51 protein-coding genes and 3 tRNA genes (2 of these 54 running past the window's edge) are annotated in these 57,068 nt (G+C 58.9%); 28 read left to right on the forward strand and 26 right to left on the reverse strand.

Translation table 11 applies throughout. The annotated features are described in order from the left end of the window. The 8 genes from NOM06_RS06130 to NOM06_RS06165 form a co-directional block, all read right to left on the reverse strand. Positions 1-397 carry the 5' portion of an AcvB/VirJ family lysyl-phosphatidylglycerol hydrolase gene (locus NOM06_RS06130; protein ID WP_124929272.1) on the reverse strand. Its footprint begins 326 nt before the window's first position, so only the first 397 of its 723 coding nucleotides appear in the window; it begins with the start codon at positions 395-397; the stop codon falls past the left edge of the window. Positions 398-408: 11 nt separating this feature from the next. Next, on the reverse strand, positions 409-2,958 hold the full coding sequence (gene mprF / locus NOM06_RS06135; RefSeq protein WP_255910473.1) for a bifunctional lysylphosphatidylglycerol flippase/synthetase MprF: 2,550 nt from the start codon (positions 2,956-2,958) through the stop codon (positions 409-411). A gap of 153 nt (positions 2,959-3,111) precedes the next feature. Further along, the gene (locus NOM06_RS06140; protein WP_005337116.1) at positions 3,112-3,294 is read right to left on the reverse strand and encodes a hypothetical protein; all 183 of its coding nucleotides are present in this window, start codon (positions 3,292-3,294) and stop codon (positions 3,112-3,114) included. Between the two features lie 54 nt (positions 3,295-3,348). After that, positions 3,349-4,674 (reverse strand): two-component system sensor histidine kinase RstB, encoded by a 1,326-nt coding sequence (rstB, locus tag NOM06_RS06145; RefSeq protein ID WP_255910476.1) that lies wholly within the window; start codon positions 4,672-4,674, stop codon positions 3,349-3,351. Positions 4,675-4,695: 21 nt separating this feature from the next. After that, positions 4,696-5,406 (reverse strand): two-component system response regulator RstA, encoded by a 711-nt coding sequence (rstA, locus tag NOM06_RS06150; RefSeq protein WP_255910477.1) that lies wholly within the window; start codon positions 5,404-5,406, stop codon positions 4,696-4,698. Positions 5,407-5,737: 331 nt separating this feature from the next. Further along, positions 5,738-5,813: transfer RNA gene (locus NOM06_RS06155), tRNA-His, on the reverse strand. Between the two features lie 52 nt (positions 5,814-5,865). Continuing rightward, a tRNA-Arg gene (locus NOM06_RS06160) sits at positions 5,866-5,942 on the reverse strand. A gap of 37 nt (positions 5,943-5,979) precedes the next feature. Further along, a tRNA-Pro gene (locus tag NOM06_RS06165) sits at positions 5,980-6,056 on the reverse strand. 213 nt (positions 6,057-6,269) lie between these two features. Here NOM06_RS06165 and folD point away from each other — a divergent pair. Continuing rightward, on the forward strand, positions 6,270-7,124 hold the full coding sequence (gene folD, locus NOM06_RS06170) for a bifunctional methylenetetrahydrofolate dehydrogenase/methenyltetrahydrofolate cyclohydrolase FolD (RefSeq protein WP_005337113.1): 855 nt from the start codon (positions 6,270-6,272) through the stop codon (positions 7,122-7,124). Positions 7,125-7,241: 117 nt separating this feature from the next. Here folD and cspD read toward each other — a convergent pair whose 3' ends face one another. Further along, positions 7,242-7,460, reverse strand: coding sequence for a cold shock-like protein CspD (gene cspD / locus NOM06_RS06175; RefSeq protein WP_005300025.1), 219 nt, complete (start codon positions 7,458-7,460; stop codon positions 7,242-7,244). A 229-nt stretch (positions 7,461-7,689) separates the two neighbouring features. Between cspD and clpS the strand changes: the two genes are divergently transcribed. Next, positions 7,690-8,007 (forward strand): ATP-dependent Clp protease adapter ClpS, encoded by a 318-nt coding sequence (gene clpS, locus NOM06_RS06180; RefSeq protein WP_005337111.1) that lies wholly within the window; start codon positions 7,690-7,692, stop codon positions 8,005-8,007. Between the two features lie 59 nt (positions 8,008-8,066). Then, positions 8,067-10,322: an ATP-dependent Clp protease ATP-binding subunit ClpA gene (gene clpA / locus NOM06_RS06185; protein WP_255910479.1), complete on the forward strand. Its 2,256-nt coding sequence runs from the start codon at positions 8,067-8,069 to the stop codon at positions 10,320-10,322. A 68-nt stretch (positions 10,323-10,390) separates the two neighbouring features. Here the strand turns inward: clpA and infA are convergent, their stop codons facing one another. The 3 genes from infA to aat all read right to left on the reverse strand — a co-directional run bounded on the left by infA (position 10,391) and on the right by aat (position 12,098). Further along, entirely contained in the window at positions 10,391-10,609 is a 219-nt protein-coding gene (gene infA / locus NOM06_RS06190; protein WP_005300033.1) for a translation initiation factor IF-1, read from the reverse strand. Between the two features lie 68 nt (positions 10,610-10,677). Next, a complete protein-coding gene (locus NOM06_RS06195; protein ID WP_139411990.1) occupies positions 10,678-11,394 on the reverse strand; it encodes an arginyltransferase in 717 nt (238 codons plus the stop codon). Further along, the gene (gene aat, locus NOM06_RS06200) at positions 11,391-12,098 is read right to left on the reverse strand and encodes a leucyl/phenylalanyl-tRNA--protein transferase (protein ID WP_255910481.1); all 708 of its coding nucleotides are present in this window, start codon (positions 12,096-12,098) and stop codon (positions 11,391-11,393) included. The genes NOM06_RS06195 and aat overlap by 4 nt, the downstream gene beginning before the upstream one ends. 19 nt (positions 12,099-12,117) lie before the next feature. Here aat and NOM06_RS06205 point away from each other — a divergent pair, with 19 nt between their 5' ends. After that, complete coding sequence (locus NOM06_RS06205) at positions 12,118-12,588, forward strand: glycine zipper 2TM domain-containing protein (RefSeq protein WP_005337104.1); 471 nt, start codon at positions 12,118-12,120, stop codon at positions 12,586-12,588. 108 nt (positions 12,589-12,696) lie between these two features. On the opposite strand, the gene NOM06_RS06210 is transcribed toward NOM06_RS06205, so the two are convergent. The 3 genes from NOM06_RS06210 to ald form a co-directional block, all read right to left on the reverse strand. Then, the gene (locus NOM06_RS06210; protein WP_255910483.1) at positions 12,697-13,944 is read right to left on the reverse strand and encodes a diguanylate cyclase; all 1,248 of its coding nucleotides are present in this window, start codon (positions 13,942-13,944) and stop codon (positions 12,697-12,699) included. Positions 13,945-14,006: 62 nt separating this feature from the next. Then, positions 14,007-14,957, reverse strand: a complete 951-nt coding sequence (trxB, locus tag NOM06_RS06215; protein WP_042062225.1) for a thioredoxin-disulfide reductase — start codon at positions 14,955-14,957, stop codon at positions 14,007-14,009. Between the two features lie 184 nt (positions 14,958-15,141). Next, positions 15,142-16,257, reverse strand: a complete 1,116-nt coding sequence (gene ald / locus NOM06_RS06220; protein ID WP_005351212.1) for an alanine dehydrogenase — start codon at positions 16,255-16,257, stop codon at positions 15,142-15,144. Positions 16,258-16,407: 150 nt separating this feature from the next. On the opposite strand from ald, the gene lrp reads away from it, so the two are divergent. From lrp to serS, 5 genes are all read left to right on the forward strand, one after another. Beyond that, positions 16,408-16,899 (forward strand): leucine-responsive transcriptional regulator Lrp, encoded by a 492-nt coding sequence (lrp, locus tag NOM06_RS06225; RefSeq protein ID WP_005300047.1) that lies wholly within the window; start codon positions 16,408-16,410, stop codon positions 16,897-16,899. A gap of 202 nt (positions 16,900-17,101) precedes the next feature. Next, on the forward strand, positions 17,102-19,618 hold the full coding sequence (locus NOM06_RS06230; protein WP_305120741.1) for a DNA translocase FtsK: 2,517 nt from the start codon (positions 17,102-17,104) through the stop codon (positions 19,616-19,618). Positions 19,619-19,698: 80 nt separating this feature from the next. After that, entirely contained in the window at positions 19,699-20,307 is a 609-nt protein-coding gene (gene lolA, locus NOM06_RS06235) for an outer membrane lipoprotein chaperone LolA (RefSeq protein ID WP_255910487.1), read from the forward strand. Next, a complete protein-coding gene (locus tag NOM06_RS06240; RefSeq protein ID WP_088869179.1) occupies positions 20,307-21,644 on the forward strand; it encodes a replication-associated recombination protein A in 1,338 nt (445 codons plus the stop codon). Before lolA ends, NOM06_RS06240 begins: the two co-directional genes overlap by 1 nt. A 306-nt stretch (positions 21,645-21,950) precedes the next feature. Beyond that, the gene (gene serS / locus NOM06_RS06245) at positions 21,951-23,246 is read left to right on the forward strand and encodes a serine--tRNA ligase (RefSeq protein WP_005351225.1); all 1,296 of its coding nucleotides are present in this window, start codon (positions 21,951-21,953) and stop codon (positions 23,244-23,246) included. Positions 23,247-23,248: 2 nt separating this feature from the next. On the opposite strand, the gene NOM06_RS06250 is transcribed toward serS, so the two are convergent. Beyond that, on the reverse strand, positions 23,249-23,425 hold the full coding sequence (locus NOM06_RS06250) for a hypothetical protein (RefSeq protein WP_155395816.1): 177 nt from the start codon (positions 23,423-23,425) through the stop codon (positions 23,249-23,251). Positions 23,426-23,433: 8 nt separating this feature from the next. Between NOM06_RS06250 and NOM06_RS06255 the strand changes: the two genes are divergently transcribed. From NOM06_RS06255 to NOM06_RS06295, 9 genes are all read left to right on the forward strand, one after another. After that, positions 23,434-23,922 (forward strand): CvpA family protein, encoded by a 489-nt coding sequence (locus tag NOM06_RS06255; RefSeq protein ID WP_111900027.1) that lies wholly within the window; start codon positions 23,434-23,436, stop codon positions 23,920-23,922. 21 nt (positions 23,923-23,943) lie between these two features. Next, positions 23,944-25,464, forward strand: coding sequence for an amidophosphoribosyltransferase (purF, locus tag NOM06_RS06260; RefSeq protein ID WP_042063846.1), 1,521 nt, complete (start codon positions 23,944-23,946; stop codon positions 25,462-25,464). Between the two features lie 205 nt (positions 25,465-25,669). Next, entirely contained in the window at positions 25,670-26,428 is a 759-nt protein-coding gene (locus NOM06_RS06265; protein ID WP_005346385.1) for a tRNA-(ms[2]io[6]A)-hydroxylase, read from the forward strand. 303 nt (positions 26,429-26,731) lie between these two features. Continuing rightward, positions 26,732-27,376 carry an adenylate kinase gene (gene adk / locus NOM06_RS06270; RefSeq protein WP_005337083.1) on the forward strand — a complete coding sequence of 215 codons (645 nt, stop codon included), beginning with the start codon at positions 26,732-26,734 and terminating at the stop codon, positions 27,374-27,376. Between the two features lie 98 nt (positions 27,377-27,474). Then, positions 27,475-28,449 (forward strand): ferrochelatase, encoded by a 975-nt coding sequence (gene hemH / locus NOM06_RS06275; RefSeq protein WP_255910497.1) that lies wholly within the window; start codon positions 27,475-27,477, stop codon positions 28,447-28,449. 34 nt (positions 28,450-28,483) lie between these two features. Continuing rightward, entirely contained in the window at positions 28,484-28,876 is a 393-nt protein-coding gene (locus NOM06_RS06280; RefSeq protein ID WP_064338136.1) for an MAPEG family protein, read from the forward strand. Positions 28,877-29,062: 186 nt separating this feature from the next. Further along, positions 29,063-30,367, forward strand: coding sequence for an inosine/guanosine kinase (locus NOM06_RS06285; RefSeq protein ID WP_019445536.1), 1,305 nt, complete (start codon positions 29,063-29,065; stop codon positions 30,365-30,367). 180 nt (positions 30,368-30,547) lie between these two features. Further along, positions 30,548-30,910, forward strand: a complete 363-nt coding sequence (locus NOM06_RS06290; protein WP_005337077.1) for a DUF2750 domain-containing protein — start codon at positions 30,548-30,550, stop codon at positions 30,908-30,910. 175 nt (positions 30,911-31,085) lie between these two features. Then, complete coding sequence (locus tag NOM06_RS06295) at positions 31,086-31,580, forward strand: hypothetical protein (protein ID WP_042055706.1); 495 nt, start codon at positions 31,086-31,088, stop codon at positions 31,578-31,580. Here NOM06_RS06295 and NOM06_RS06300 read toward each other — a convergent pair. Continuing rightward, complete coding sequence (locus tag NOM06_RS06300) at positions 31,543-33,183, reverse strand: EAL domain-containing protein (protein WP_255910499.1); 1,641 nt, start codon at positions 33,181-33,183, stop codon at positions 31,543-31,545. The genes NOM06_RS06295 and NOM06_RS06300 overlap by 38 nt on opposite strands. Positions 33,184-33,372: 189 nt before the next feature. Between NOM06_RS06300 and glgC the strand changes: the two genes are divergently transcribed. Continuing rightward, positions 33,373-34,647, forward strand: a complete 1,275-nt coding sequence (glgC, locus tag NOM06_RS06305) for a glucose-1-phosphate adenylyltransferase (protein WP_005337070.1) — start codon at positions 33,373-33,375, stop codon at positions 34,645-34,647. Between the two features lie 84 nt (positions 34,648-34,731). Here the strand turns inward: glgC and NOM06_RS06310 are convergent, their stop codons facing one another. Together NOM06_RS06310 and NOM06_RS06315 are read right to left on the reverse strand one after the other, a co-directional pair. Continuing rightward, positions 34,732-36,729, reverse strand: coding sequence for a hypothetical protein (locus NOM06_RS06310; protein WP_255910501.1), 1,998 nt, complete (start codon positions 36,727-36,729; stop codon positions 34,732-34,734). A 195-nt stretch (positions 36,730-36,924) separates the two neighbouring features. Then, entirely contained in the window at positions 36,925-37,476 is a 552-nt protein-coding gene (locus tag NOM06_RS06315) for a lipoprotein (protein WP_255910503.1), read from the reverse strand. A 296-nt stretch (positions 37,477-37,772) separates the two neighbouring features. Here NOM06_RS06315 and NOM06_RS06320 point away from each other — a divergent pair, with 296 nt between their 5' ends. Then, positions 37,773-38,492 carry a hypothetical protein gene (locus NOM06_RS06320; protein WP_370688909.1) on the forward strand — a complete coding sequence of 240 codons (720 nt, stop codon included), beginning with the start codon at positions 37,773-37,775 and terminating at the stop codon, positions 38,490-38,492. Positions 38,493-38,504: 12 nt separating this feature from the next. Here the strand turns inward: NOM06_RS06320 and NOM06_RS06325 are convergent, their stop codons facing one another. The 3 genes from NOM06_RS06325 to NOM06_RS06335 all read right to left on the reverse strand — a co-directional run bounded on the left by NOM06_RS06325 (position 38,505) and on the right by NOM06_RS06335 (position 41,999). Continuing rightward, complete coding sequence (locus tag NOM06_RS06325) at positions 38,505-38,966, reverse strand: DUF2919 domain-containing protein (protein WP_042023947.1); 462 nt, start codon at positions 38,964-38,966, stop codon at positions 38,505-38,507. A gap of 148 nt (positions 38,967-39,114) precedes the next feature. Beyond that, positions 39,115-40,062 (reverse strand): magnesium/cobalt transporter CorA, encoded by a 948-nt coding sequence (gene corA / locus NOM06_RS06330; protein WP_005337059.1) that lies wholly within the window; start codon positions 40,060-40,062, stop codon positions 39,115-39,117. A gap of 293 nt (positions 40,063-40,355) precedes the next feature. After that, the gene (locus NOM06_RS06335) at positions 40,356-41,999 is read right to left on the reverse strand and encodes an electron transfer flavoprotein-ubiquinone oxidoreductase (RefSeq protein ID WP_255910507.1); all 1,644 of its coding nucleotides are present in this window, start codon (positions 41,997-41,999) and stop codon (positions 40,356-40,358) included. A 169-nt stretch (positions 42,000-42,168) separates the two neighbouring features. Between NOM06_RS06335 and NOM06_RS06340 the strand changes: the two genes are divergently transcribed. The 5 genes from NOM06_RS06340 to aroG all read left to right on the forward strand — a co-directional run bounded on the left by NOM06_RS06340 (position 42,169) and on the right by aroG (position 47,956). After that, a complete protein-coding gene (locus NOM06_RS06340; RefSeq protein ID WP_255910509.1) occupies positions 42,169-42,921 on the forward strand; it encodes an electron transfer flavoprotein subunit beta/FixA family protein in 753 nt (250 codons plus the stop codon). Further along, entirely contained in the window at positions 42,918-43,844 is a 927-nt protein-coding gene (locus tag NOM06_RS06345; RefSeq protein ID WP_255910525.1) for an electron transfer flavoprotein subunit alpha/FixB family protein, read from the forward strand. The genes NOM06_RS06340 and NOM06_RS06345 overlap by 4 nt, the downstream gene beginning before the upstream one ends. Before the next feature lie 225 nt (positions 43,845-44,069). After that, on the forward strand, positions 44,070-45,158 hold the full coding sequence (gene serC, locus NOM06_RS06350; RefSeq protein ID WP_255910528.1) for a 3-phosphoserine/phosphohydroxythreonine transaminase: 1,089 nt from the start codon (positions 44,070-44,072) through the stop codon (positions 45,156-45,158). A 238-nt stretch (positions 45,159-45,396) separates the two neighbouring features. Beyond that, positions 45,397-46,680: a 3-phosphoshikimate 1-carboxyvinyltransferase gene (gene aroA, locus NOM06_RS06355; RefSeq protein WP_255910530.1), complete on the forward strand. Its 1,284-nt coding sequence runs from the start codon at positions 45,397-45,399 to the stop codon at positions 46,678-46,680. A 220-nt stretch (positions 46,681-46,900) separates the two neighbouring features. Next, on the forward strand, positions 46,901-47,956 hold the full coding sequence (gene aroG / locus NOM06_RS06360) for a 3-deoxy-7-phosphoheptulonate synthase AroG (RefSeq protein WP_139441008.1): 1,056 nt from the start codon (positions 46,901-46,903) through the stop codon (positions 47,954-47,956). Between the two features lie 126 nt (positions 47,957-48,082). Here the strand turns inward: aroG and NOM06_RS06365 are convergent, their stop codons facing one another. After that, positions 48,083-49,678 carry a methyl-accepting chemotaxis protein gene (locus NOM06_RS06365; RefSeq protein WP_019445547.1) on the reverse strand — a complete coding sequence of 532 codons (1,596 nt, stop codon included), beginning with the start codon at positions 49,676-49,678 and terminating at the stop codon, positions 48,083-48,085. 256 nt (positions 49,679-49,934) lie between these two features. Here NOM06_RS06365 and hutW point away from each other — a divergent pair, with 256 nt between their 5' ends. Beyond that, complete coding sequence (gene hutW / locus NOM06_RS06370) at positions 49,935-51,296, forward strand: heme anaerobic degradation radical SAM methyltransferase ChuW/HutW (RefSeq protein WP_255910532.1); 1,362 nt, start codon at positions 49,935-49,937, stop codon at positions 51,294-51,296. A gap of 114 nt (positions 51,297-51,410) precedes the next feature. On the opposite strand, the gene NOM06_RS06375 is transcribed toward hutW, so the two are convergent. Continuing rightward, positions 51,411-52,808 (reverse strand): DEAD/DEAH box helicase, encoded by a 1,398-nt coding sequence (locus NOM06_RS06375; protein WP_255910534.1) that lies wholly within the window; start codon positions 52,806-52,808, stop codon positions 51,411-51,413. A 182-nt stretch (positions 52,809-52,990) separates the two neighbouring features. Continuing rightward, positions 52,991-53,467, reverse strand: a complete 477-nt coding sequence (locus NOM06_RS06380) for a glutathione peroxidase (protein ID WP_255910536.1) — start codon at positions 53,465-53,467, stop codon at positions 52,991-52,993. A 350-nt stretch (positions 53,468-53,817) separates the two neighbouring features. Here NOM06_RS06380 and NOM06_RS06385 point away from each other — a divergent pair, with 350 nt between their 5' ends. After that, entirely contained in the window at positions 53,818-54,426 is a 609-nt protein-coding gene (locus NOM06_RS06385; RefSeq protein ID WP_019445550.1) for a 2OG-Fe(II) oxygenase, read from the forward strand. Positions 54,427-54,630: 204 nt separating this feature from the next. Then, positions 54,631-55,620: a D-alanine--D-alanine ligase gene (locus NOM06_RS06390; RefSeq protein ID WP_058057457.1), complete on the forward strand. Its 990-nt coding sequence runs from the start codon at positions 54,631-54,633 to the stop codon at positions 55,618-55,620. A 169-nt stretch (positions 55,621-55,789) separates the two neighbouring features. Here NOM06_RS06390 and mngB read toward each other — a convergent pair whose 3' ends face one another. Beyond that, positions 55,790-57,068, reverse strand: the 3' portion of a protein-coding gene (gene mngB / locus NOM06_RS06395; RefSeq protein ID WP_255910538.1) for a mannosylglycerate hydrolase. The gene runs 1,376 nt beyond the window's last position; 1,279 of the gene's 2,655 nt are visible here — the last part of the coding sequence; its start codon lies off the right edge, out of view; its stop codon occupies positions 55,790-55,792.

Below are 57,068 nucleotides of genomic sequence, written 5' to 3' on the forward strand. Positions count from 1 at the left end.
AGTGCTCCGGCAACCGGTTGATGACGAAAGGGACAATCTCGGCACCAAACGAGAAACCGACCAGCAGCCAGCGGGGGCGCTGCCAGCGAGTCTGGTAATCATCAAGGATCCGCTCCAGATCGGCGGTCACCTGCTCCGGGGTTTTCTTCTTCCAGTAGTAGGTGAGGGAGCTCCAGCCCACGACCGGCATGCCGTGCAGCTGAAACTGGGCGCTCAACCCCTTGTCGAGCGCTGCCCAGCCACCATCGCCGCTGAGAAAGATCACCATGGGGGCGTCGGATGGCTGCTTGACCGGCAGCTCAATCAGGCTCAGGTCATCCTTGACCGGGGCGGCGTGCGCCGCAAAAGACGAAACGGGCAGTACGAGACTGAGTAACAGCAAAATCAAGGCTCTCATTGGCCATGCTCCTATTTCTTGATCAGCCCCAGCGGGCCGCGGCTAATCAGGGTGATCAGGTGAGTCAGGGTTCTGGGCAGTACCAGCTTGCTGCTGCAGAGCAGGTAGCGGGGTTCCCAGTGGGGCGAAAATTTCTCCTTGTAGCGTCTGAGCCCCTGAAAGTTGTAAAAACGGCTGCCACGGACGAACAGGGTATTGCCAAGACGGGCCCAGTAGCTGTTGAGCGGGTGATCGTTGAAGCCGGACATGGGGGCCATCCCCAGATTGAAGCTGGCGTACCCTTGCGCCTTGCCCCACAGCAGCAGTTCGACAAAGAGAAAATCCATGATGGGGGCGGTGCCGGTATCCAGGCTGTAGCGCATCAGATCGATGGAGAGCATCTCCTTGTTGTCGCTCACCCAGAGGTTGGCAAAGCCAACGATCTGCCCCTCGTGCCACACCAGCGCAGCCGGGCTCAAGGTCAGGTAGTCAGGCTCGAAGCGGCCGACCGAGAAACCCTTCTCCTTGCCCATCTTGCTCTGCAGCCAGGTATCGGAGACGGTCTGCAATCTGGGCAGCAGGGGGGCCACGGCACTTGCCTCGACCACCTCGAAGGTCAACCCTTCCCGTTTGCCCTTGGCGTGGCTCTGGCGCAGGTTGCGCAGGCGGCTGCCCGCCAGATCGAAAGTAGCCAGATCGACCATCGCCTCTTCACCGAGCTTGAAGGGGATCAGCCCCAGCTCCAGATAGAGCGGCAGATAGCGGGCCGAGACCTGATAAAAGACCGGGTTGGCGTCGTGCTCGTCACACCGCTCGCGAAATTGCCAGAGCAGCTCTTCGATCTGCTCGGGGCGACCAACGGGATCCCCCATCACAATCCAGCTGTTGCCCTCTATGCCATACATCAGGAAGGCGTCGCCGGCGGGGTGGAACAACAGGGACTTGTCCTGCAACTGGGCCAGATAGCCGTGGATCCCCCCCTCGCGCACCACCAGCTCGTGAGCGCGCGCCAGCGTTTCCTTGTCCGGTTTTTCACCGACTACGCGCAGCGGCGCAAGCAGCTGGGCAACCCCGGCAACGGCCAGCACGGCCACCACGCTCCCCATGGCGCGCAGGCCGCGGGCAGCCCCGCCGTGGGGCGAGAAGTGGAACCAGAGGGCGTGGTCATACTCCACCTGACGGTAGGAGAAGAGCAGCAGCCACAGGGCTCCCAGCAGCACGGCGCCGACCGAGATGAGCCAGCCCGGGGTGTACTGGGGATAGAGCAGCGACCCCTTGCGATAGAAGAGGGAGCGGCAGGGGGTCATGATGAGCAGGAAGCTGCCGAGCAGCAGGGCTGACTCCCAGTCACCCCCCTTGAGCAGGGAGAAGGCGATCCCCAGTGCCAGCAGCAGCTGGGTGATGCGAAATGCGGCGTCGTGACGGCGATAGAGGCTGCGCGCCAGCAGGATCAGGAGAATACCGCTCACGCTGCCGAGCACGTGGGAGAGCTCGAGCAGGTGGAGCGGCAACACCTGCAGCCACGCTTCAATGTGGCTGCGCATGGTCGGGATCATCCCCGAGCAGAGCAGCAGGCTACCGGCGGCAAAGGTTCCCATGCTGATAAGGGCAGGCAGAAATTCGCGCACCGCGCTCATCAGCCCCTGTAGCCGCTGCCAGCGCGCTTTTTGTTGCAGCATCTCCTGACTCGCAAAGAGCAGCAGGGCGCAGAGAAAAGGCAGCAGGTAATAGATGCAGCGATAGAGCAGCAGCGAGGCGAGTAGCTTGTCGGCTGGCAGGTAGTGAGCCAGCAGCAGGCTCATGCTCGCTTCGAACACGCCGATCCCACCCGGCACGTGGGCCAGTACCCCGAGGAAGCTGGCCAGCACGAAGGCACTGAGCAGCACAGGGTAGGGGACGCTATCTGCAGGCAACAGCACAAACAGCACGGCGGCGGCGGCCATCCAGTCGGCCAGCGCGACCAACAGCTGCAACAGACGAACCTTGAAGCCGGGCAGGATCAGGCTGTGTTCGCGCCAGGAGAGACGGTGTGTGGGCCAGCAGAGGTAGCAGGCCACCAACAGCAGAGCCATCATGCCCGCCAGCCTGAGCAGGGTATCTGCCCACTGCGGCCAGTCAGGCAGCAGCTGTGATACATCGCAGGTCAGTAGGGCGCCACCTCCCCACGCCAGCAGGCCGAGGAAAAAGGTGATGGAACAGAACAGCACCACTCGGGCTACCTCACCGGTCGCCAGACCGAGGGCTGAGTAGAGCCGATAGCGTACCGAGGTGCCGGTCAGCAGGGCAAATCCCAGGGTGTTGGAGAAGGTGTAGGCGATAAAGGAGGTGATGCTGACCTGTTGCCAGGGAAGGCGTTTGCCCAGCGCATGGAGCGCCAGCATGTCATAGCTGCAGAGGCAACCATAACTGAGCAGGGTCAGCAACAGGGCGCCCGCCAGTCGCGGCAGGGGTTGGGACCAGATGGCCAGACGAATATCGTGCCAGTGCCATGCCTGAGTCAGGTGATACAGCACGGTCAGTGCGGTGCCGAGCAGCAGCAAGCTGCACAAGGGGCCTAGCCATTTAAGCAGATGACGCCACATGCCATGTTCCTGTGGTCATTGACCGTTTCCCGCAAAGGGGGGGCCGGGTCGTGGATCCGGTTTGGACGAGGGAGGCGCTCGTCAGGAAAATTTCGGGAAGAGATGGAAAGGGAGGCGTCAGCCTCCCTCTGTGCTATCCAGTGACCGGTTGGATCACTTGGTTTTCGGTGCGACTTTGACGGCAGGGGTTTTAGCGTGGGTGGCTTTATGGTGTTTTTTCACCACCTTGGTCTGGGTCGCCTGCGGTGTGGCTGTCTTGGTCGGGGTGGCCGCCATGGTGAAACCGGAAGTGAGGGCGAAGACGGCAGCCAGGGTCAGAGGAATGATCTTTTTCATGTTCAATTTCCTTATTCGGGTTGATGTTATGGAGCGCTCTCCATGACAGTCATCCTATGACGGTTGCAGCGGCCCTTCAGTGAGCGGTTGGTGACGGTTTGTATCCAAATGTACAGGCAGGGTCAGGCAGAAGCGGGCGCCGTGGTCACTGGCCAGCAACGCCACATCCCCCCCGTGATGACGGGCAATGCTGCGCACGATGGCCAACCCCAAACCAGTGCCGCCGGTGCGACGATCCCGGCTCTGATCAAGGCGCACGAATGGTTCGAAGATCTGGGGCGCCAGCGCCGGATCGATCCCCGGTCCATCGTCGCTCACCTCCAGCAGATAGTTCTCCTGCAGCCGCGAGATGGAGAGGGTGACCTCGCTCTCGGCGTAGCGCAGAGCATTGCCGATCAGGTTCTCCACCGCGCGGGTCAGCAGACGCTGATCGCCGCACCAGGGCATGTGGCGTGGCGGCAAATCGAGGGTGAGCCTCTTCTCGGGTGCCAGCGCCTGCCAGTCGCCAAGATGCGCTTGTGCCCAGTGACTGAGCTCCAGCTCGTCCCGTTGCAACGGCAGCTCGGGTCTATCCAGCTTGGCGTAAGTGAGCATCTCTTCGATCAGGGCGTCCAGCGCTCCCAGATCTCGCTCCAGCGCCTGCTGCTCCTGCTCGGCAGGGGCAGGATCGAGCATGGCAAGCCGATAGCGCAACCGGACCAGCGGGGTGCGCAACTCGTGTGCGATGGCATCGGTCAGTTGCTTGCGGCTGGCAATCATGGCCTGCAATTGGGTCGCCATTTGATCGAAGGTGCGTCCCACCCGGGCCAGGCTGCTGCCCGGTGGCAGATTGGTTCGGCAGGAGAGATCCCCATCGCCTACGCGACGTGCGGTTTGCTCCAACTGCTGCAAGCCGCGCCAGTGGGGACGCAGCCACAGAAGGATGGGCAGGCCGAGAGAGAGGCCGATCACCAGCAGCAGCCCCACATCGACCCAGTGCAGCTCGTGCAGGTAGGAGAGGTAGGGTACAGGGCCGACAATCAGCACCCGGTCGGTATCGGGGATGCGCTGCAGGAAGGTGTCATCCTCCTCGACGATGACAATATTGCCAGCGGCCAGAAAGGCCTGATCCTCGCTGGCCAGCGGCTGGCGCACCAGCTCGCCGATCTTGAGGGGGAGGGTAAACTGACTGCTCTGCTCGGCCAGCCGAGCGGGCCAGCGCTCGGGCGGGGTTCTTGCCAACTCGCCGGTCAACAGGCCAAGGGATCCCTGCATCATGCGTTCGAGATAGCGATCACCCGCCCGTTCGGCGGTCACCTGATAGACCACACCCACCAGCAGGATGGCGAGGGTGAAGCAGCCTATCAGCAACAGATAGAACTGGATAAAGAGACGGCGCATGGCGGTGCTCCCGAAAGAGGGTTATTCCCAGGCGTGGGGGACGAAGAGGTAGCCTTTCTGACGCACTGTCTTGATCCGGGTCGGGTTGTCGGGGTTATCACCCAGTTTTCGGCGCAGGCGGGAGATGGCCACATCCATGCTGCGATCCTGACCGTCGTACTCTCGGCCGCGCAAGCTGCGAAAGAGGGCTTCCCGACTCAAGATTTGGCCCGCGTGACAAGCGAGTTCCCACAGCAGATCAAAGTCGGCGGTCGAGAGGGCAATGCTCTCGCCATCGAGGCGCACATCTCGCCCCGGACCATCCACCCGCAGCCGACCAAATTGCAGCTGCTGGGGAGCACTGCTGGTGGCGGCCGGTTGGGTTGATGTTTGCTGGTGCTGACGAAACTGCACCCGAAGTCGGGCCAGCAGCACGGGGGGCGGGGTGGTTTTAAGGATGTAGTCGTTGGCACCCAGCTCCAGACTCAGGATCTGGTTCATGTCGCTATCCAGCGAGGTGAGCATTACGATGGGGCCGTCGAAGCGCGGCCGCAGATCCCGACAGAGGGACATGCCATCCTGCCCCGGCAACATGATATCGAGCAGCACCAGATCGGGCTGTTCGGCCTCGACCCGAGCCAGCGCCATATCCCCTCTGGGCTCGAGGATCACGTCCATATCGTGGCGACCGAGCCAACTGCTGATGAGTTGGCCAATCTCGGGATCATCTTCGACAAAAAGAATGCGTTGCATAGAAAAGCTCCAACGGAAAGCAGGAGAGAAGAAGAGCGATCAGCATATCAATGGCGCTTGGGAAATACAGAAAAAGAACCGAGCAGGCTGGTGCGTGGGGGAGTGTGGCTGTGTCATCGATGCTGAGAAGCACAGTTCGATGGGGAGAAGCACATCGTGACAAATGGGCAGAGCCGCGTTTATCGGTCTGGAGGATGGCCTTGCAGACAAGGCATGGCACAGTCGATCGCAAAACAAAAAACCGGCCAAGGCCGGTTTTTCGCGGAGCAGACCAGAAGGTCACTGCACCAAGTCGATGGACGTCACCTTGCGGTGATTATCGACATAATAATGGGGTGGCTGATGGGGCTCGAACCCACGACAACCGGAATCACAATCCGGGACTCTACCAACTGAGCTACAGCCACCACTGAAATCTTCATCAACACTCGCTAATCCAGAAGAAAAGGAGAGCATCAATGGCGCGCCCTGCAGGATTCGAACCTGCGACCCACGGCTTAGAAGGCCGTTGCTCTATCCAACTGAGCTAAGGGCGCTTTGTACCAACACGTCTTAGGGACGAGTCGATGAACATGGTCGGTGATAAAGGATTCGAACCTTTGACCCTCTGGTCCCAAACCAGATGCGCTACCGGGCTGCGCTAATCACCGAAAATCCCTGACCAGCATATCGACATGAGTCGTACTGGGCAACGGGCGGGCATCATAGCCAAGCGTAAGGGGCAGCGTCAACGACTTTTTCCCCCAGTAAATTCAAGTGCCTACTTATTGCCCGCTACAGGTCTGGCGTGCGTCTGCCGCTAACATCCCGGCTAAAAAAATGCGACAATGCGCGGCAGTTGAACACATGGTGAGTGGAGAACGATGTCTGCCAAAATCATAGATGGAAAACAGGTTGCGCAAACGATTCGCAGCCAGGTCGCGGCGCAAGTCCAACAGCGGTTGGCGGCAGGGAAACGGGCTCCAGGACTGGCAGTCATTCTGGTGGGGGCGGATCCCGCCTCTCAGGTCTATGTCGGCAGCAAACGCCGGGCATGTGAGGAGGTGGGGTTTCTCTCCCGATCCTATGACCTGAGTGCCACTGCCAGTCAGGAAGAGCTGCTGGCGCTGATTGACCAGTTGAATGCGGATAGCCACGTAGATGGCATTCTGGTTCAGCTGCCGTTGCCGGATCACTTTGATACCACTCAGGTGCTGGAGCGGATCCAGCCTGACAAGGATGTAGATGGATTCCACCCGTATAACGTCGGCCGTCTGGCCCAACGTATTCCGGCGCTGCGCCCCTGCACTCCGAAAGGGATCATGACGCTGATTGAAACCACCGGTGTCAAAACCCATGGTTTGCACGCCGTTGTGGTCGGTGCTTCCAACATCGTCGGGCGTCCCATGACCCTCGAATTGTTGCTGGCGGGCTGCACAACCACGACCTGTCACCGTTTTACCCGGGATCTGGAAGAGCAGGTACGCCGTGCCGATCTGCTGGTTGTTGCGGTCGGCAAGCCCAACTTCATACCTGGCGAGTGGATCAAACCGGGAGCACTGGTAATCGATGTGGGTATCAATCGCTTGGCTGATGGCTCGCTGGTCGGGGATGTGGAGTTTGAGACGGCGCGCAGCCATGCCTCCTTCATTACTCCGGTACCCGGTGGCGTGGGCCCGATGACGGTCGCCAGCCTGATGGAAAATACCCTGATCGCCTGCAGTGAATATCACGACTGATCATGGCTGTTGATAACCCTGTGATCCCGTGAGGAGGCAGGATTAGCCAGAAATCTGACAATAAAAAACCGGTTGCTCAGAGAGGAACCGGTTTTTTATTTATCCAACGGGTGTTATTTACATATTTTGTGCTTCGTTTGGCACAATCACAGAGGCGTGATTTCCTTTCGGCCCCTGTTGCAGTTCAAAATTGACAGCCTGACCCGCTTTCAGGGTCTTGTAGCCCTCCATTTGAATCGTGGAGTAGTGAGCGAAGATATCCTCACCGCCCCCTTCCGGACAGATAAACCCAAATCCTTTTGCGTTGTTAAACCACTTAACTGTGCCGGTTGCCATACTTCTACATCCTTTTATTGATTACCCAGAAGTCGTTGAGTAACCTGCGCCAGCCCTTTATAACTAGGGACATGGGCCCATAGCAGACGGGCACAGATTAGCAAGTAACCAATCTAGTCTAACTTTTGAGCGAGTCAAGAAGTTGTTAACAGCTGATGTGATCTGGTTAACAAGTCTATTGACAACCTTGTGTTAGACGGTAGTAATCTAGAGGTACCAAAGCGCGATTATGAGCAAGCAGAAAGAACTCTTTGCTAATGAAGAGATTGCAGAAGCAGAGAAAACAAAGCTGCAGCCGCCACCCATGTATAAGGTTGTGTTGAACAACGATGACTACACACCCATGGAGTTTGTGGTGGAGGTGCTGCAAAAGTTCTTTGGTATGGATTTGGACAAGGCGACTCAGGTCATGCTGAGTGTGCATTATAGTGGTAAGGGTGTCTGCGGCATGTTTACCGCAGAGATCGCCGAAACCAAGGTTGTCCAAGTCAACACCTATGCACGTAACAACGAACATCCACTGCTCTGTACTATGGAAAAGGCTTGAATCTGATGACTTGATGGCGAGTGTGACACCACATTGTAGCTGTACTAGGGGAGGTGCCTATGTTGAATAAAGATCTAGAAAAGACGCTGAACGAGGCTTTCAAACTGGCCCGTGACGAGCGCCACGAATTCATGACCGTCGAGCACCTGTTGTTAGCCCTTCTGGATAACAGTTCAGCCCATGAGGCGCTGAGCTCTTGTGGTGCCGATGTTGAGCAGATGCGCAAGGAGATCCGCGCATTCATCACCCAAACTACTCCGCTCATACCGCGCGATGATGAAGATCGTGAAACCCAGCCGACACTGGGCTTCCAGCGCGTGTTGCAGCGTGCCGTCTTCCATGTGCAATCCTCCGGCAATACCGAAGTCAGCGGCGCCAACGTGCTGGTCGCTATCTTCAGTGAGCAGGAGTCACAAGCTGCCTATTTCCTGAAAAAAGCCGAGATCAGCCGTCTCGACGTCGTCAATTTCCTCTCCCACGGGGTTCGCAAGGACAGCAAGCCTGATCTCGGCAGCAATAACAATCCCGAGTCTGATGATGATGTCTCGGCCGCACAGATCGAGAGCTTTGCCACCAACCTGAACCAGCTGGTGCTGGAAGGGCGCATCGATCCGCTGATTGGCCGTGATCAGGAGCTCAACCGTACCATTCAGGTGCTCTGCCGCCGTCGCAAGAACAACCCGCTGCTGGTGGGTGAAGCGGGTGTGGGCAAAACCGCTATTGCCGAAGGCTTGGCCTATCGCATCGTCAAGGGGGATGTCCCCGAGGTGATTGCGGGCAGTACCATCTATTCGCTGGATATGGGTTCTCTGCTGGCGGGCACCAAATACCGTGGTGATTTCGAGAAGCGCCTCAAGGTACTGCTCAAGCAGATTGAGCGTCAGGAAGGGGCCATCCTCTTTATCGACGAGATCCATACCATCATCGGTGCCGGTGCGGCATCCGGTGGTCAGCTGGATGCAGCCAACCTGATCAAGCCGCTGCTCTCCAATGGTTTGCTCCGCTGTGTAGGATCCACCACTTATCAGGAGTATGCCCAGATCTTCGAGAAAGACCGTGCGCTGGCTCGTCGCTTCCAGAAGATCGATATTGTCGAGCCGACTATCGATGACACCACTCGCATCCTGATGGGGCTCAAGAGTCGCTATGAAGCCCACCACGGCGTGCGCTACACGGCCAAGGCGATCCGGGCGGCTGCCGAGCTCTCTGCCAAGTACATCAATGATCGTCACTTGCCCGACAAGGCGATCGATGTGATCGACGAGGCGGGTGCCGGTCAACGGTTACTGCCAGCGAGCAAGCGCAAGAAAGTGATCAATGTGCAGGAGATTGAGTCTATCGTAGCCAAGATTGCCCGCATTCCGGAGAAATCAGTCTCCTCTTCAGATAAAGAAGTACTGAAGAACTTGGAACGCAATCTGAAGATGGTGGTCTTTGGTCAGGATAAAGCCATCGAGGTGCTGACCGATGCGATTCGCCTCTCTCGTTCAGGACTTGGCAACGAGCGTCGCCCGGTTGGTTGCTTTCTCTTTGCTGGTCCTACCGGTGTTGGTAAAACAGAGGTGACCCAGCAGTTGGGCAAGGCATTGGGTGTCGAGATGCTGCGCTTTGATATGTCCGAGTACATGGAGCGTCACACCGTCTCACGTCTGATTGGTGCGCCTCCCGGCTATGTTGGTTTTGAGCAGGGTGGTCTGCTGACTGATGCGGTGATCAAGCATCCTCATTCCGTTGTGTTGCTTGACGAAATTGAGAAAGCTCACCCGGACGTATTCAATCTGCTGTTGCAGGTGATGGACAACGGCACCCTGACCGACAACAACGGGCGCAAGGCGGATTTCCGCAACGTGATTTTGGTGATGACTACCAACGCCGGTGTGCAGGAGACCCAGCGCAAATCGATTGGCTTCCAGCAACAGGATTTGAGCCACGATGCCATGGCGGTGATCAACAAGACCTTCAGTCCGGAGTTTCGTAACCGGCTTGATCACACCATCTGGTTCAACCATCTCGATATGACGGTGATTCATCAGGTGGTCGACAAGTTTATTGTCGAATTGCAGGTTCAACTGGATGCGAAGGGAGTTTCTCTCGAGGTGTCCGAGCATGCCCGCCACTGGTTGGCAGATAAGGGATATGACAAAGCCATGGGCGCCAGACCTATGGGGCGGGTGATCCAGGAGCACCTCAAGAAACCCCTGGCCAACGAGATCCTGTTCGGTTCACTGGTTGACGGGGGAATTGTGAAGGTTGAGTTGGTAAATGACAGCCTCAGCTTTGATTTTCAGGTCAATGTTGAAGCTGTTTCCCACTAAGCGTCAGTGATCAGAAAACGACAAAAAACCCCAACTGAAAGGTTGGGGTTTTTTGCTGAATTCCTGGCTTAGCGAGAGCGGAAAACAATACGTCCCTTGGAGAGATCGTAGGGAGTCAGTGCTACCGTTACTTTGTCTCCAGTCAGGATACGAATGTAGTTTTTGCGCATCTTGCCGGAAATATGAGCGATAACCACGTGACCATTCTCCAGTTCCACACGGAACATGGTATTGGGCAGGGTTTCGAGAATAGTGCCCTGCATCTCAATACTGTCTTCTTTAGCCATTGAATCCTCTTGATAAGCCACAACAAAAAACCGCTGGATCATGCCGGATTTAAGGCTATGTGTAAAGTTTACTCGGGCTTGGTGTCGATATTTTTCCATTCTCCCTGAATTAACAGCTCATGAGGGAGATAATTGCGCTTGTAATTCATCTTGCGACACGCCTCCACCAGATAGCCAAGATAGAGCCAGCTTCGCCCGGTTCGCCTGGCCAGATCGAGCTGGCAGAGGATGGCAAAGGTGCCCAGGGAGCGATCGGCATAATCCGGATCGAAGAAGGTGTACATAGCGCTCAAGGAGTGGGGTAGCAGGTCTGTGGTGGCCACGCCGATAAGACGGCCATCTTTGCGCATCTCCAGATAGAGTGGTGGCATCCAGTCACAATGGAGAAACCCGCGATACTGGCTGCGGTTGGGGGGATACATGCTGCCATCGTGGTGGCGTTCGCGGATATAACGTTCGTAGAGCAGGTAATACTCGGGCTTGTCATCGTAACTCAGGACGATCTCGATATCCCTGTTGAGCTGGCGGATCCGTTTCTGGCCGCGGCTGGGGCGAAAGCGCTCGCTGTGAATTCGAAGGGATTGGCAGGCATGGCACGCCGGGCAGTGGGGGCGATAGATGTCGTTGCCACTGCGGCGAAAACCGGCAGTCAACAATCGCTCGTAACCGTTGGCGTTGAGCAGATTGTGATCCATCAGCACCAGCAACTGCTCCTGTTCATGGTCCAAATAACTGCAGGGATGCTTGGGAGTCAGCCCTACTTTTAGGATCACTTCTTCAGTCATAGGCTGATTTCCCCCTCTTGCCAGCAGGAAGCCAATAGTGGTTGATGGCCAAGGCGTGCCAGCTCGGCCAGAAAACGGGCCCTTGGCCACTCCTCGATACCCAGGGTCGCCAGAAACGGGTTTTGCATCTGGCAATCGATGAGGGCGCCGTGATGGCGGGCGAAGTGGCGACAGAGTGCCACCATGGCAAGTTTGGCGCCGTTATCAATCCGGCTGAACATGGATTCACCGCAAAACAGTTGGCCGATAGATAGGCCATACAGCCCCGCTTGCAGCTCTCCCTCCTGCCAGATCTCGATAGAGTGGGCATGACCCAGTTGGTGCAACTGCTGGTAGGCCTCGATCATGGGTTGGCTGATCCAGGTGTCATCGGCAGTGCGACGAGGGGCGGCGCAGGCGGTAATGACTTCATTAAAGGCGCGATTGACGGAAATATCGAATGGGGTACGGCGGATAATCTTCTGCAGTGTCCGCCCCACATGGAGTTGGTCGGGACGGATCACCCCGCGGGGATCCGGTGACCACCACAGGATCGGCTGGTGGGGTTCATTCCACGGGAAGATCCCCTTGTGGTAAGCTGCCAGCAATCTGGCAGGGGAGAGATCCCCGCCGATCGCCAGCAAGCCGTTGGGCTCTTCCAGCGCATGGCTGGGGTCGGGAAACCAGCAAAGCTCATCATCCAGTTGGGTAAGATAGCGAGACATAAGGCAACGAGGTTCATAGATGAAGGCCATTATCCTGATAGTATCCAGCTTGCTCTGCTTTGTCACGGCGCCCGCCGGGGCGGAGGTCTACCAGCGCAATACCGCGCGGCCGGTCAATCAGGTGGTGTTTGGTCAGGTCGAAACGGTGCGCAATATTACCCAGCGCCAGATCCTGGAGTCAGAGCACTCTGGCTGGAAGACGCTGGGTGGTGCCGTGTTGGGCGGCCTGCTGGGCAATCAGTTTGGCGGCGGTCATGGCCGTGAAATCGCCACCGCCGTCGGCGCGCTCGCAGGTGCTGCGGCTGCGCAGCAATACCAGTCCGGGGGAACCGTGGTGGAAAACAAGCTGGTGGAGCTGCTGATCCGCAACGAACAAAATGCCCTTATCAATGTGATCCAGGATTATGATCCCGCCATGGTCTTTGCCAATGGGGACAAGGTGCGCATTCTCTACTTCGATGATGGGGTGCGGGTCGACAAGACTTACTGACTTTCGATAGTCTCGGTGATGGGGAGACTGTGGCAGGAAAGGAACCCGCAGACTCTCCTGCTGGAAAGTCTGTCGGGCGGTAATACACGGGACTGATGCCCTGAGGATTCAGATAGCTGTCTCTTGAGAGACTATCTTGTCGCGACCGGTGTTCTTGGCCTGATAGAGCAGCCGATCCGCTACGCTCAGCGCCTCGTCCATGGATATCCGCCCGACACTGATCACGCCGTAACTGGCGCGAACAAAGAGCGGGGTTTCCGGTGACAGGGGTTGCTGGCGCAGCTGCTGACGCAGCCCTTCAAGACGCTTGATCAACACAGGGACGGTACAGTGAGGCACCATCATGGCAAACTCCTCTCCGCCAAAGCGGGCGATCATGGCATCGGGGAAGAACTGGGTCAGTAACCGAGTCAGATGGCAGAGCAGTTGATCGCCGATGGCATGGCCCCAGTGATCGTTGACCTGCTTGAAGTGATCCACATCGAGCACACAGAGTGCCAGAGGCGTCTGCTGGCGCTGATGCTCTTCAAACCACTTCTGCCCTTCGTTGAACCAGTAGCGCCGGTTGTAGAGACCGGTCAGGTAGTCACAATTGGCTGACTCCTGAATGCTGTTGAACTGCTCGAGCGCTTCCAGATTGTGGCTGACCCGACACTGCAGCTCTTCCGGCTCGAACGGCTGGTTGAGAAAGTCGTTGGCGCCCTGCTTGAGATAGCGAGCAGAGAGACCGCGCTTGTCCGAGACCGAGATCCCGATAATCGCGAGCTGCTGCTTGCTGTAACGCTCTCTCAGCATCCGCACCAGACTGATGCCATCGATATCCGGCATATAGTAGTCGACCAGTGCCAGCCGGATGCCCGGGTGTTGCTCCAGCATCGCCATCGCTTCACGGGCATGACTGGCCTCATGCACCTGCAACAACTGCTTGCGCAACTGGGCCATGGTGCGGTGACGGGAGGTGCGTGAGTCGTCGACCACCAGCACTTCGATCGACTGGTTGAGATAGAGGCGGTGCACCAGACTGACGGCATATTGCAGCGAGTGGCGCGAATCCTTCATCACATAGTCCAGCACGCCGGTTTCCAGCCAGGCGGCACGTTTATCCTCGCTGATGTCGGCAGTGAGGATCACCACTGGCAAACCTCGAGCCAGCAGCTCGTTGACCGCTTCGCCACGGGGCGCATCCGGCAAGGTCAAGTCCACCAGCGCGACCACATACTCCTCGCCCCGGCAGTGACGGGCGCCTTCGAGGGTATCGAAGGCGTCAATCTCGAGGCCTGTCTGCTGGGCAATGGCCTGAGTCAGCATACGGCGGATGGTCAGGCTATCTTCGACAATCAATATCTTCTGTTTCATTAGACTCCTTCAAATAAAAAAGGCATACCGACTGGTATGCCTTATATCACATCTGCACTTGTTTATTGCGCGTCGAGGTAGCGTTCGGCATCGAGGGCTGCCATGCAGCCGGTACCGGCAGAGGTGATCGCCTGACGGTAGTTGTGGTCGGCCACATCGCCGGCAGCGAAGACACCTTCAATGCTGGTCTGGGTGGCAAAACCGTCGAGGCCGCCACGTACCTTCAGATAGCCGTTTTGCATCTCCAGCTGGCCATCGAAGATCTGGGTATTGGGCTGGTGGCCGATGGCGATGAATACGCCCATCAGCGGCAGCTCGCTGGTGCTGTTGTCCTGAGTGTTGCGCAGGCGCACACCGGTGACGCCCATCTGATCACCCAGCACTTCGTCCAGGGTCTGGTGGGTGTGCAGCACGATGTTGCCGCTCGCGACCTTGTCGTGCAGACGTTTGATCAGGATCTTCTCGGCACGGAATTCGTCGCGGCGGTGGATCAGGTGCACCTTCTTGGCGATGTTGGCCAGATACAAAGCCTCTTCCACAGCGGTGTTGCCGCCGCCGATCACCGCCACTTCCTGATTGCGGTAGAAGAAACCGTCACAGGTGGCACAGGCGGAGACGCCGCGACCCTTGAAGGCCTCTTCGGAGGGCAGACCCAGATACTTGGCGGAGGCGCCGGTCGCGATGATCAGGGCATCGCAGGTGTATTCGCCGTTGTCGCCCTTGAGACGGAACGGGCGCTGAGTCAGTTCGACACTGTTGATGTGATCAAACAGGATGCGGGTATCGAACTTCTCTGCATGGGCTTTCATGCGCTCCATCAGGGCAGGGCCGGTCAGCCCTTCCGGATCACCTGGCCAGTTCTCCACTTCGGTGGTGGTGGTCAGCTGACCCCCTTGCTGCATGCCGGTGATGAGCAGGGGATTGAGGTTGGCGCGGGCGGCATAGACGGCCGCGGTGTAACCGGCCGGGCCTGACCCTAAGATCAGCAATTTGCTGTGAGTGACTTGGCTCATGATGTCATTTCCGGGATGTGATGAGTTTGCGCGATTGTAGGTAATTCGTGATCCGGGGTCAAAGGCTGGTGAGTCGATTGCACTAATCGTGTTCACAAGGGGTGACATGCAAAATAAAGGAATAAAAAACCGCCCATCGCGGGCGGATTTTCACTCATCTCCAACTGGCGCAGGCCAGCGTAGATCAGTTCAGCAGGGTCAGGGGATCCGTGTAGGCAAGGCCATGTGCCACGGCCACTTCCTTGCAGGTGAGTTTGCCCTCCATCACGTTGAGCCCGTGCAGCAGGTTGGGATCGTTCAGCAGTGCCTGACGATACCCTTGCTGGGCCAGCTTGATAATAAAGGGGAGGGTGGCATTGTTGAGCGCCACGGTCGAGGTGCGGGCCACCGCCCCCGGCATGTTGGCGACACAGTAGTGCACCACCTCATCGACAATATAGGTCGGATCCTGGTGGGTGGTGGCGTGGGAGGTTTCCACACAGCCGCCCTGATCGATGGCCACATCGACGATGGCAGAACCCGGCTTCATGCGCGCAATGTGGTCACGGCGGACAAGTTTTGGCGCAGTGGCACCCGGTACCAGCACGCCGCCGATGACCAGATCGGCCGCCAGCAGATGGCGCTCCAGTGTCTCGCTGTTGGAGTAAACCACCTTGGCCGCTCCCTGGAACTCGTTATCGAGACGGCGCAGGGTATCGACGTTGTTGTCGAGGATGGTCACATCAGCGCGCAGGCCAATGGCCATGCGGGCTGCATTGGAGCCGACCACGCCGCCACCGATGATCACCACCTTGGCCGGTTCGACACCGGGTACGCCGCCGAGCAGCACACCGCTACCACCGCGCGATTTTTCCAGCGCCTGGGCACCCGCCTGAATAGACATGCGTCCGGCCACTTCCGACATGGGGGCCAGCAGGGGCAGGCCGCCACGGCCGTCGGTGACGGTTTCATAGGCGATACAGATGGCGCCGCTTTTCAGCAGGGCTTCAGTCTGGGGCAAGTCTGGCGCCAGATGCAGATAGGTGAACAGGGTTTGACCCGGACGCAGCATGGCACATTCGACAGGCTGAGGTTCCTTGACCTTGACGATCATCTCGGCTTTGGCGAAAACCTCTGCAGCAGAGGCCAAAATTTCGGCTCCAACAGCGATATAATCTGCATCGCTGAAGCCAATGCCGTTTCCAGCACCGCTTTGGACGAAAACAGTATGGTTTCGTGCTGTCAGTTCACGTACACTGGCCGGAACCATGCCTACGCGGTATTCATGGTTTTTTATCTCTTTAGGTACACCGATAATCATGCTATCCCTCGTCTATAGATTGGTGTTTCATGTTGCCAAAATGTTAACCAACATTTGCGCCTAGTATATTCAGGTATTGACAGGATTTGTGACCATAATTATAAAATGACTGGTGATTCTTACCAAAAAATAGCCAAAGGATGGAATAAAATGATGGAAGCTAAGAGTCGGCTAAAGGATTTGGACAGGATTGACCGCAACATTCTTAATGAACTGCAAAAGGATGGCAGGATTTCGAATGTTGAGTTGTCCAAGCGAGTTGGCCTGAGTCCTACACCGTGTCTGGAACGGGTTCGTCGCCTCGAGCGACAAGGTTATATCGAAGGATATGCCGCTATTCTGAACCCTCATTATCTGGACGCATCTCTGCTGGTGTTCGTAGAGATAACCCTCAATCGCGGGGCGCCTGATGTGTTTGAACAGTTCAACAAGGCTGTTCAGGTACTCGAAGAGATCCAGGAGTGTCATTTGGTTTCCGGTGACTTCGACTATCTGCTCAAGACCCGAGTCAGCGACATGTCGGCTTACCGCCGTCTGTTGGGGGAAACCCTGCTGCGTCTGCCCGGTGTCAATGACACCCGCACCTATGTGGTGATGGAAGAGGTCAAGCAGAGCAGTCGTCTGGTGATCAGCACCCGATAAAGCAGGTTATGCCGTGGTATCTTTTCCATATGAGACACCATGACAGTCAGAAACGAGCGGCCGGTCCGCTCGTTTCTTCTTGTAAAGATAATTGCAAATATGGCCCCGTCCCATAAGGCTCTGGCTGACAATCGATGGGCTTTTCGGGGATACTAGGCCCCCTTATTTCCTGCATTACATGTTTTCAGAAAGGAGCCGGAGTTTGGCCGATAAAAAGCTGTTTACTCCTTTATCAGGTATACAACGGATCTTCGAAGCCGTCTTGATCGCCATCACCCTGATGGCTGCTTATCTTCTGCTTGCCCTGTTGTCCTATCATCCCGCTGATCCCGGCTGGTCCCAGACCTCCTGGCAAGGGGAGGTGAAGAACCTCGCCGGTAGTGCCGGTGCCTGGCTCGCCGACATCACCATGTTTACCTTTGGTGCTTTCTCCTATCTGGTGCCGCCGCTGGTGGTGCTGCTGGGCTGGAGTCTGTTCTGGCGCCCGAGCCGTCTGCTCGATGTGGATTACCTCACCCTGGGGGTGCGGATCATCGGCTTTATCCTGACCGTGCTCGGCATGTCGGCCATTGCCAGCATGAACTTCAACGATATGCAAAACTTCTCCGCCGGTGGTCTGGTGGGGGATGTGATCGCTTCTGCAGTGGTGCCGCTGTTTGGCGGCGTTGGGGCCAACCTGATGCTGCTCTGCTTCGTGGCAACCGGCATCACCCTGTTTACCGGCTGGTCCTGGCTCACCATCGTCGAGCAGATCGGTGCGGCCTGTACCGGCTCGGTCAGCGCTGTTTATCACTTCCCGACCACCCTCGGCCGCTGGCTGACCGGTGGCTGGCGTCAACCCCGCAACGAGGGGCCGGATCCCTTGTTGGAAGGCGGGGTAGGGGCCATCGCGTTTGATGATGAGGAAGATGAGCCGCACACCAGCTGGACTCGCAAGCCCAAGGCCAAGAATCAGAAGGCTGCCGCCGAAGAGTGGCTGCCCGAACTCGACGACGATACCTTCGAGTTCGATCCTCAGTTTGATGATGAAGAGGATGAGCCGGCTCCGGCTGCCAAGCCGAAACGTGCGGTGGCGGCCGCCAATGGTCGCCGTCAGCCGGTACTGGCTGTGGCCGATGACGATGATGAGGACGATCTGGATCTGCCCTGGGCCGAAGGGGACGACGAGGTTGCCGCGCCGGTCGCCGTCGCACCAACCAAGCCCAAGCGTCGTCCGCAATCTACGCTGCCGCCGTTGCCGAGTATCGAGCTGCTCGACCGTCCACCCGCCAAGACCCAGATGATGAGCAAGGATGAGCTGGATCGCATGGGGCGTCTGGTGGAGGCCAAGCTTGCCGATTACAACGTGCAGGCCAAGGTGGTGGGTGTCTATCCGGGCCCGGTTATTACCCGTTTCGAGCTGGATCTGGCGCCGGGTATGAAGGCGAGCAAGATCACCAACCTCTCGCGCGATCTGGCCCGCTCCCTCTCTGCCAGCAGCGTGCGGGTGGTTGAGGTGATCCCGGGCAAGACCTATGTGGGGATCGAGCTGCCCAACCGGGTGCGTCAGACCGTTTACCTGCGCGAAACCCTCGACTGCGATGCTTTCCGCGATAGCCGCAACCCGCTCACCATGGGCCTGGGTCAGGACATCGCAGGGGAGCCGGTGGTGGTGAACCTGGCCAAGATGCCGCACCTGCTGGTGGCAGGTACCACAGGTTCAGGTAAGTCGGTGGGGGTCAACACCATGATCATCTCGATGCTCTACAAGTCATCCCCCGATGATCTGCGCTTTATCATGATCGACCCCAAGATGCTGGAACTCTCGGTCTACGAAGGGATCCCGCATCTGCTGACCGAGGTGGTGACCGACATGAAGGACGCCGCCAACGCCCTGCGCTGGTGTGTGGGCGAGATGGAACGCCGTTACAAGCTGATGTCGGCAGTCGGGGTGCGCAACCTCAAGGGCTACAACGACAAGGTGCTGGCCGCCATCGAGGAGGGGGAACCCCTGCTGGATCCGTTGTGGCGTCCGGGTGACTCCATGGATCAGATGCCGCCGGAGCTGGAGAAGCTGCCCCACATCGTGGTGGTGGTGGACGAATTTGCCGACATGATGATGATCGTCGGCAAGAAGGTGGAAGAGCTGATTGCCCGTATCGCCCAGAAGGCACGGGCCGCCGGTATTCACCTTATTCTGGCGACCCAGCGTCCGTCAGTGGATGTCATCACCGGTCTCATCAAAGCTAACATTCCGACCCGGATCTCGTTCCAGGTATCGAGCAAGATCGACTCGCGCACCATCATCGATCAGGGCGGCGCCGAATCCCTGCTCGGCATGGGCGACATGCTCTACATGCCGGCCGGCACCTCCAACCCGACTCGGGTACACGGTGCCTTTGTCGATGATCACGAAGTGCACAAGGTAGTGGCAGACTGGAAACTGCGCGGCGAGCCGAACTACATCGAGGAGATCCTCTCCGGTGAGTCGGGTGGCGAAGGTGGCAGCGGCGAATATGGCGGGGGTGGCGATGAAGAGCTCGATCCCCTGTTCGACGAAGCGGTCGCTTTTGTGGTGGAGTCCCGCCGTGGCTCGACCTCCAGCGTCCAGCGCAAGTTCAAGATTGGTTACAACCGGGCAGCCCGTCTCATCGAGCAGATGGAGAATCAGGGCATCGTCAGCTCACCGGGTGGCAATGGTCAGCGCGACGTGCTGGCACCGCCGCCGGTGCGGGACTAAGCCTCACCGTTTCTTACTATCCCTGGCCATGCCCTTCGCGGGCGTGGCCTTTTATCGAGAGCGTCTTTATGAAGAGCGTGATGAAAAAACAACTGTTGATGGGTACCGTGCTGCTGATGGCCAGCAGCCAGGTGTGGGCCGATGCGGCCAGCGATCTCAAACAGAAGCTGGCGGGGGTTAGCCTCTTCTCCGCCAAATTTGCCCAGACCGTCTATGACAGCAAGGGCAAGGAGCTGCAAAAGGCCAGCGGCGATCTGCTGGTGCAGCGGCCAAACCGTTTCAACTGGCACACCACCTCGCCGGACGAGAGCCTGATCGTGGCCGATGGTCAGGATGTCTGGGTCTATGATCCCTTCGTCGAGCAGGTGACCGTCCTCAAGCTGAAAGATGCGGTGCTCAACACCCCCTTTATTCTGATCGCCGGCAATGACGACAAGTTCTGGAAGAACTATGACGTGACCCAGCAGGGGGATGTCTACACCGTCACCAGCCGTAACAAGGATGAGCTGATTGCCTCCTTCCGTGTCACCTTCGATCGGGCCCACAACATCAGTCGTTTCGATGTGAAAGAGGCGCAAGGGCAGTGGAGTGAATTCACCCTGAGCAGCTTCAACCGCAAGCCGGTGCTCAAGGGCAACGAATTTGTTTTCAAGATCCCGAAGGGGGTCGAACTGGACGACCAGCGCTAATGAGCAATCTCTCGCTGGATTTCTCATCGGACTTTCGTCCGCTGGCGGCCCGGATGCGGCCGCAAAACCTCGACCAGTATATCGGTCAGCAACATATCCTGGGGGCTGACAAGCCCCTGCGCAAAGCCATTCTGGCGGGTCACTGCCACTCGATGATCCTGTGGGGGCCGCCCGGTACCGGCAAGACCACGCTGGCGGAGTTGATGGCTCACTACTGTCAGGCGGAAGTGGAGCGACTCTCTGCGGTCACCTCCGGCATCAAGGAGATCCGCGCCGCCATCGACAAGGCGAAGGAGAACAGCTGGCGCGGGGTGCGCACCATTCTGTTTGTGGATGAGGTGCACCGCTTCAACAAGAGCCAGCAGGATGTATTCCTGCCTCACATCGAAGATGGCACCATCACCTTTATCGGTGCCACCACCGAAAACCCCTCGTTCGAACTCAACAACGCACTGCTCTCCCGGGCCCGGGTCTATCTGCTCAAGCGACTGGAGGAGAGCGATATTCTCGCCATGCTCGATCAGGCGATGACCGATCCCCGTGGTCTTAATGATCCGGCACTCACCTTCGCCCCCGGCGTCAAAGAGGCGCTGGCCAAGGCGGTGGATGGGGATGGGCGCAAGTCCCTCAACTATCTGGAGCTGTTGGCCGACATGGCCGAAACCGACAGCACTGGGGCGCGGGTGATCGACAGTGCCCTGCTCGCTGCCGTGGTGGGGGAGCATGTGGCCCGCTTCGACAAGGGGGGGGATCACTTTTATGACCTCATTTCGGCGGTGCACAAATCCATTCGCGGCTCGGCGCCGGATGCGGCGCTCTACTGGTATGCCCGCATGGTGAGTGCCGGTTGCGATCCTCTCTATATTGCCCGCCGCTTGCTGGCGATTGCCTCGGAAGATGTGGGTAATGCCGATCCCCGTGCCATGCAGGTCGCCCTGTCGGCCTGGGATTGTTTCCATCGGATCGGGCCGGCGGAAGGGGAGCGGGCCATCGCCCAGGCGATCGTCTATCTCGCCTGTGCCCCGAAAAGCAATGCGGTCTACACCGCTTGGAAGGCGGCGCTTAATGATGCCAAAAACCTCCCTGACTTCGAGGTGCCGGTACACCTGCGCAATGCGCCGACCAAGCTGATGAGCGATCTGGGCTATGGCGCCGAGTATCGCTATGCCCATGACGAGCCGGGCGCCTATGCCGCTGGCGAGCAGTATTTTCCGCCCGAGCTGGCGGGCAAGCAGTACTACCAGCCCACCGATCGCGGCCTTGAAAAGCAGATTGGTCAGAAGCTCGATTACCTCCATGAACTGGACAGGCAAAGTCCGCAGCAACGGGGCAAATAGCCCCTTTGTTACCTCGCATGGCTGAAAATTGGTCAGGCGTTTGAATATGCAGGACGGTTTGCGTGCCAAAGTCGGTAAAAACGACACAAATAGTCCCTGTTCGGGCGGGGGGGCGGTCTGCTACACTGCCCGTCTGACCCCGCTTGTCTTGGCCTTGCGCCATCTTCTTGATCTCGAAGGCCTGATTGTTGAGGCCCGATTCTGAAGACGATTGGGGTGCGCCAACCGATGTTAACTTCCGGATCTGTTTCCCAGCCCGTCATGACGACTCAGGCCCAGATCCCATTTTAAAAAAGTAGGTAAACCATGCTGGATCCCAAATATCTGCGCAGCGATATCGAAGAGGCTGCCGCTCGTCTGGCGACACGTGGCTACGTTCTGGACGTAGCGGCTGTCAACGCTCTGGAAGAGAAACGCAAGGATCTGCAGTCCCGTACCCAGGAGCTGCAGGCCGAGCGCAACGCCCGCTCCAAATCCATCGGTGAAGCTGCCCGTCGTGGTGAAGATGTTGCCCCGCTCAAGGCCGAAGTGACCAAGATCAACGACGAGCTGGAAACCAGCAAGGTCGAGCTGGATGCCCTGCTGGCCCAGCTGAAAGCCATTGCCGACGCCATCCCCAACCTGCCGAGCGAGACCACTCCGGTGGGCCGTGACGAGAACGACAACGTGGAAGTGCGCCGCTGGGGGACCCCGCGTGAATTCAGCTTCCCGGTACGCGATCACATCGATCTGGGCGAAGCGGCCAAGGGCGTTGACTTCAAGAATGGCGTCAAACTCTCCGGTACCCGTTTCGTGGTGATGAAGGGGCAGATTGCCCGTCTGCACCGTGCCCTGGCTCAGTTCATGCTGGATCTGCACACCCAGCAGCACGGTTACACCGAGTGCTACGTGCCCTATCTGGTGAACCCGGACAGCCTCTATGGCACCGGTCAGTTGCCGAAATTTGCCCAGGACCTGTTCAATACCGGTATCGAAGGTGAAGGGGAAGAGGAGGGCAAGCTGCGCAAGTTCTCTCTGATCCCGACCTCCGAAGTGCCGCTCACCAACATGGCCCGTGACGAGATCTTTGACGCGCAAGAGCTGCCGATCAAGATGACCGCTCACAGCCCCTGCTTCCGCTCTGAAGCCGGTTCCTACGGTCGTGATACCCGTGGCCTCATCCGTATGCACCAGTTCGACAAAGTCGAAATGGTTCAGCTGGTTCACCCGGAGAAATCCTGGGATGCCCTGGAAGAGATGGTCGGTCACGCCGAGAAGGTGCTGCAACTGCTGGAGCTGCCGTATCGCGTGATGGCGCTCTCTACCGGTGACATGGGCTTCTGCGCTTCCAAGACCTACGATCTGGAAGTGTGGCTGCCAGCCCAGAACACTTACCGCGAGATCTCCTCTGTCTCCAACTGCACCGACTTCCAGGCGCGCCGCATGCAAGCTCGCGTGCGCATCGACGGCAAGCCGCAGCTGCTGCACACCCTGAACGGCTCCGGTCTGGCGGTGGGTCGTACCCTGGTTGCCGTGATGGAGAACTACCAGCAGGAAGATGGCCGCATCGCCATCCCGGCTGCGCTGCAATCCTACATGGGTGGCCTGACCCACATCGGGTAAGCTCACGCCGCTGACCACAACGCCATGGCATTGCCATGGCGTTGTGCATTCTGGCGCCGATCAACCGTTTTAGTGCTGAAAAAATGCGGCTTTTCGGCGTCGCTTTGAACAGTTAACACATTTTTATCAAGCAATGCGCAATCGTTTTTGTTAGACTGCGCCGCAATTTCGCAGGACATCTTTTTCTATGGTCTGGATTGATTACGCCATCATCGGCATCGTCGGTTTCTCTGCTCTCATCAGCCTGGTGCGCGGCTTCGTCAAGGAGGCCATGTCTCTTGTCACCTGGTTCGTCGCCTTCTTTATTGCCAGCCATTTCTATCCCGATCTCGCCGTCTATTTCACCTCCTTCTCCGACGCGCTGGTTCGCAACGGTCTGGCCATCGCGGCGCTGTTTGTGGCAACCCTGATCCTCGGCAGCGTGGTCAACTATGTGGTGGGCCTGTTGGTGGACAAGACGGGTCTCTCCGGTACCGATCGGGTGCTGGGGGTCTGCTTCGGTGCAATTCGCGGGGTGCTGATCGTCAGTGCCCTGCTTTTTTTCATGGATACCTTCACCAGCCTCTCCCAGAGCGACTGGTGGGGGGCGTCCAAGCTGGTGCCGGAGTTCAAGCCGGTGATCCAGTGGTTTTTCGGGTTCATGTTGAACTCATCCAGTTTTCTTAAACAGGTATAGTGACTTCGAGGTAGCAAAGACATGTGTGGTATTGTCGGTATAGTTGGCACCACCCCCGTCAATCAGGCCCTCTACGACGCCTTGACGGTGTTGCAGCACAGGGGACAGGATGCCGCCGGGATTGTGACCATTGATAGTGGAAACTTCCGGCAACGCAAGGCCAATGGCCTGGTGAAGGACGTGTTTGAAGTGCGCCACATGCAGCGTCTGCAAGGGAACATCGGCATAGGTCATGTCAGATACCCCACCGCAGGCAGCTCAAGTGCCGCTGAAGCCCAACCTTTTTATGTGAACTCGCCCTACGGCATGGTGCTGGCCCATAACGGCAACCTCACCAACGCCAAGGAGCTCAAGGAGCAGCAGTTCAAGGTCGCCCGTCGCCACATCAACACCACCTCCGACTCGGAAGTGTTGCTGAACGTGCTGGCTCACGAGCTGGATCGCTGTGACAAGATGGCCCTGCGTCCCGAAGATATCTTCGCCGCGGTGCGCAGAACCCATCAGCAGATCCGCGGTGCTTATGCGGTGGTCTCGCTGGTGATTGGCCATGGTCTCATCGGTTTTCGCGATCCCAACGGTATTCGCCCGCTGATCCTCGGTCGTCGTCAGGACGAGCTTGGCCAGGTGGAGTACATGCTCGCCTCCGAGAGCGTGGCGCTCGACGCCATCGGTTTCGAGACGGTGCGGGATATTGCGCCGGGTGAAGCCATCTACATCACCGAGCAGGGCCAGCTCTTCTCTGAGCAGTGTGCGGAGAACCCGCAGATGAGCTCCTGCATCTTCGAATATGTCTATTTCGCCCGTCCCGATTCGTGCATCGACAAGGTCTCGGTCTACGCCGCCCGCCTCAACATGGGTCGCAAGCTGGGTCAGAAGATTGCCCGCGAGTGGGAAGATCTCGATGTCGATGTGGTTATCCCCATCCCCGAGACCTCCTGTGACGTGGCGCTGGAGATCGCTCACACCCTGGATCTGCCATACCGTCAGGGTTTTGTGAAGAACCGCTACATCGGTCGTACCTTCATCATGCCGGGCCAGACCCAGCGCAAGAAGTCAGTGCGCCGCAAGCTCAACGCCATCAGCTCCGAATTCAAGGGCAAGAAGGTGTTGCTGGTGGATGATTCCATCGTGCGTGGTACCACGTCCGAGCAGATCATCCAGATGGCCCGTGAAGCGGGGGCAGCCAAGGTCTACTTCGCCTCGGCGGCGCCGGAAATTCGCTTCCCCAACGTCTATGGCATCGACATGCCCACCGCCAACGAGCTGATCGCCCACGGTCGCGAAGTGGAAGAGGTGTGCAAGCTGATTGGCGCTGACGGTCTGATTTTCCAGGATCTGGAAGATCTGGAAGCCGCCGTAAGGGAGATCAACCCGGATCTGCGTCACTTCGAGACCTCGGTCTTCAATGGCCACTACGTTACCTCCGACGTGGACCAGTCCTATCTGGATCACCTCAATGCCCTGCGCAACGATGACACCAAAGCGGTGCGTGAATGGCAGGAAGGCACCAGCAATCTGGAAATTTTTAACGAAGGTAGTTAAACGTTTGCGGTTTTGCCGGATGGGATAGCGAGATGGGGGCCAGTGGCCCCCATTGTCGTTTCTACCTCGCACCGCCAGAAGGGGTAGGGTGTATCTGTTTGAAAAACATTCGTTTATCTTGCCGGATATGGGCATGGCCAGCGGGATCCGCTAGCATAGGCGGCAACATATATGATCGATACGCTTTTAAGAGACGAGAGTTCAGATGGATGATCTGCTAGCCCCAGTGCGCCAGTTTTTGCAGTGCGAGACCCCGGATGAGTGGGTTGAGATGGCGCGGGATCCGGCCCGTTTACCGACCCTGCTCATCGATCACGCCAACTGCGAGACCAAGGCCGCACTCACTGCCCACAGTCTGGTGCGCCGCTACTGCCTGCCCAAGGGCAAGCGCCATCTGCTGCCCAAGCTGGAGTTTTACCGCGAGCTGGATGCCATCCCGGAGAAGGCCGAGATCCTGGGCAAACGCAGCATGGGGGAGTCTGATCGCACCGTCTTTGCCGAGCTGGAGCGCAATCCGCTGCTGTTTCCCATGGTGCGACTCATTCAGGAGGAGCTGCACCACTTCGAGCAGGTGCTGGAGATCATGCAGGCCCGCGGCATCGAATACGGGCCGGTGACGGCCTCCCGCTATGCCCGCCAGTTGATGCAGCATGTGCGCACCCATGAACCGGCCACCATAGTCGACAAGATGATCATCGGCGCCTATATCGAGGCCCGCTCCTGCGAGCGTTTTGCCAAGCTGGCGCCCCATCTGGACGAAGAGCTGAGCCGTTTCTACGTCTCTTTGCTGCGCTCCGAGGCGCGTCACTATCAGGATTACCTGAGCCTGGCCGAACAGTACGCAGGGGAGGATATCAGCGAGCGGGTGGCCTTCTTTGGCAAGCTGGAAGCCGAGCTAATCTGCTCGCCGGATCCGCAGTTCCGGTTTCATAGCGGCCTGCCTGTCACATCTGACAGTTGTTGACGCACAGGGGGCAAACTACTATTGCCCTGTTCCTACTACGAGCGACAAGTAGTTACTTTTGAGCGCAATTCCCGGCCCTGAGCCGGGATCTTTTTTTCTGCCGTACCTCCTTCCTGCTTTTGGCGCTCTATGCTGAATCCCTGGCTATTTTTGCGTCTTCCCCTTGCGATGAAATCCTGTTCGATCAGCCGGTTATTGTGGTGATAAAGTGCTCATTCAGGTGGCTCACCCTTGTAGAAACGGGCGAAACCGTGTACTTTTTTGCCTTCGCAAGATTTGAATAACCAATCAATAGGAGCGTGTATGCGCATTGTTCTGTTGGGGGCTCCGGGCGCCGGCAAAGGTACCCAGGCTCAGTTCATCATGGAAAAACACGGTATTCCCCAGATCTCCACCGGCGACATGCTGCGTGCGGCGATCAAAGCGGGCACCGAGCTCGGTCTGAAAGCCAAAGCTGTGATGGACGCAGGTCAGCTGGTCTCTGACGACATCATCATCGGTCTGGTCAAAGAGCGCATCGCTCAGCCGGACTGCGCCAAAGGCTTCCTGTTGGACGGTTTCCCGCGCACCATTCCCCAGGCGCAAGCCATGAAGGACGCCGGTGTCGTGGTTGATTTCGTGCTGGAGTTCGATGTGCCGGACGAAGAGATCGTCAAGCGCATGAGCGGCCGTCGCGTTCACTCCGGCTCCGGCCGTACCTACCACGTGGTGTTCAACCCGCCGAAAGTGGAAGGCAAGGATGACGTGACCGGTGAAGATCTGGTGATCCGCGCCGACGACGAAGAGACCACAGTACGCAAGCGTCTGGATGTATATCATCAGCAGACCGCGCCGCTGATCGGTTTCTACGGCAAAGAGGCGGAAGCGGGCCACACCCGTTACGTCAAGATCGATGGCACCCAGCCGGTTGATCTGGTCAGCAAGCAGCTTGCCACCATTCTGGGCTGATCTTTGCTGCCGGCACTGTTTCCCGTGCCATCAGATAAATAAAGAGAAGGGCCCTGTCGGGCCCTTTTTGCATAATGACAGATAGACAGGAAGCCAACGTGACCACGAAAACCGGAATATTGCTGGTCAATCTGGGTACCCCAGCCGCACCGACCACCGCTGCCGTCAAAGCGTTCCTCAGCCAGTTCCTGCACGATCCCCGTGTGGTGGACCTGCCCCGTTACCTCTGGTGCCCGCTGCTCCACTTCATCATCTTGCCGACGCGCTCGCCCAAAGTGGCCAAGCTCTATCAGCAGGTGTGGACTGAGCAGGGCTCGCCGTTGATGGTGATAAGCAAGCAGCAGCGTGCTGCGCTGGAGCAGGAGCTCAAGCGGGAGGGGGTTGAGGTGCCGGTGGAGCTGGCGATGACCTATGGTTCCCCGTCAGTGAATGATGGCTGGCAGGCGCTCAAGGCCAAAGGGGTCAACCGGGTGATCCTGTTGCCGCTCTATCCGCAATATTCGGTCAGTACCACCGCCTCGGTCTTCGATGCCTGGGGCAAGGCAATGAAGAAAGAGCGCAATCTGCCGGTGGTGCGGCTTATTCGTGATTATCACGCCCATCCCGAATACATTCAGGCGCTGGCCATGAGCGTGCGCCGTCACTGGGAGCAGCACGGTCAGGGTGATCACCTGCTGATGTCGTTCCACGGTATTCCCGAGCGCTACGAGAACGAAGGGGACCCCTATGGTCACCAGTGTCGCCACACCGCCACTCTGCTGGCCGAGGCGCTCGGGCTGGAAGCCGGGCAGTGGACGGCCAGTTTCCAGTCCCGCTTTGGCAAGGAGGAGTGGCTCAAGCCCTACACAGACGTGACCATCGCTGGCCTGCCGGCCGCCGGGGTCAAGCGGCTCGATGTAATTTGTCCTGCCTTTGCCGCCGACTGCCTCGAAACCCTCGAGGAAATTCAGGTACAGAATCGGGAGATCTTCATGGAGGCCGGTGGCGAGCGGTTTGAATATATCCCGGCCCTCAACAGCGATCAGGCCCATATCAGGATGATGGTCTCGCTCATTTGCCGCGAATTGGCATGAGTGACCGGCAGTCAGTCAAACAAGGAGTCGAGTCATGGTACATATCACGCTGATATACGCAGGCCTGCTGGGGCTGCTGTTTTTGGGGCTATCTTTCTGGGTGGTCAGACGTCGTGCCCAGTTCGGGGTGATGATAGGGCAGGGGGAAGCCCCCGAGCTGCTGGCGGCGATCCGGGCCCACGGTAATTTTGCCGAGTATGTGCCGCTGACCCTGCTACTGATGGCGCTCTGCGAGCTCTCCGGTGCCGGTGCGCTTTGGCTGCATGCCGGTGGCGCCATGCTGTTGGTCGGCCGCATCCTGCATGCCATTGGCATCCAGATCCCCAAAGCCCCCAATGTGCCCCGTTTTCTGGGCACCTTGCTGTTCTGGCTCGCCCTCGGCCTCTTCTCGCTGCTGGCTCTGTTGCAGGGCATGGCGGCCGCCTGAAAACCGGCGCTTTTGTATGCTATGGAACCACCCCGGGCAGGGTGGTTTTTTTATGGTGAAAAGGCAAACGTTTTTCCTTGCAAGCCTTGTCTATACTGACTCCATTATTTAAACAGGGCGACTTTTCGGGGCGGCGGATTGTGTTAAAATCCCGCCCCTCTTTCCCCCAGAGCACAGAACATTGCCATGAAATTTCCCGGTCAGCGCAAGTCCAAACACTACTTCCCTGTCGACAGACGCGATCCCCTGGTTCCGCAAAATCCTCTGTTAACCGAGCTGGGCAAAGCCTACGTCGTCGGGATTGATCAGACCCTGGTTGATATCGAAGCCCATGTGGATGAAGACTTTCTGACCCGTTATGGTCTGAGCAAGGGGCACTCCGTCGTCATCAGTGATGATGTAGCCGAACGGATTTATGACGAGCTCAAGGCCAACAACATGGTGGTGAGCGAGTTTGCCGGTGGCACCATTGGCAACACGGTACACAACTACTCGGTGCTGGCCGATTCCCACTCCATCCTGCTGGGTGTGATGAGTCAGGACATTCGCATCGGCTGCTACGCCTACCGTTATCTGTGCAACACCTCTTCCCGCGTCAATCTGGACTACCTGCAGCCGGTTGATGGCCCCATCGGCCGTTGCTTCACTTTCATTACCGAGTGCGGCGAGCGCAGCTTCGGTATCAACGCCGGCAAGATGAACCAGCTGGATGTGCAGCACATTCCGGAGGATGTGATCAAAGGAGCGTCTGCCCTGGTGATCACCGCCTATCTGGTACGCGGTGACGATGGTGATCCGATGAAAGAGGCGGCCATGACCGCGGTGCGTTATGCCCGCGAGGCCGGTATTCCCGTGGTGCTGACCCTGGGCACCCGTTTCGTCATCGACGAAAACCCCCAGTGGTGGCGCGACTTCATTGCCGAGAACGTGACTGTGCTGGCGATGAACGAAGACGAAGGTGAAGCCCTGACCGGTATCGCAGATCCGCTCGGTGCGGCCGACAAGGCGCTCGACTGGGCCGACATGGTGCTCTGTACTGCTGGCCCCATCGGCCTCTACATGGCGAGTTATACCGACGAGGACTACAAGCGCGAGACCACTCATACCCTGTTGCCGGGCGTTATCCCCGAGTTCAACATGTATGAGTTCAGCCGCCCGATGGCCCGCGCCAAGTGCCGTAAACCGGCCCGCATCTACTCCCACATCTCCCCGTACATGGGTGGCCCGGAGAAGATCAAGAACACCAACGGGGCAGGGGATGGCGCACTTTCCGCTGTGCTGCACGACATGGTGGCCAACTCTTATCACCGGATGAATGTGCCCAACTCCGCCAAGCACATCTCCGAGTTCCTGACTTACTCCTCACTGGCCCAGGTGTGCAAATACGCCAACCGCGTCAGCTACGAGGTGTTGGCCCAGAGCAGCCCCCGTCTCTCCCGCGGTTTGCCGGAGAAAGAGGACAGCCTGGAAGAGGTTTACTGGGAGCGTTGATCTCCTGAATCTGCAAGACGCCTCCATCGGGAGGCGTTTTTGCAGGCAAATATGGGTTATCCCGGCTTTTTTCCCGGAATAACCCCAATATGCTTGAGTCCATGTCACTTTTACGACACCATTTGGCCATCGTATTGTCGCCCGACAATGCCGCAGCACCCGAAAGAAAGAGAGAACCCCATGAGCATGCTTAACGACAACCTTGACGCCAATTTCCAACTGTTTATCGAACAAGTCCGCGAGTCGGGTCAGGTGTGGGGTCTGCGCTATGGGGAAGACTGGGTCGTCTGCCGCTCCGCCGAATTTGAAGATGCCGACGTGATGCCGCTCTGGTCTGCCGAAGAGGACGCCCGTCTGCACTGTGTTGACGAGTGGGCCGATTACGAGCCGGAAGTGATCGATCTGGAAGAGTTTCTCGATATCTGGATCAACGATCTGGATGAAGACGATGTGCTGGTCGGCCCGAACTGGAACGCCGATCTGGAAGGTCAGGAGCTCGAACCCATCGAGCTGGCCAAGGCACTGGTTGAACTGGACGCCTGAAAGCGCCTCCATTGATGGCCTGAACGCACAGGCCATCGGGACAAAGACCGGCATCCGTGAGGGTGCCGGTCTTTTTTATGGTCGAATGGCCCGATTGATGAGTTAAAAGCCGATTTGCCTTTGCACCTGTCAGGGGGATGGTCCATCATCAACCTTTTGCCAAGGGAGGAGCGCCATGTTTGTATTCGACGTAACGGGAGCTGCGGGTGAGAAGGCCAGCATTCGGGTGCAGGCGCTGGATTGGGCGCAAGCCGGACCTGTGACCTTCCAGTGCGATGATGATCAGCTGGCGGTCGTGCTTCTGAGCGGTTGTCGTTGCGATGCAGTGGGCTTTTTCAACCTGTTGGCGGGGTGCAAACCGCTCTATATCGAGCAGTGGCTCAGCTATCTGCAGGAGAGTGGTCGCATTGGCAAGTGGAGTCACCAGACCGAGAGTCCCGCCGATGGGGACTATCTGGCCAGAGCCGGTCTGGAGCACGATGAGCTCAATACCCTGCTTGGCCAGGTCTATCAGGTGGCGGGGTTCAACCGGTTGCAGATCAACCGTTACCTCAAAAACCGCCACAATCCTACTACACTGGCTACCCGTTACGATCAGAAGGAGCTGGAGCGTTATCGCCAGCTCAATGACATCATTCTGACCCTTTTGAAGCTGAAGCATCCTCAGTAAAGAGCCCCAGCTGGCTGATATCCGGTCGCAGCGGTTGCGGCCGGGCGATCAGATAGCCCTGCAAGCCATCCACGTACATCCCCTGCAGCAGCTGTTTCTGACCAAGCTGTTCTACCCCCTCTGCAATCACCTGACACCCCATCCGATGTGATACATCGACGATCATCCGCACGAACTGCTGGTTGGTCTGATCCTGTTCCAGCCCGGTGATCAGGGCAGGGTCCAGCTTGATATAGTCGGGCTTGAGCTCGCGAAACAGGGTAAAGGAACCGATCCCCTTGCCGAAATTGGCGATCGCCGAGCGACTGCCGTTGCGGCGCAGCAGCTCAAACACCCGCTTGGCGCCTGTCAGGTTGCGTTCCAGATGCTCTTCATCCAGTTCGAACACCAGATTGGCGCTGGTATTGGGATCTTTGAGCAGCTGGCGGTCAAGCCAGATCAGGAAGGCGCTGTTTTGCAGCAGGTTGGGGGAGAGGTTGATCCCCCAGCGACTCTGGTTGGCACCAAAGGCCCGGTACTGACGCATGATGTGGGTAATGACCAGCTGCTCCAGCCGCATCACCATATCCAGCCGCTGGGCCATGGCAAACAGGGTATCGGTGGGCAGGGCGGTGCCGTCATTGCCGCTGAAGCGGGTGTAGATCTCGTTGTAGGCCAGCATGCTACGGTGCAGGGGCTGGATCGGCTGGTAAGTAAAGCTGAGGCGCTCCTGCGCCAGCACTTCGGTCAGCACGTCGCGCCAGTGGTGTTGCCCCTGTAGCTCGGAGGCGCTGTCATCCTGCTGGATGGCCCAGCCGTTGATGGTTTCAGTCTGGGCGCGAGCCAGCGCCAGATCCGCTCTGGCCAGCACAGCTTCGATTTTCTGGCCGCTGCTGAGCTTGGTCAGCCCCGAGTAACCGGTGCTCTCCAGCTCGTGCTGATCCTGATAGTGATCGAAGGCCACCTTCAAATCCTGCCCCAGTAGATGGGGAGGAATATTGGCCACCGGTTGCACCAGCACGGCGAAATCAGCCCCCGAGATGCGATAGACCTGATTGCCCGGGAAACGGCTTACCACCCGCTTGATGAGGGCGGCCATGTCCTTGATGTAGGCATCACCAGACTGGAAGCCGCGCTGGGCGTTGATCTTGCCAAGCTCGGTGGCACGGATCAGCACCAGGGTCGCGGTCTGGGTGTCCTGGTCCCGCTGCAGCAACTCGGTCATGTCGCGGCGAAACGCGTGGCGGTTGAGTAGCTGGGTCAGCTCGTCGGTGGTGGCCAGGTTGCTGAGTTCGGTCAGCTGGCGATGGGCGCTCTGCTCGGCGCTTTCGAACTGCTCCAGCAGCTGTTGCAGTACCTCCCGGGAGGCGGGCTCATCGAGTTGTGAGGGATCCCGCCCTCTGATCGCCTTGATCCAGGTGAGCTCCTGATGCTGGAGCATGCCATCCATGGTGCGGATGGCCAGCATCAACAACAGGATCATGCCAAGCAGTGTGGTGGCCAGAATAATGGCCAAAGTGAGCGGTGTGCTCTGAAGGGCCAACCAAACTGCTTGCAGGAGCAGCAGGGGTATGGTCACTATGGTGGCGATCAGAAAGAGGGTACGTCCGAGCTTGTGAACCATCTTGTCATCCTTGAAGTGGCTGCTTTGTGGGGGAATTTTAACCAAGCTGGCGGAGCAAAGCATGCTATTCCTCGCAACTCGGTGAAAAGGGTCAATTGAGATCGGTTAAATGTGAGTGAAACCACTTTCACAGGTGCCGAAACAGGCGAAGATGAGTTGAAAATAGATCAAACAAGGCAGAGGTAAATCATGTTGTTAGAGCCCGAAAATAGTGCCAAAGCACGACAATTATTGAACCAGAGTATGGCACTGGTGCTGGCGGGTGGACGTGGTAGTCGCCTGAAGCAGTTGACTGACAACCGCGCCAAGCCTGCCGTCCATTTCGGTGGCAAATTCCGGATCATTGATTTTGTGCTCTCCAACTGTATCAACTCGGGGATCCGCCGCGTTGGTGTAGTCACCCAATACAAATCCCACAGCCTGCTGCGTCACCTGCAATCGGGCTGGTCCTTCCTGCGTTACCAGATGAACGAATTCATCGACCTGCTCCCTGCCCAGCAACGGGTGGACGAGGTGCACTGGTATCGCGGCACCGCCGATGCCATCTATCAGAACGTCGATATCATCCGCGACTACGGCCCCAAATACCTGGTGGTGCTGGCGGGGGATCACATCTACAAGATGGATTACGCTGCCATGCTGCTCGACCATGTGCGCCTTGGCGCCAAGGTGACGGTCGCCTGTATCGAGGTGCCGCGGGCTGAGGCATCCGCCTTCGGGATCATGGATATCGACGAGCAGCGCAAGATCCGCGCCTTCGTCGAAAAACCGGCCAATCCGCCCGCCATGCCAGGTTGCGAAGATCGCTCGCTGGCCTCCATGGGGATCTATATCTTCGAGGCGGAGTACCTCTACCAACTGCTGGAGGAGGACATTCACAATCAGGACTCCAAACACGACTTCGGGATGGACGTGATCCCCCGCATCGTGGAGGAGGGGATGGCATTTGCTCACCCCTTCAACATGTCCTGTGTCGGGGCGCGTGAGGGGCAAAAGCCCTACTGGCGTGACGTGGGCACGCTGGACTCCTTCTGGGAAGCGAACATGGATCTCGCCTCCGTGCTGCCCGAGCTCGACATCTACGATCAGAACTGGCCCATCTGGACCAGCCAGACCCTGACGCCACCGGCCAAGTTTGTGCAGGATCGCAATGGTCAGCATGGCATGACCATCAACTCCATGTTCTCGGGCGGGACCATCGTCAGTGGGTCGTTCGTGCTCAATTCGGTGCTCTTTACCAATGTGCGGGTGCACTCCTTCTGCACCCTGGATCAGGCCATCATCTTCCCCGGGGTAGAGATCGGTGCCGGTTGCCGTCTGCGCCGGGTGGTGGTGGACAAGGGATGTGTGCTGCCCGATGGGCTGGTGGTGGGCGAGAATGCCGATGAGGATAGCCGCCGCTTCTACCGCTCCGAACAGGGGATTGTACTGGTGACCAAGGAGATGCTGGACAAGCTGGTTTGAGGAAGGCCCTTGAAACTGTGTCAGACGCTGTAATGCAAAGGGAGCCAAATTGGCTCCCTTTTTCATGCTGGTGAATGACGAAGATTATTCGCTAACCACCGCTTTGGCGGCCATCACCATGGCGGTGCCGAGCTTGCCACCGGCAGCGGTCACTTGCGGTACGCCATCTTCATCGGTGTCGCTGCCGGCACCTTCGATGATGTTCTCGCCGGAGTCACCGATCCACTCGGCCATCTGCATGCCACCGTTGACGGTGCCACGGAACCAGCTGACGTACTGACCGGTCAGCTTGGCCAGCTCCAGCTCGGGCGCCTTCTCGGCCCCTTCGTTGCGCAGGTTCAGCATGGCAGAGCGCAGGGCGCCGGAGATGGCAGCCTGGGTCCAGGGAGTGTATTCACCCTGTTTACCCGCCAGCCAGGTGCCCGCCTTGGCATTGAAGTAGGCCTTGTCGGCAGCGATAAACAGCTCGCGGGCGGCGGTGCGGTACTTGGCATCGGAGGTAGCGAGGAAGGCGGCAGTCAGACCACGGATGGCGGCGAACTGAGCATCGATGGAGTGGCCGGCATCGAGCTTGCCACCCAGCGTGATGCCGTCATGCACCAGACCATTTTTGCCCTTGAGGTTGGCAAGGATGAAATCGGCCTGTTTGCGGATCAAGTCGAGCGCCTCTTGACCCTGCTTGGTCTTGAGGTTCAGCTCGCCATTGTCACCGGCGGCGTAACCGACCGGCAGCGCATCCTGAGCGCGCTGGAAGATCTGCAGGGCGACCAGTGCGTAAGCTGCGTCAAAGGTGGTGACGTGCTTGCCCTGTTTGCCTGCCTGCCAGCTGTCGACCAAGGTGCCAGACTTGGCATCAAAGTGCAGGGCAGCCAGGTTCTTGAAGGTGAGGTTGGAGAGATTGATCGCCAGCGAGAAGGCATCGCTGCCCGCAACGGCTTTGCCCAGGTCATTGGTCTTGTTGGCAGCCGGTGCGGCGGCAAACGGCGCACCGTCAAACACGGCGTGGAAGGCCGGGTTCTGGTTGGTGTTGGCGCTGCGCTGATCGCTGAAGGCATAGAACTCGGAGAGCGGCCACAGCATCATCCAGGCATCGCGCAGCTGGGCGGAGCCATCCACCACCTCCAGCTTGCCAATGGCACCGGCATCGTTGCTGCTGGTTTCGGTCACTTTCACCTGATGGGGGAAGTAGACAACGCCCTTGGCCGGTTCGTACTGCGGGGTGATTTTGGCGCCCAGTTGCTTGCCATCGAAGCCGAGCTGGTTCTGCATGATGGCCAGCTTGTCGATGGACTGCTCGGTCAGCATCATGCCGTTGAAGCCATCGGCGGCAGAGACGCCCAGCTTGTGTTTGCCATCCTGATCCATGGTGGCGGAGGCGGCTTCTACCTCTTCATCGGTTTCGGCTACGTGCATGCCGCCGAGGAAGTCCTGAGACCACATCACCTCTTTGAGCAGGATGCCGCCCACCGCTGCGGGCACCAGCAGGTTGTCGCTGCCGCTCCAGCGCAGGGTGCTGTAGTCGCGGAAGTAGGCGGGCACCTGGGTCTTGACGGTTTTCTCGATGCCTTTGGCGGTCTTGATGGTGATCTGATCTCCATTGACCGGGGTGGCGTTGACGGCCTGGGCAAACTCCGGATTGGCGGAGGCGTAGGGCAGGGAGAGGGGATACATGCCCTGCGGCACTTCATCGGCCGGGAAGCCAACGGCATCGGCCATGGCCAGCACCCGTTGCCCCAGAGAGGCCATGGTGCCACCACGAGCCAGGTTTTGCGGCCCGTTCACCAGATGCGGGCCCATACCGGATTGGTAGTTGAGGGCGTACATCGCCTCTTCGGAGTATTCGTAGGATTCGATGCCGGCAGCGAAGTCGAACGGGGTCGGCTCATCGGCACGGTTGGCATCCAGCACATCCAGATCCAGCCCCAGCGCTTCGGCAAGCGGCTCACCGGAGAGCTCGAATTCGGTATAGGCCAGCATGTTGGCGGCGGTATTGAATGTCTTGTCTTCGACTTTGACGGCAGCGTGTGCGGCGCCGCTGATCAGTGCGCAGGCGATCGCCTGAACCAGTACGGTTTTTCTCATGTCCCTTCTCACCATTGGTTTTATTATTGACGCTTCTCATAACGAATCTAAATGAGAATGGTCTGCATTATGCTGTGTTGAGGGGGACTTGAGAAGTAAAAAACCGCCCCATTCGGCTGCACGTTAAACCGGATGTGCGCTGTCGAATAGGACGGTTATCTGTTGAGCGCGCTGAAAGTGCCAGTGCGGCGGGAATCAGAGCAGCTTGAACGGGATGACCAGACGGCCCGGCTCTACCTTGAGGGCTTCGACCTTCTCCTTGATCCTGGCTTCGTTCTTGCGGCTGCTGTCGAGGCGATAGACCGGGGTCTGCGACAGGAACAGGGAGAGCGACTGATTGAAGGTGGGCAGCAGCGGGGTGAGGGCGGCCCCGATATCGGCCGGCTCGGTCTTGACCGAGAGCAGCTCAAGATCGCGCAGATATATGGCACCCTGATCGGCCACATAGTCCGGGCGTGCGCTCAAAGCAAAGCGGATCTTCATCTGCTGGCTGCCAAGGGGGCTGCTCACCTGCAGGTCGCCAGCGGCGTCCAGCTCGATGCGATCTGCTTGTTTGCGGCCGATACGGCTCTGCATCTCATCCAGACGGATCTTGCTAGACATGATGCCGGGGATCCCCAGCTGTTTTTCAAAAGAGACCTGAGCTTTGAGGTACTGGTTGATTTCGGCCTCGCTGACGTTGTACTGGGTCAAGGAGCAGGCTCCCAGCAGCAGGGCGAGGGGGAGTAACAACAACTGTTTCAACATGATGGATTCCGCTTGGGCAACTATGATGGCGCTATCTTACGCGATAACGGGCGTGGAATGAGAGCCTCATACCTTGGGAAATCACGGAGTTGCTGCATTCCCGATTGTTTTTTGGCAACCGCCGGGTTCATCATCGACGAGTGAGCGGAATAGGGCTGAGCTGTTGGCTGCGGGCGTAGGTCTACGCCTTAAGCAGAGAGAAGAGCACAGAGAGCGAGAAGAGCAAAGAGAACGAGGAGAGCGTAATGGTTCGGATGGGCAAGGTTGGCTGCAGGGCGCTGCTGTGGCTTGGCTGCATGATGGGACTCTGGAGCCCATCGCTGTGGGCCGAGGTGAAAGTGATCCCGGTATTCGAGGCGCAGGCCGCGGTGCAGACCCTCAAGGAGATCTATCCCCAGCTTGGGGTGAGTGCCATGGGTAATCAGCTGGTGCTGAGCGGGACGCCAGCCCAGCTGCAGGAGGCCGAAGCCACGCTGGCGCAGATCAACCAGCCACCGCAAAGCCTGCTTATCGAGTGGCGGGTCGATGGTGTCGCCAGCGGTCAGCAACTGGGAGGCTCAATCAGTCGCGACGAGGTCAAGCGGCAGTGGTTGCTCGATGGCAACTCCCAGCAGTACCAGCGCAGCCAAAACGACAGCTGGCAGGTGCGCGGGCTTTCGGGCCGTCCCGTGCTGCTGCAGATGGGCTCCTATCAGCCGGTGACTTTCTACCAATGGAACGGGGGCGCCGTGGTGGGGATGATGCCGTTGGTGAACGGCCTCTATGCCACGGCCACCTTGATTGGCGATCGGGTGCAGATTGCGCTGAGCAGCGAACAGGCGAGGCTGGATCAGGGCACCATCAATCGTGGGCAGAGTGCCACCGAGGTGAGCGGGGCCCCAGGCCAGTGGCTGACGGTGGGGGAGCTCTCGACCAGCTCGGCAGATCAGGGGAGTAGCCTCGGCACCCAGCTACAGGGCGGACGAGGCAGCCAGAGCGAGCGCCAGACCCTGCAGATCCGGGTCACTCGTCAATAGATGTCAGTCCCGTCAGTGGGGCTGATCTGCGGCATATTCCCGTAGCTGGCGGCTGCGCAGCAGATACCAGAGCGCCCAGAGGCTGGCGACCAGCACCAGCGCGGTGGGCCAGCTGAACGACCACTTCTGCAGATTGAGGCTGTGCAACTGCATCAGCAGACCGCTGACGGCAGAGCAGAGCAGCAGCAGCGGGCTGTGGCGTCGAAGTCTGGCGCGAATGCTCTGGGTTTGCTGATAGGTGCCCCCGCAGGCGAGCAACGCCAGCATAGCGGGTACGTCGGTCAGCAGGCTGATGTAGAGGGTGATCTTGTCCGGATAAAAGAGGGTCAGGATCTCGCTGCCGCTCTCGCGGGTCACCCCCGCCATCAGAAAGAGCCAGACCGAGCGGGTCAGCAACAGGGCGATGGGCCAGAACCAGAGGGGCGGGCGCAACTGGCCGTGATCGTCATATCGGTGTTCGGGGTAGAGGGTCATGGTTGCCCGTTATCCACGTGAATTGAGTGATGAAGGGGATATGGGGCGATGAAGCGTCCTTTGCAAGGCGTTGGGTGTGGCGCAAATTAATCGGGGGGCAATGCCCCCCAATCCGGTTCTTCAAATATCGCAGCGCGCGTCTGCGTTGTTACAGCCAGCCTTTACGCTTGAAGAAGAGCCCGGTGCCGAGCGACGACATCACCATCAGCACCAGTGACATGGGATAACCATACTCCCAGGCGAGCTCCGGCATGCGGCCAAAGTTCATGCCGTAGATACTGGCGATCAGGGTCGGCGGCAGGAAGATCACGGCGGCTACCGAGAAGATCTTGATCACCTTGTTCTGCTCCAGATTGGTCACCCCCATGGAGGCCTCCAGCTGGAAGTTGATCTTGTCGAACAGGAACTGGGTGTGGGGCAACAGGGATTCCACATCGTGCAGCATCTCGTCGATCCACTTGTTCTGCTCAAGGCTCATGCGCTGGCGCAGGCTGCGTTTGAGGAAACGCAGGGCGCGGCGGGTATCGTGCAGGGAGAGACGGATCTGGCCGTTGGCCTCTTCCTGTGCCATCAACTCTTTCAGCATGGGGTTGATCTGATCCGGCTCGAAGATCTGATCGGCGGTGTTTTCCAAGGTCTTGTAACCATCCTCGATAAGGTCGGAGAGGTACTCCACCTTGAGGTTCTGCACCTCCAGCAGGATGTCGAGGGCATCCTCCACCTCCAGCCGATCCTGGCGCATATAGTGACGCAGCAGGCGCACCAGCCCGATGTCATCTTCACGAATGCTGATCAGCAGGTTGTTGCGCAGGGTAAAGGAGACGTGGACACCCTTGGTGTCACGACCGATCCGCTGGGGAAACAGGGAGTGAATGTGCAGACCATCGGTATCCCAGTAAAAACGGGCGGATGCTTCGATGTCGTCGAGCTCTTCCTTGTCGGGGACCTCTTCCAGGAACAGGCCCGTCAACCATTCTCGCTCTGCCGTGTCCGGCTTGTAGGCATCCAGCCAGACCGTGTTGTCAGGTACTATGTCGTCAGGCCCGAGCGTGACTATGTCCAGCACCTTGTTGTTGAGAATGTAGGCGGTGATCATCTGTCCCCCCTTAAAAAGTCATGGGTAATCAGGGATGGTTGCACAGGTCATGCGGCCTTAGATCGCTGCAGAAGGCGATCCCGTGGATAAGCAGATCGGGCCGATGGAAAACCTGAATGCGGCGAACTATACAGGGGCGGGCCACGCTTGTCAGGGGCTATTCATCAGGGATTCAGCCTGTTTGTTCAAAAAAACAGCGAGGTCGGATCACCTGAGCGGCTATGCGGGGTAGAACCCAGCCTTTGGTTGGGGGAGGGCTAGCTGGGACTGCTTGTTGCCGCTGCCCCGTTTCATCACATATTCGGATAATTGGGCCCGGAGCCCCCCTGTGGCGGCGTCCAGATAATGTTTTGACTGGGGTCCTTGATATCGCAGGTTTTGCAGTGGATGCAGTTGGCGGCGTTGATCTGCAGTTTGGCCGCGCCTTCCATTTCCAGTACTTCAAACACCCCTGCCGGGCAGTAGCGTTGGGCGGGTTCGGCCCAGGTGGGCAGATTGACCTCGACCGGAATGCGCTCGTCCTGCAGCTTGAGGTGGCAAGGCTGATCCTCGTCGTGACTGGTGTTGGCCAGATACACAGACGAGAGCTTGTCAAAGCTCAGCTTGCCATCGGGTTTGGGGTAATGGATGGGCTCGCAGCGGATGGCCACGCGCAGCTGACGGTAGTCGTGAGCCTTATCGAACAGCCTGAAGGGCGAGTTTGCGCCAAACAGCTGTTGCTCCAGCCAGTTGAAGGCCCCGCCCAACCAGGGACCATAGCGGTGAAGTGCTGCGCCGAAGTTGCGCGCCGCCTTGAGCTCGCGGGCCAGCCAGCTCTGGTGCAGCTCGTCACCATACTGGGCCAGATCCCGGCCCCCTTCATCGCCACCTCGCAGCGCCATCGCGACGGTTTTTGCCGCCAGCATGCCGGACTTCATGGCGGTGTGGATCCCCTTGATCCGGGAAAAGTCGAGAGTGCCCGCATCACAACCGATCAGCAGGCCGCCCGGGAAGTGCATACGGGGCAGGGCGTGCCAGCCCCCCTTGGTGATGGCGCGGGCGCCGTAACTGATGCGTTCACCCCCTTGCAGCAGGTCGGCGATAAGCGGGTGATGCTTGAGGCGCTGGAATTCGTCGAACGGGCTGAGCCAGGGATTCTGGTAGTTGAGATCGACAATCAGCCCGACCGCGACCTGATCCCCCTCCATCTGATAGAGATAGAAGCCACCGTGGCTATTGCCGCCTCCCTGCTTGCCAAGGGGCCAGCCACTGCCGTGCAGCACCTGTCCCGGGTTGCCCCGACCTGCTGGCAGTTGCCACAGCTCCTTGAAGCCGATGGCATAGTGCTGAGGCTGGGCAGGGCTTGCCAGATTGAATGTGGCGATCAGCTGCTTGCCGAGATGACCGCGGGCCCCCTCGGCAAAGAGGGTGTAGCGGCCGAGCAGCGCCATCCCGGGCACATGATCTGCTTTTGGGTTGCCCGCCCGATCTAGCCCGAGATCGCCGGTGATCACACCCTTGACCCGTCCCGCTTCCATGATAAGTTCGCTGGCGGTAAATCCCGGGTATATTTCGACTCCCAGTTTTTCAGCCTGTTGGCCAAGCCAGCGGCAGAGATTGCCGAGGCTGATGATGTGACAGCCCTCATTGTGCATCCGGGGTGGCACCGCCCAGGCGGGGAGTTGCAGGGAGCGTTGCTCGCTTTGCAGCAGATGAACCTGATCATCGCTGACCGACACGCCGAGCGGTGCTTGCTGCCAGCCATCCGGCAGCAGCTCTTGCAAGGCGACGGGATCAAACAGGGCGCCGGAGAGCAGATGGGCGCCAATTTCGGCCCCCTTCTCCAGCAGACAGACAGAGAGAGTAGCATCCTGCTGTTTCAGGGCGATGGCTGCACTGAGCCCCGCCGGACCGCCGCCGACGATGACGACATCAAATTCCATTGCTTCCCGTTCCATCTTGCCTCTGCGCTCTGGTTGGCCTAGGGTAATGCTGGTAGTTTACGTAAACGTAAATCAGTTGTAAGTAAAACTGAGCAAGAAAAAGCAAAAAATCAGGGAAGAGCGTACTGCAACAAACGCAGAGGCACACTAATGAATTCAATCCAAAGAGACGAGGCATGACCCCATGAAGCTGCTGGTCGCAATCAAACGGGTAGTCGACTACAACGTCAAGATCCGGGTGAAGGGAGACGGCTCCGACGTGGAGCTGGCCAATGTGAAGATGGGGATCAACCCCTTTTGTGAAATTGCGGTGGAGGAGGGGGTCAGGCTGCGGGAAGCCGGGGTTGCCAGCGAACTGGTGGTGGTGACCTTCGGCCCTGACGCTGCCGCCGAGCAACTGCGCCATGGGCTGGCGTTGGGGGCGGATCGGGCGCTGCATTATGTCACCGATGAGACGCTCACCCCGCTGACGGTTGCCCGTGCCTTGCACAAGGTGTGTGAGCAGGAGCAGCCGGATCTGGTGCTGCTCGGCAAGCAGTCCATCGATTCAGACAACAATCAGGTGGCCCAGATGCTGGCTGGCCTCAATGATTGGCCGCTGGCGACCTGCGCGTCAGCCCTCAAGGTAGAAGCGGGGGAGCTGCTGGTGACCCGCGAAATCGACGGTGGCCTCGAGACCCTCGGCATGCCGTTGCCTGCCGTGGTGAGCGCCGATCTGCGTTTGAATGAACCGCGCTTTGCCTCGCTGCCCAACATCATGAAGGCCAAGCGCAAGCCGCTTGATAGCGCTCCGTTCTCGACACTCGCCGTTGAGGTGACCAACCAGACCCGTTTGCTCGGGGTGATGGCGCCGCCAGTCCGCAGCGCCGGGATCAAGGTGGGCTCGGTGGACGAGCTGGTGGACAAACTCAAACATGAAGCGAAGGTGCTGCCATGAGCGTGCTGATCATTGCCGAACATCATCAGGGCCATCTGGCCAACAACGTGGCACAACTGGTCACCGCTGCCAGATCCATCGGTGGTCAGGTTGACCTGCTGTTGCTGGGTCAGGGGCTGACCGAGGCGGGTGAACAGGCGGCTGCCCTCGGCGGCGTCGACAAGGTGTTGCTTGCCGAACATCCCCGTTTGGCTGACGGGCTACTGGATGGGGTGGACAAGCTGCTGGCCAGCTGGTGCGAAGGTTACAGCCACTGCCTGATGGCGGCGAGTGCCATGGGCAAGGCGCTGCTGCCACAGGTGGCGGCTCGCCTCGGGGTGGAGATGCTCTCCGAGGTGACGGCTATCGAGAGCAGCGACACCTTCCTGCGCCCCATCTATGCGGGCAATGCCATTGCCAGAGTGGTGAGCTCGGCGCCCGTCAAAGTGATGACGGTGCGGGCCACCGCGTTTGCCAAGGCGGCGACGGGCGGGCAGGCTCTCATCGAACGCTTGGCCGTGCCCGAATTCGCTGGCCGTACCCGGCTGGTCGAGCGCCGCGCGGTGCGCTCCAGCAGGCCCGAACTGACCGCCGCCCGGGTGGTGGTCTCTGGTGGCCGGGCTCTGGGCTCCAAGGCGCAGTTTGCTTTGATAGAAGCGCTGGCCGACAAGCTGGGTGGGGCGGTGGGGGCATCGCGAGCCGCCGTTGATGCGGGATATGTCGCCAACGATCTGCAAGTGGGCCAGACCGGCAAGGTGGTGGCGCCCGAGCTCTATATCGCGGTCGGTATTTCGGGGGCCATCCAGCATCTGGCGGGGATGAAGGAGTCGAAGGTGATCGTGGCCATCAACAAGGACAGCGATGCCCCCATCTTTCAGGTGGCGGACTACGGGCTGGTGGGGGATCTCTTCACTCTGCTGCCGGAGCTCACCGCCAAACTGTAAATTTGTCAGAAATGGCTGAGCTGTGGTCGTTTATGCGCTCTGCCCGCCATTTCTGTGCATGTTCCCTGCAAGCCCTGACCCGTTCAGGGCTTTTTCTCCTGCAAGGGAGACGCAGAGTGACGGTAAAAGGTTGAGCCAGCTCCCAAAAAGCCTTTGATCCGCTGGCTGCTCTTGTGTAAAACCTGACAAGTCATCGATTACTCTCATCCACTCACGGAAAGCGTCATGAGCAAACAGATTTACAACTTCTGCGCCGGCCCCGCCATGCTGCCGGTTGAAGTCATGGAGCGCGCCCAGCGCGAATTTTGTAATTTTCAGGGGCTGGGAGCCTCGGTCATGGAGCTTTCCCATCGCGGCAAGCCCTACATGGCGGTTGCCGAGAAGGCCGAAGCGGATCTGCGCGAACTGCTGGCGGTGCCGGACAACTACAAGGTACTCTTCATGCACGGTGGCGGCCGCGGTCAGTTCTCCGCCGTGCCCATGAACCTGCTGGGCGGGGCCAACAAGAAGGCAGACTTCCTGCTGACCGGCGTCTGGTCCCAGAGCGCGGTGGATGAAGCCAAAAAGTATGGCGATATCCAGACCTTCCAGGGGGTTGCAAAGAACGAGCAGGGGATCTCTCACCTGTTGCCGACCCCGGCGTTTCGCACCGATGCGGCTTATGTTCACTACTGCCCGAACGAAACCATTGATGGCATCGAGATGTTTGACATCCCGGCCACCGGCGAGGTGCCGCTGGTGGCAGATCTCTCCTCCACCATTCTCTCCCATCCTCTCGACGTGAGCCGCTTTGGCATCATCTATGCTGGTGCCCAGAAAAATATCGGGCCGTCCGGGCTTGCCATCGCCATCGTGCGCGATGATCTGCTGGATCAGGCGAGAGCCGATGTCCCCTCGATTTTCGACTACAAGCTCACTGCCAAGAACGACTCCATGTTCAACACGCCGCCCACCTACGCCTGGTATCTGGCCGGTTTGGTGTTCGAGTGGCTGAAAGAACAGGGTGGCCTCGAGGCGATGGAAGCGCGCAACAAGGAGAAGGCCGACTTCCTGTATGACTATCTCGATCAGTCGAGCTTCTATGGCAATCAGGTGGATGTCAGCTGCCGTTCGCGGATGAACATCCCGTTCCAGCTGAAAAATGCCGAGCTGGACAAGCAGTTCCTGGCCGAATCGGAAGCGGCTGGTCTGCTGGCCCTCAAAGGACACCGCATTGTCGGTGGCATGCGCGCCAGCATCTACAATGCCATGCCGCTGGAGGGGGTGAAGGCCCTGGTGAGCTTTATGGATGGCTTTGCCAAACGCCACGGCTGAGAAGAGGCTGAGAAGAGAGTACTCACATGCTTGCTGGCGGCCTCTCGTGACAACTCGTGAGCCGCTTCCAGCTATTGCAGTGATTCAAGACGCCGGGGATACCCCGGCGTCTTTTTTTCAACAGAAGCAGTGCGCTGGCGTTTGCCGTGCGATTTCCCCTGAAAGTGCCCTTGCCGAGCGGGACGCAGGCTGTTAACGTCCGGACAGGCGTTTATTTTTGAGATAGCACAGGAAGTCTATGAATTCGTTGCGTTTGGAACCCATTTCTCGTGTAGCCGGTGAGGTCAATCTGCCCGGCTCCAAGAGTGTCTCTAACCGTGCGCTGCTGCTGGCGGCGCTGGCTCGTGGCACCACCCGTCTGACCAACCTGCTCGACAGCGATGACATTCGTCATATGCTGGCTGCGCTGACCCAGCTCGGAGTCAAGTACAAGCTCTCTGCCGACAAGACCGAGTGTACCGTTCAGGGGCTGGGCCGCAGCTTTGCGGTGAAAGAGCCGGTCAATCTGTTCCTCGGCAACGCCGGTACCGCCATGCGCCCGCTCTGCGCCGCCCTGTGCCTCGGCTCCGGTGAATATACCCTGGGCGGCGAGCCGCGCATGGAAGAGCGTCCCATCGGCCATCTGGTGGATGCTCTACGTGAGGCGGGTGCCCATATCCAGTACCTGAAACACGATGGTTATCCGCCGCTGGTGGTGGATGCCAAGGGGCTGTGGGGCGGCGATGTGCACGTCGATGGCTCCGTCTCCAGCCAGTTCCTGACTGCGTTTTTGATGGCGGCGCCAATGGCGGCCGGTGATACCCGGATCCACATCAAGGGGGAGCTGGTCTCCAAGCCTTACATCGACATCACTCTGCACATCATGAAGCAGTTCGGGGTGGTCATCGAGCACGACAACTACAAGCTGTTCTACATCAAGGGCAACCAGACCTACATCAGCCCGGGTGACTTTCTGGTGGAAGGGGATGCCTCCAGCGCCTCCTACTTCCTCGCGGCGGGTGCCATCAAGGGCAAGGTACGGGTCACCGGTATCGGCAAGCACAGCATTCAGGGTGATATTCACTTCGCCGACGTGCTGGAGAAGATGGGCGCGCGCATCACCTGGGGCGATGATTTCATCGAGGCGGAGCAGGCGCCGCTGCACGGAGTGAATATGGACATGAACCATATTCCCGATGCGGCCATGACCATCGCCGTTGCCGCGCTGTTTGCCGAGGGGCCGACCTCCATTCGCAATATCTACAACTGGCGGGTGAAAGAGACCGATCGTCTGCACGCCATGGCGACCGAGCTGCGCAAGTTGGGCGTCGAAGTGGAGGAGGGGCATGACTTCATCACCGTGACCCCGCCGACCCAGCTCAAGCACGCCGAGATCGATACCTACAACGATCACCGTATCGCCATGTGCTTCTCGCTGGTGGCGCTGTCGGATACACCGGTCACCATCAATGATCCCAAGTGTACGTCGAAGACCTTCCCGGATTACTTCGACAAGCTGGCCAGTATCAGCCAGCGTGGCTGATCACTGACAAACCCGTTATCTTCGACTCTTGTGGCCCGCGCTGAGCGGGCCTTTTTGCCCCCCTCATCCGCACTTTCATTTCGCATAGCATCATTTCAATAACTTGCAAGATTGATATATAAAATAGTTTTGTGATTGCTGTAATTTCCTATTTACACATGCGCTGTCGCGGGCTATGTTGAGATTTCCTAATCGCAGTCATCTAGCAGGAAGCCTTGTCATGCAGCATCAAACCGACGACGTTCGTATCAGTGAAATCAAAGAGTTATTACCCCCGGTTGCGGTGCTTGAGAAGTTTCCGGCTACCGAGGTGGCCTCGTCCACCGTTTTTGAATCCCGTCAGGCCATTCACAATATCCTGGCCGGTGAAGATGAGCGTCTGCTGGTGGTGATTGGTCCTTGCTCCATCCATGATCCGGTTGCCGCGCTGGAGTATGGCAAGCGCCTCAAGGCGCTGCGCGACGAGCTGAAAGATCAGCTGGAGATCGTGATGCGGGTCTACTTCGAAAAACCGCGCACCACAGTGGGCTGGAAGGGGCTGATCAACGATCCGTACCTCGACAACAGCTGCAAGATCAACGACGGTCTGCGCATTGGTCGCAAGCTGTTGCTGGATCTCAACGACATGGGGCTGCCGACTGCCTCCGAGTTCCTCGACATGATCACCCCGCAATACGTGGCGGATCTGATGAGCTGGGGCGCGATCGGTGCCCGTACCACTGAATCCCAAGTACACCGCGAGCTGGCCTCCGGCCTCTCCTGTCCGGTGGGCTTCAAGAACGGCACTGACGGCACCATCAAGGTTGCCATCGATGCCATTGGCGCTGCCAGTGCGCCGCACCACTTCCTGTCGGTCACCAAATACGGTCACTCCGCCATCGTGGCGACCCGCGGCAACCCGGACTGTCACATCATCCTGCGTGGTGGTCGTGAGCCGAACTACAGCGCGGCCCATGTCAGCGAAGTTGTGAAGGGGTTGGAGAAAGCCGGTCTGCCGCAGAAGGTGATGATCGACTTTAGTCATGCCAACAGCAGCAAGCAGTTCAAGAACCAGATGGTGGTGGCAGAAGACGTAGCCGGTCAGCTGCGTGCCGGCAGCAAGGCGGTGTTTGGTGTGATGGTGGAGAGCCATCTGGTGGAAGGGCGTCAGGATCTGGTGGAAGGGTGTGAACTCACCGTCGGCCAGAGCATCACCGATGCCTGCATCGGCTGGGCTGATACCGAAGTGTTGCTGCGCAACCTGGCGGATGCCGTCGCAACCCGTAACGCCCGCTAAAACCATCCCGGCGGCGCTGTTAATCCTCAACGCGCCGCTGGAACAGCAACGATGCCATTCGGCCAAATCGAATCCATAAAGCAAAAGCGCGACCCTCGGGTCGCGCTTTTTCGTTGGTGAAGTTGATTACCAACGGTAGGTTTTCAGCAGAGCCTCCAGTTTCTGACACTGCTCCACCAGCTGGATGCTGGCGAGATTGGCGGCGTGCGCCTGACCCAGGGTGTCGTTGGAGGTGTTGCGAATATCGCTCACCGAGCTGTCTACCTCATGGCAGACCCTGTCCTGCTCTTCGGCCGACTGCGCCATCTGGGCGTTGAGGTCGTTGATGCGGGCGATGCGCTCGATGATGTTCTGCATGGCTGCCAGGGTCGCTTCGGTCTTGCTGATGCTCTCATCGGCTTTGCTTTTTGCATCCCCGATCACCGTAACTGCGCTCTGGGCCTCATTTTGCAGGGCGGCGATCATCTGTGAGATCTCTTCGCTGGCGGCGCGGCTGCGGTTGGAGAGGGCCCGCACTTCATCGGCTACTACCGCAAAGCCACGGCCTTGCTCACCTGCCCGGGCTGCTTCAATCGCAGCGTTGAGGGCCAGCAGGTTGGTCTGATCGGCAATCCCCTTGATCACCTCGAGCACACCGTCAACCGCCAGGCAGCGGCTGTCGAGCTGCTGGATCACCTGATCCACCCGATCGATCTCTGCCGACATCTCGCCCATATCGGTGATGGAGTGCTGGGCGAGGCGACTGGTGTCGGCGGCATCCTGATTGGTGAGGGCGGAGAGCTCGGCGCTGTGGCGGGCATGTTCACGTACTTCATGAGAGCTGGCGGCCAGCTCGCTGACGGCGGCGGCGACCTGGGTGGTCATCCCCTCTTGCTGGCGGGCCGAGTTTTCGGTCTGGGTCGCCACCTGACGGATCTGGTTTGACTCCTGATAGAGCTGGTGGGTTGCCCCTTCCACTTCCTGCAGGCTGTGGCGGAATCCCTGCACCATGTCATTGACGGCGCGGGTCATCTGGCCCAGTTCATCCCGGCTGTGATTGACCAGAGGGAGGGCGAGGTCGCGCTCTTTGGCCATCCGGATCATGGTGAGCTGCAGCTGGCGCAGAGGGTGTTTCACGTAGCGTTGCAATACCCACCAGAGCAAGCCGAAGCCGAGGCTAAAGACGGCGGCCAGGCTGCCGCTCAGGATCAGGTTGTTGTGGCGGATCTCGCCGAAGGTGTGGCTGAGGTCATAACTGATCCGCACCGCCCCCATCACGGTCCCTTCATTGACCTGGTGACAGGTGAGGCACTGGGTGCCGCGATACTCCTTGTAGGCTTTGAACGGTTTGATCAAGGTGAGCAGGTTGCCCTGCTGCTCCAGAATGGCTTCGCCCTGATTGATGGCTCGCTCATCGAGGGGATCCTGCGCTTTCTGATCCGGGTGACCCGGGCCAAACAGGTTGCTGACGGCGGGGGCGCGTACCAGACGGGCTTCAACGATGCCCGCTTCACTCTTGAGTTTGGTCTGCACTATCTGCCGATTGGCCATGCCACCTGTCATCATCAGCACGTTCACCTGATCCATATAGGTGTTGGCCATGCTCTCAACTTTCTCCTCTGCCAGCCGGATGGCGAGATCCCGTTGCAGCCAGGCAGAGAGTTCGAAGCAGAGGCCAAAGGTGGTGCTGATGACCAGCGCAAGAGGGAGGAATATTTTCCAGTTCAAGGAGAGGTTATGCATTTTGGGCAAGTTCCATGCGCTTGGTGTTGTTATGTGATCCCGTATCATCTTGATCGTAGACGAAGAAACGGCGGGAGATGGTTCTCTATCGGCACACGATAACCACTCTTGAGTAAATAATCTGTTAAGCAGATCGGTAATGCAGGTTGCCAAAATGCCTTTCGGGAGGGGGGCTGCTCCTCGGGTTGATCCAGAACAAATAGCCAGTAACGATAATCGTTATCATTGTCATTATTTGCTGATAATAGTGACCATCATGAATCTGACCCCTTCCATGACCGGTATTGCCACGCCGGATCCCCTCAAGTTTGCTTTTAGCGCCAAGACCTCGGCTCACGCCAGTCGGGGAGGGATGCGCCCCTTCCCGCTGGATGAGGCTGGCTGGCAGAGCTGGTGGCAGCGAGAGAGTGAAGCTGAGGAGCGTGCCCTCTACATCCATATTCCGTTTTGCCGCAAGCGCTGCAGCTTCTGCAATTTCTTTGAAAATGGCGCCAATCCGGCGCGGATCAACCGCTATGTCAACGCCCTCTGTACTTCTCTTACGCAGGCAGCTGACACCCCGCTGGCGCAGAGCATGCCATTTTCAGCCGTCTATGTGGGGGGCGGTACGCCGACCGACATGAGCGCCGACGAGCTGGCCATGCTGGCCGCCGTGATCCGCCGTTTTCCGCTGGCGGCGGATGCCGAGGTGACGCTGGAGGGACGTCTCAACGGCTTTGATGATGAGAAATGGCAGGTTGCGCTGGCGGGGGGCTTCAACCGTTTCTCATTCGGGGTGCAGAGCTTTGATACCCGGGTGCGTCAGCAGGCGGCCCGTTTCGATGACAGGGAGACGCTGCTGACCCGTCTGGGTGAGCTGACCCGGGATGATGCGGCTGTGATCGTGGCGGATCTCATCTTTGGTCTGCCCGGTCAGGATGATGCCGTGTGGCAGCAGGATATCCGCGATGTGATGGCGAGCGGGGTGCACGGGGTCGATCTCTACCAGCTCATCGCCATGCCGGGCACCAATCTGGAGCGGGCGCAGGAGAAGGGCACCCTGGATTGGCTCGCCGATGGCCAGCAGCGGGCGGCCATGTATGCCTATGGCGGGGCGCAACTGGAAGCCCACGGCTGGGAGCGTCTCTCTTGCAGTCACTGGCGGTGCAGCCCGGCCGAGCAGAGTCGTTATAACCAGATGGCCAAACGTGGTGCGGAGATCCTCCCCTTTGGCGCCGGTGCTGGGGGCAGCATTCTTGGCCACGGCTTGATGTATGGGCGTGATCTGACCCCCTGGCACGACGCGCTGGCCAGTGGCAAGCGGGCGCCCGGGATGGTGATGGGACGCAATCCCAATGCAAGGATGGACGGTCTGCTCCGTGGCGCCCTCGACAGCGGCGTGCTGGCGCTGGATCGTCTGCCAGCGCCTTTGCTGACCCATCTGATGCCGCTTTTTGCCGCCTGGCAGCAGCACGGGCTGGCCGAGATCGAGAACGCACGGTTGCAACTCACCCTCGCCGGACGCTTCTGGAACGTCAATATGCAGGCTGGCTTGTTCGAGTTCTTGCAGCTCAATCCGCTCGATGGTTCTGCGCCGCCCAGCCATGGTACCGCCACGGTGCGCCATTCGCTGGTCTGAGCCCGAGCGGAGCATTTGCACGGAGCACTTGCACGGCTCCGTGCGATCCATAACGAAAGAGGGAGCCTTGCAGGCTCCCTCTTTTGGCTTGGCAGTTAGCGTCGTCGTGCGAGCTTACTCGTCGCTGCTCTCCTGATAGCTGTCGCGCATTGCTTTGGGCAGACGGCGCATTGGCGCAAAGCCGATATCCTCACCCACTACTTCCCGCTTGCGGGACTTGTTTTGAGGAGACTGGGCGGGATTTTTGCTGGCGTCACCCTTGCCCTTGCCCGCGGCTGGCTTGCCCTTGGCATTGCTGCTCTTGGCGTTGGCATGACCGCGAGCCCGAGGCGGGTTCTGCACCGGCTTGCTGCCCGGCAGAGTCTGGCGACTCGGTTTGCCGCTGGGCTCATACCCTTCCAGGATCTCCACGGACAGGGATTGGCCGATCAGGGCTTCGATAGTCTTGAGTTGACCCAGCTCGTCCTGACTGACCAGCGAGATGGCCTCGCCGCCACGACCGGCGCGGCCGGTACGGCCGATACGGTGGATGTAATCCTCCGCCATCTGGGGCAGTTCAAAGTTGATCACGTAGGGCAGTTGATCGATGTCCAGACCGCGGGCGGCGATATCGGTCGCTACCAGCACCCGCACCTCGCCACTGCGAAAATCGGCCAGCGCCCGGTTGCGGGCACCCTGGCTCTTGTCACCGTGGATCGCTACGGTATTGAGACCATCTTTTTGCATCTGCTGGGCGAGGCGGTCGGCGATCTGCTTGGTGCGAACAAACACCAGCACCCGTTGCCAGTTGCCACGGCCAATCATGTGGGAGAGCAGCTCGCGGCGGCGTTCCCGATCCACCTGAATGATGCGTTGGGTCACCTGCTCGGCGGCAGTATTGCTGGGGTCCACCTCGATGAGTGTGGGGTCGTTCAGCAGATCGTCCGCCAGCGCCTTGATGTCGTTTGAGAAGGTGGCAGAGAAGAGCAGGGTTTGCCGCTCTGCAGGCAGCGCCTTCATGATGCGGCGGATGTCGACGATAAAGCCCATGTCGAGCATGCGATCCGCTTCATCCAGCACCAGCACTTCCAGTTGGCTCAGGCTCAGGGCGCCCTGGGTCAGCAGATCCAGCAGCCGGCCCGGGGTGGCGACCAGAATGTCCACCCCCAGCTTGATGGCGTCCAGATTGGGCTTGATGCTGACACCGCCATAGGCGATCAGAGTCTTGAACGGCAGGTGGTGGGCATACTTGATGATGCTCTCGCCCACCTGTGCCGCCAGTTCGCGAGTCGGGGTCAGTACCAGTGCGCGTACCTGACGACGGCCACGACCGTGGTTGGCCAGCAGACGCTGCAACATCGGCAGGGTGAAACCGGCCGTTTTGCCTGTGCCTGTCTGAGCGCCGCCGAGCACATCCTGACCGGCCAGAATGGCCGGAATCGCTTGCTGCTGGATGGGGGTTGGCTGTTCGTAACCCAGCTCCTTGACGGCCCGCAGAATATGCGGAGACAGACCCAGTTCGTTGAATGACATGTTCGAGAGAAACTCCTGAGATGAGCCTTTGGCTCAACGGGCAGCCAGCGTGTTGGGGCCAGCCACGATATGGAAAAGATAGTGGGGCCGTAATATAGCAAAAGAGCGGCCGCTGCGCAGTAGCTGTCGCACCGGCCGCCATACAATCGTTCAACGCAGTGGCGTAAAACGGCGCGGGAGCATCAGAGCATCTCGCGGATCTGCTCGGCCAGACTCTCCGGTTTGGCCTGGGGGGCGAAACGCTCTACCACATTGCCATCACGGTCGATCAGGAACTTGGTGAAGTTCCATTTGACGTTTTCCAGCCCAAGAAAGCCCGGTTTCTGTTGCTTGAGCCACTGGTAGAAGGGGTGAGCATGCTCACCGTTGACATCGCACTTGGCCATGATGGGGAAGGTGACCGGATAGTCGAGAGAGCAGAAGCGGGCGATCTCGTCCGCATCCCCCGGCTCCTGCTGACCGAACTGGTTGCAGGGGAAGCCCAAAATCACCAGCCCCATGGGGCCGAGCTCCCGATAGAGCGTTTCCAGCCCTTCATATTGGGGAGTAAAGCCGCAGCGACTGGCCACATTGACCACCAGCACCACCTTGCCCGCCAGTTGAGTCAGCGGGTAGGGGGTACCATCCAGTCGTTGCAAAGTGAGATCGGGCAGAGGCATGAGAAGATCCTTTCGTGGGTGATGCGCGGGTTGTGCCGTGAGTGGTTCGGTCGGTGACAGAGACAAGCGCCGGATGAACAGCAACATGGCGATGCGGCTACGGTATCGGCTGGCTCTTGGTACCGCAAGGAGGCCGCGGCGCCTCCTCGTCCCGATTGCAAGGGCCATCACAGTTTCGACAGCCAATACGCCTGTTGGCGGAGCGGGATCACAACTGGCGACAAAAATGCGGGGAGGGGAGCAACAACTCGCGTATTGATGTTGGGACTTCTCAAGAGAAGCAAACCGGTTTGTGACTTTGCCGGTAAGTCGCTACAAAGCGCCCTCTTTCCACTCATTGTGAGCCAATCTTGGACTATCAAGCTGCCATGGATGCCATTTACACCCGGGGATGGGTGATAGTGGATGATTTTTTGACCGCCGCCGAGGTGGATGCCCTCAAAGCCTGTTTGCCAGGCGAATGGCAACCGGCCGGGATCGGCCGTGACGCCCTGCATCAGGGCAATCCCGATATTCGCCGTGACCAGATCCACTGGCTGGAGCCCTCCCTCGGTGCGCCGGTGGCTGACTACCTCGCCCGGATGGAGTCCCTGCGTCTTGCCGCCAACCGGATGCTGATGCTGGGATTGTTCGACTACGAGGCCCACTTCGCCCGCTATCGCAGCGGGGATTTTTACGCCACCCATCGGGATGCCTTTGCCGGTCGCTCCAACCGCCGTCTTACCACCGTTTTTTACCTCAACAACGACTGGCTGCCCGAAGCGGGTGGAGTGCTGCGCATGTATGACGACAAGGAGCAGTTTCTGATGGATGTCAGCCCCAAGGGGGGGCGGCTGGTCATGTTTCTCTCCGAGGAGTTTCCCCACGAGGTACTGCCTGCCAATCAGGAGCGCTACAGTATTGCCGGCTGGTTTCGGGTCAATGGCAACGGCATGGGAAGGGTCGATCCCCCGCGCTGAGGGGCAATGTGTCCCGATTTTGACACAGGGGAGACTTTTCACTGCAAGAAGTGGGGTCATGGGTCTCCCATCAGCTGACAAGGGTTGATCTCCCTTGCTACACTGGCGCGCACTTATGTTCGTATCTGGCTTCGTCCGGTTTTTATGGTGGTTGGCTTATCAAATGGTCATGACGAGGCCGCTTTTCCCAAGGGATCACATCTAATGAAGAACATGCATGTCTTGCTGCTGTGCGGCGGCGGTGGCTCAGAGCACGAGGTTTCTCTGCGCAGCGCCAATTTCCTCGAGCAACAACTGGGCCTTCTGCCCGGTGTCGAAGTGACCCGCGTCGAGATGTTCGCCGATCGTTGGCTCAGTGCCGATGGCCGCGAGTGCAAGCTGGGGCTCGACAAGCTGCTTTCGTTTGACAGCGTGGCCCGTCCGGTGGACTACGTGGTGCCCTGCATCCACGGCTACCCGGGTGAGACCGGCGATCTGCAATCCTTCCTCGAACTGGCCGGATTGCCTTATCTCGGTTGCGATGCCGAGGCGAGCAAGATCTGCTTCAACAAGATCAGTACCAAGCTGTGGCTCTCCGCCATCGGCATTCCCAACACCCCATACCTGTTCCTGACCGAGCAAAATGAGGCGGCGCTCGCCGAGGCCAAAGCTGCGCTGGCCAAGTGGGGCAAGGTCTTTATCAAGGCGGCCTCCCAGGGCTCTTCCGTTGGCTGCTACTCCGCCAGCAACGAAGCTGACCTGGTGAAGGGCATTGCCGATGCTTTCGGTTACTCCGAGCAGGTACTGATCGAGAAAGCGGTCAAGCCGCGCGAGCTGGAAGTGGCGGTTTACCAGTACGGTGACGAGCTGGTGGCGACTTATCCAGGCGAGATCTGCGTGCCGCAGGACAAGTTCTACACCTATGAAGAGAAGTACAGCAGCGCCAGCCATACCGAGACTGCACTGCGTGCCGAGGGGCTGACCCAGGCGCAGGCCGATGCGATCCACGAGTATGCCCTCAAGGCGTTCCGTCAGCTGAAACTGACCCATCTCTCGCGCATCGACTTCTTCCTGACCGAGGAGGGGGAGATCCTGCTGAATGAAATCAACACCTTCCCGGGCATGACCTCCATCTCCATGTTCCCGAAACTGCTGGAGCATCACGGTCACCGCTTCGCCGACTACCTTGAGCAGATCCTGCGCAAGGCCAGCTAAGTGCGCTCTCCCGCTCGCGGGATGAAGCAGAACCCAATAAAAATCCCCGCCAATCGGCGGGGATTTTTTTATGCCTTTATCAAGCGGGATAGGGCAGCTTGAAGGGATAAACAGGCGGGTAGAGGATGACTCTTCCCCGCCTGTTGCTACCTGTGGGTGTTACCGGCGGTTAGCCGCGAGCCACCCGAAAGCGCACGCTGCGGGAGTGGCACGGCGCCAGCTCACCAAACTCGCCAGCGGCCAGCTCAAGGGGCAGGGGCTGCTCATCCATCCGCACCGCTTGCCAGTCGCTCAAGCTGTGCTGACTGGTGACCTTGCCACCCTCCAGCACAGCCTGCTCGCTCGGGTTGTAGACCCGGATCACCAGCGCCTCTTCATCCTCTGCCTTTTTCAGGGCGCTCAGCACCGGACCGGAGGGATCCATGGTGAGCAGACTGAAGTGCAGCGGGGTGGTGAAGCTTGCCTTGTTGAGCTTCATGGCATCGAACGGGATCTTGTTGTAGCAGCGCACCGGGGTGAGGTAGCTGCGCGCCGCCTGCATCACGTTGGCGCTGATGTGATCGCCAGCAAACGTCAGCAGGCTGAAACGGCAGCTGAGTTTGCCGCGTACCTGGGAGTCCGGGGTGGGCAGCTTGATGCCGGAGGGGCGACCCGGGCGCAGCAACAGCTCCTCTTTACCGAGTACGCCGATCCCGCGCAGCAGAGTGAGCGCCAGGGTGTCGCACTGCTCGCCGATCACTTCAAACTCGCGCAGACCATCGCTCAACACCACCAGCCCCTGCTTGCCATCTTGCAGGGCGACGAAGTTCATCAGCTGCCAGACCGGAATGGGGGCCTCTTTCCACCCTTCTGCCTCCCAGTCGGCCATGGCGCTGTCGCGGGTGGGGCGAGTGATGCAGCCAAACTGGTTGTCGGAGACTACGGTGTCGCTCGGGAAGGGGGTGGGGATCAGCACCCGTACCCGGTGGTCATCGGCCTGATTGTCGAGCTCCAGCTCGATGTCGATGCGCGGACTCTGATGTGCAAGCGTGATGCGGCAGGTGACATCAAGGTGGCCGCTGCACTGGCGGTTGGCCCGCTCGGCGAGGTTGGCCGGCAAGGCCATGCGAAGCTTGAGGGTCGCGATGCTCTGCCACGCCTGATGGGTGACCTCGCGGGTCACCGCAAACTCGGTGGAGTAGCGCAGCCACTCGTCCCGCGATGGTGAGTAGTCATACTCGTCGCCATCATCGGAGCCCTCTTCCAGCGTGAGCACCTGATCGAAGGTGGTGCCGCGCAGCTTGTCCAAGATCTGCAGGGTGCCGTTGTCATTGAGGGCGATGCGGTAAAAATCGTTCTCCAGCAGCTTGCCGCTGGCCGTCACCGGTTGCTCCACTCCCGGCTGGTTGCCCTCGATATGGAGAGTGCAGTAACCCATGGCCGGCAGCGGATGGCAGAGCTGGATGTCG

This window comes from Aeromonas sp. JL9, assembly GCF_024436075.1.
GTDB lineage: Bacteria > Pseudomonadota > Gammaproteobacteria > Enterobacterales > Aeromonadaceae > Aeromonas > Aeromonas veronii.

Bases quoted from the DNA above. Each gene is read 5' to 3' on its own strand.
- mprF (WP_255910473.1), bottom strand. From the start codon at position 2,958: ATGTGGCGTCATCTGCTTAAATGGCTAGGCCCCTTGTGCAGCTTGCTG.
- NOM06_RS06140 (WP_005337116.1), bottom strand. From the start codon at position 3,294: ATGAAAAAGATCATTCCTCTGACCCTGGCTGCCGTCTTCGCCCTCACT.
- rstB (WP_255910476.1), bottom strand. From the start codon at position 4,674: ATGCGCCGTCTCTTTATCCAGTTCTATCTGTTGCTGATAGGCTGCTTC.
- rstA (WP_255910477.1), bottom strand. From the start codon at position 5,406: ATGCAACGCATTCTTTTTGTCGAAGATGATCCCGAGATTGGCCAACTC.
- folD (WP_005337113.1), top strand. From the start codon at position 6,270: ATGTCTGCCAAAATCATAGATGGAAAACAGGTTGCGCAAACGATTCGC.
- cspD (WP_005300025.1), bottom strand. From the start codon at position 7,460: ATGGCAACCGGCACAGTTAAGTGGTTTAACAACGCAAAAGGATTTGGG.
- clpS (WP_005337111.1), top strand. From the start codon at position 7,690: ATGAGCAAGCAGAAAGAACTCTTTGCTAATGAAGAGATTGCAGAAGCA.
- clpA (WP_255910479.1), top strand. From the start codon at position 8,067: ATGTTGAATAAAGATCTAGAAAAGACGCTGAACGAGGCTTTCAAACTG.
- infA (WP_005300033.1), bottom strand. From the start codon at position 10,609: ATGGCTAAAGAAGACAGTATTGAGATGCAGGGCACTATTCTCGAAACC.
- NOM06_RS06195 (WP_139411990.1), bottom strand. From the start codon at position 11,394: ATGACTGAAGAAGTGATCCTAAAAGTAGGGCTGACTCCCAAGCATCCC.
- aat (WP_255910481.1), bottom strand. From the start codon at position 12,098: ATGTCTCGCTATCTTACCCAACTGGATGATGAGCTTTGCTGGTTTCCC.
- NOM06_RS06205 (WP_005337104.1), top strand. From the start codon at position 12,118: ATGAAGGCCATTATCCTGATAGTATCCAGCTTGCTCTGCTTTGTCACG.
- NOM06_RS06210 (WP_255910483.1), bottom strand. From the start codon at position 13,944: ATGAAACAGAAGATATTGATTGTCGAAGATAGCCTGACCATCCGCCGT.
- trxB (WP_042062225.1), bottom strand. From the start codon at position 14,957: ATGAGCCAAGTCACTCACAGCAAATTGCTGATCTTAGGGTCAGGCCCG.
- ald (WP_005351212.1), bottom strand. From the start codon at position 16,257: ATGATTATCGGTGTACCTAAAGAGATAAAAAACCATGAATACCGCGTA.
- lrp (WP_005300047.1), top strand. From the start codon at position 16,408: ATGATGGAAGCTAAGAGTCGGCTAAAGGATTTGGACAGGATTGACCGC.
- lolA (WP_255910487.1), top strand. From the start codon at position 19,699: ATGAAAAAACAACTGTTGATGGGTACCGTGCTGCTGATGGCCAGCAGC.
- NOM06_RS06240 (WP_088869179.1), top strand. From the start codon at position 20,307: ATGAGCAATCTCTCGCTGGATTTCTCATCGGACTTTCGTCCGCTGGCG.
- serS (WP_005351225.1), top strand. From the start codon at position 21,951: ATGCTGGATCCCAAATATCTGCGCAGCGATATCGAAGAGGCTGCCGCT.
- NOM06_RS06250 (WP_155395816.1), bottom strand. From the start codon at position 23,425: ATGTCCTGCGAAATTGCGGCGCAGTCTAACAAAAACGATTGCGCATTG.
- NOM06_RS06255 (WP_111900027.1), top strand. From the start codon at position 23,434: ATGGTCTGGATTGATTACGCCATCATCGGCATCGTCGGTTTCTCTGCT.
- purF (WP_042063846.1), top strand. From the start codon at position 23,944: ATGTGTGGTATTGTCGGTATAGTTGGCACCACCCCCGTCAATCAGGCC.
- NOM06_RS06265 (WP_005346385.1), top strand. From the start codon at position 25,670: ATGGATGATCTGCTAGCCCCAGTGCGCCAGTTTTTGCAGTGCGAGACC.
- adk (WP_005337083.1), top strand. From the start codon at position 26,732: ATGCGCATTGTTCTGTTGGGGGCTCCGGGCGCCGGCAAAGGTACCCAG.
- NOM06_RS06280 (WP_064338136.1), top strand. From the start codon at position 28,484: ATGGTACATATCACGCTGATATACGCAGGCCTGCTGGGGCTGCTGTTT.
- NOM06_RS06285 (WP_019445536.1), top strand. From the start codon at position 29,063: ATGAAATTTCCCGGTCAGCGCAAGTCCAAACACTACTTCCCTGTCGAC.
- NOM06_RS06290 (WP_005337077.1), top strand. From the start codon at position 30,548: ATGAGCATGCTTAACGACAACCTTGACGCCAATTTCCAACTGTTTATC.
- NOM06_RS06295 (WP_042055706.1), top strand. From the start codon at position 31,086: ATGTTTGTATTCGACGTAACGGGAGCTGCGGGTGAGAAGGCCAGCATT.
- NOM06_RS06300 (WP_255910499.1), bottom strand. From the start codon at position 33,183: ATGGTTCACAAGCTCGGACGTACCCTCTTTCTGATCGCCACCATAGTG.
- glgC (WP_005337070.1), top strand. From the start codon at position 33,373: ATGTTGTTAGAGCCCGAAAATAGTGCCAAAGCACGACAATTATTGAAC.
- NOM06_RS06310 (WP_255910501.1), bottom strand. From the start codon at position 36,729: ATGAGAAAAACCGTACTGGTTCAGGCGATCGCCTGCGCACTGATCAGC.
- NOM06_RS06315 (WP_255910503.1), bottom strand. From the start codon at position 37,476: ATGTTGAAACAGTTGTTGTTACTCCCCCTCGCCCTGCTGCTGGGAGCC.
- NOM06_RS06320 (WP_370688909.1), top strand. From the start codon at position 37,773: ATGATGGGACTCTGGAGCCCATCGCTGTGGGCCGAGGTGAAAGTGATC.
- NOM06_RS06325 (WP_042023947.1), bottom strand. From the start codon at position 38,966: ATGACCCTCTACCCCGAACACCGATATGACGATCACGGCCAGTTGCGC.
- corA (WP_005337059.1), bottom strand. From the start codon at position 40,062: ATGATCACCGCCTACATTCTCAACAACAAGGTGCTGGACATAGTCACG.
- NOM06_RS06335 (WP_255910507.1), bottom strand. From the start codon at position 41,999: ATGGAACGGGAAGCAATGGAATTTGATGTCGTCATCGTCGGCGGCGGT.
- NOM06_RS06340 (WP_255910509.1), top strand. From the start codon at position 42,169: ATGAAGCTGCTGGTCGCAATCAAACGGGTAGTCGACTACAACGTCAAG.
- NOM06_RS06345 (WP_255910525.1), top strand. From the start codon at position 42,918: ATGAGCGTGCTGATCATTGCCGAACATCATCAGGGCCATCTGGCCAAC.
- serC (WP_255910528.1), top strand. From the start codon at position 44,070: ATGAGCAAACAGATTTACAACTTCTGCGCCGGCCCCGCCATGCTGCCG.
- aroA (WP_255910530.1), top strand. From the start codon at position 45,397: ATGAATTCGTTGCGTTTGGAACCCATTTCTCGTGTAGCCGGTGAGGTC.
- aroG (WP_139441008.1), top strand. From the start codon at position 46,901: ATGCAGCATCAAACCGACGACGTTCGTATCAGTGAAATCAAAGAGTTA.
- NOM06_RS06365 (WP_019445547.1), bottom strand. From the start codon at position 49,678: ATGCATAACCTCTCCTTGAACTGGAAAATATTCCTCCCTCTTGCGCTG.
- hutW (WP_255910532.1), top strand. From the start codon at position 49,935: ATGAATCTGACCCCTTCCATGACCGGTATTGCCACGCCGGATCCCCTC.
- NOM06_RS06375 (WP_255910534.1), bottom strand. From the start codon at position 52,808: ATGTCATTCAACGAACTGGGTCTGTCTCCGCATATTCTGCGGGCCGTC.
- NOM06_RS06380 (WP_255910536.1), bottom strand. From the start codon at position 53,467: ATGCCTCTGCCCGATCTCACTTTGCAACGACTGGATGGTACCCCCTAC.
- NOM06_RS06390 (WP_058057457.1), top strand. From the start codon at position 54,631: ATGAAGAACATGCATGTCTTGCTGCTGTGCGGCGGCGGTGGCTCAGAG.